Genomic DNA, 57671 nt, shown 5'->3' with positions numbered 1-57671 from the left:
CCCATCATTAGATATTGCCGCCTTATAAACCTCCCCATCCCTAACAAAATAAACGGTGCTTTCATCTTTAGCTATTTTTTCCATGATACTTAAATCAATCTCACTGCCATCTGGAAACACTGCCTTATTATCCACAATCTCAACTACCCATGTTTTTGAAGTTTTTTCTAAATCAAGGTTAAGAGAGACGCTATTTTTTGCATTTAGTATTTTTTGTGCCTCTCTATATGTTATCCAAAACATAAAAATTACCTACTTTAATTTTTTATTTATTTATTAGGTATTAACTACTCTAATTACTTTTGAAAATATTTAGTTAACTATTTATACCATCACGATTTATAATCATTATTTATAATCATTTGTCATTTATATGTGTTGGTGGGATTATGGAACTTACCGTTATTCAAAAAGAGATACTCCAAGAGCTAATAGCAATATATAAAGAAAAAAATAGGGCTGTTAAAGGAACTGAAATCGCTATAAGGTTAAACAGAAATCCCGGAACTATAAGAAATCAAATGCAGGCATTAAGGGCTTTAAACCTTGTAGATGGTGTTCCTGGCCCAAAAGGGGGGTATGTGCCTACAAGTGAAGCATATAGGGTTTTAGGTCTTGATGAAGAAGAGGAGATAATTGTCCCTATTTACAAGGGGGATGAGAGAGTCGAAGGAGTTTCTGTTGTAAAAATTGAATTTGACACGGTTACACACGAAAAACACTGCTCATCTAAAATATACATAAGAGGAGACACAAAGAAATTTAATGTTGGGGATGTTTTAAAGATAGGTCCAACCTACCACAACAAAATCGTAATTATTGGTAAAGTTGTTGGAAGAGATGATATAAACCACATTCTCTTACTTGATGTCATGGGAGTTGCAAGTGTTCCAAATTTACTTGTTGGAGATGTGGGGATTAAGAAAAAACTCTACTACCTTAAGCCAGATGATACCATAAAAGACGCTGCTAAGTTGTTGGCATATAACAACATTAGTGGAGCTCCAGTAATGGAAGGAGATAAACTTGTTGGAATTTTAAGCCTCCATGATGTTGCATTAGCCCTTGCAGATGGAAAGGTTGATGAGAAAGTCGAGAAAATCATGTCAAAAAGACCTATAACCATCTCAGCAAAAGAAAAAATCTACAATGCCCTCTTAACAATGGATAAATATGATGTTGGTAGGTTAATAGTTGTAGATGACAACAATAAAGTCGTAGGTATTATAACAAGAACTGATATATTAAGGTTAATAGAAGGCGTGCTAACTCCAAATGTAATAAAAAAACTCTCAGATATGGAACCAAGTAAATGCAGTAAATGTGATACCCAACAAATAGAAACAGCGGCTAAACAATAAAAACAGAAAAATAACAGAACTCCCCACATTTTCATGACTTTCAACAGTCTGCACTAAAATTTATTATCCCACAACTTCTGCACTATTCAATAATGAACAACACAAAAAAATACAAAATATAATCTGTTTTATTTGAAAAAAAATCTTTGGCAAAATCCAAGAAATTTTGCCATAATAAGACATAAATCTTTTAGAGTTTATCGGTGGTGTATTTTAAATATTGATGCATATCAAATTTATCTTTAAAAAGTTTCATTATGGACTATAAACTTAAGGATTAACGTTTTTCATATATTGGTATCCCCAAGAACCGCTAATTAATCCTTTTTGTGCCAATTTTCCTAAGATCTTTAGTGTTTCTTTATCCAATGGTGTTGGGGAAGAATTCTCAAAGTAAGTCCCAGGCAACGGCATAAAGTAGTGGGCATGAACCTTTCCATTCTTCTTTATGATGTATTTTATTAGTTCTATGCTCTCTTTTCTGTGGTGTTCGTTCTCATTTGGAAATCCAAAGATAAAATCAACCTTTGGGATTAAGCCGTATTCAACGCATAGATCAATAGCATTTAAAACATCATCGACCGTGTGTCCTCTCCTTATATATCTAAGCATTTCATCACTACCACTTTGAGCCCCAAAATGGAGGTATTTGTTATCGCAATACTCAACTACAAGTTCAATAGTCTCTTTTTTAATGAATTCGGGCCTGACTTCTGATGGAAATGTACCGAAAAATAATCTTCCTTTAACTTTACTTAATTCTCTCAACAACCTCTCTAATTTTTCAATATTTGGTTTTAATCCATCTTTTGAACCATAACAAAATGCATTTGGTGTTATAAACCTCAAATCTCCCATATTTTTAACAAGCTTTACAATATTCTCTATACTCCTATGCCTAACTTCTTTACCAAAAATTTGAGGAGTTTGACAAAATCTGCAGTTGAAGGGGCAGCCTCTTGTTATCTCAATTGGTGTCATTGGATAAATTTCATTATATTCATCCAAATTCTTAACTCTCTCTCCAATAATAATCCTTTCTTCAATTTTTTCTTTTTTTAGTTTGTTTATTAATTTTGGTAGTGTTATCTCTCCTTCTCCGACAATTACATAATCAAATCCCATATTTATGGCATCTTTTGGATTTCCAGATGGATGAGGACCACCCGCAATTAAAATTGGCTTTTCTAATTCTTTTTCTTTTTTTATCTGAATTATTTTATTTATTTCCTCCAATACATTATCTCTCTGCATGGTCATGAACGAATATATTAAAATATCCAAATCTTCAATATTACTAATTAGTTTGTTAAAGTCCTTGAATAATTTCCCACCAATTAATGGGTAGAGCTTTGAGACACTGTATCTATTTTTTGAAGTTAATCTAAATCCAATATTCAAATTGTGGTCGTTTGCGTTAGATATTGGACACACCTCCAAGAAATTTTATTGAAATTATAGTCAGTGACAAAAGGTAATAAAATTAATAAGGTAAAAATGACTACCTTCCATTAGGAAGGTAGTCAAATATTCCTTATTTAATTCAGAAAGTTTTGTCACTGACTATATAAAGCGTTATTTCAATTTAGGGACAGCTAATATTTATTTTTGTATTTTGAAATGTATGGTTTTTAGCAATTTATTAAAATTTTATGGCCTGCTTACATCCACTACGCAAACAAATATAAATCACAAGATTTAATAATAACCAAAACCTAAATATATACAATAGAAACTTTGATTCCTTTAAATTTTAGGGGGTGTTTTATGGCGAAGAAATCTGCTACACTACATGTTAAAGTATATTATCCAGGAGTTGTCTTAGAAAGGGATTTTGATTTTGATGTAGTTGCTAAATTAAAAGAAAAGTATTTGAGATATCTCGATACAGGTAGGGCAAATGGGGCAATATTGTATAATCATGAACAAAAGAAATTCGCAATTATAGATCTAAAAAAGTTTGTGCATTAGAGATTGAGAAGACATTGATATTTATGGGTGATTATGAGAAGAAGTGGGAATCATTTTATAGGGAAGAATACTGACACTCACTGCTTTGTAATATTATTGTTTTGTTATTGTATTAATTATTAAGGGTGATACTATGCATAGAGTAAAAACAGGTATTCCTGGAATGGATGAAATATTACATGGTGGAATCCCAGAAAGAAATGTAGTCCTTCTTTCGGGGGGACCAGGGACTGGAAAGAGTATTTTTTGTCAGCAATTTTTGTTTAAAGGTATTGAGGAATATGATGAACCAGGAATTTTAATTGCATTAGAGGAACACCCCGTCCAAATTAGAATAAACATGGAGCAGTTTGGTTGGGATGTAAGAAAACATGAAAAGGAAGGGAAATTTGCCATAGTGGATGCCTTCACATCTGGAATAGGCAGTGCGGCAAAGAGAGAAAAATACATCGTTAGAGACCCAAATGATGAAATGGAACTGATAGATGTTATGAAAGAAGCGATAGAGGAAATTGGGGCTAAGAGGGTTGGAATTGACTCTGTAACTACCTTATATTTAAACAAGCCGATGATGGCAAGAAAAACCGTATTCTTATTAAAAAAGGTGCTTGCTGGTTTGGGATGCACGGCGTTGTTTGTATCTCAAATTTCCGTTGGGGAGAGGGGGTTTGGAGGTCCTGGAGTAGAGCATGCAGTTGATGGTATTATAAAGTTGGATTTGGATGAAATTGATGGGGAGTTGAAGAGGAGTTTAATTGTTTGGAAAATGAGGGGGACATCCCACTCTATGAGAAGACACCCATTTGAAATAACCAATAAGGGAATTATCGTCCATTCAGATAAGGTCTTGAAAATGTAAATTTCAAAAATAATAAAAAACTTAAAGAATTAAACAAAAACATTATTAAATAACTACCAAATAAAAAATAGAATATGAAAAACAAAAATGGGATAAGTAAAAAGTTGGGGGGATTTTCATGGAAGTACCAATAGTACCAAAAAGTAGAAGAGAAATACACCAATTAGAAACCATGTTGTTACTTGGAACATTACTCCAACCAAAGGTTTTAGAAATTATTAAAGACCCAGTTGAGAAATTAACATGGGTAGATTCATTGGCAGTAGCATCTGGAGCATTGGCAAGAGAAAAGGCAGGGATGACAGTTAGTGAAATAGCAGAAGAACTTGGAAGAACAGAGCAAACTATAAGAAAACACTTAAAAGGAGAAACTAAAGCTGGAGAATTTGTAAAAGAAACATACGAGCTCTTGAAAAAAGGAGAGTTAAAGTTGGGTGATTTAGAGGCACAAGTAGAATTAATATCTGCCGAAGAGAAAATTAAAAAGTTGGAAGAGGAAGTTAAAGAACTTGAAGAACAGAAAAAAACCCTGGAAGAGAACTTAGGCAAAGTTAAAGATACACTCAAAAAGTTGTTGGATGAGCTGTAAAGTAATTTTGATCTTATTTTTTGTATTTTTAGTTTATCTAAATAAATTATATTTTTGCTCTTTTATTTTTTAGTTAAGTGTTGTTGGGGTGTCTAAAATGTGGGTAAAAATTGGTGATAACCACATTATTAATTTGAATTTGATGGGGGAGTTTTGGTGTGATTTTGAGAGTTCATGCATTGCTATAGGAGAGACGCCCTTTGAAAATGGTGTTAAGAGGATTTTGTTGTTATATTTTGAAGATGAGGAGAAGATGATGAAAGCATATGAAACACTGATAGATGGTCTAAAGTCAAATAAGAACTATGTTGATATATCTGAGCATATTGTCAATATTGAAGAGGCAATTTACGAGGAGGAATAACATGATGAAAAATGTGTGGATTGCAAAAAATGCAACCATTGTTGGGGACGTTGAACTTAAAGAGGATGTTAGTGTATGGTATAATGCAGTATTGAGGGGGGATTTGGATAAAATTATTGTTGGGAGAGGTTCAAATGTCCAAGATAATTGTGTGATTCATGTTTCAAAGGGATATCCGACAATAATTGGCGAGTATGTATCAATAGGGCACGGAGCAGTGTTACATGGATGCAAAATAGGAAATAACGTCTTAGTTGGAATGAACACAACAATTTTAAATGGTGCAAAGATTGGGGACAATTGCATTATTGGAGCCAATGCTTTAGTTACTCAAAACAAAGAAATTCCACCAAATAGTTTGGTTTTAGGAGTTCCTGGAAAGGTTGTTAGAGAGTTGAGTGAGGAGGAAATAAAATCCATTAAAGAGAATGCATTGAGATATATTGATTTAGCAAAGAAAATCCTAATAAAAGAAAAAATTATATAGTTTATCTGAAAAGTATCTACGTTAAATAAAATTTAAAATTAAATTTAAATAAAATCTAAGAGGCGTTGTTGAGTGAAACGAATCAACGCATTCGTTCCAAACTGAAGGTTTGGGCAATGAAACCCAAAGGATTTCATCTAATTGATCAACCTTTTACTAAAAGAGAATTATAAATGCAATCAAACAAAAAATTATCACAAAAAAACATTAAGGTGAGATTAATGGTAAATCTTGCTTTTGTAATCGCTGAATTTAATAGAGAGATAACATACATGATGGAGAAGGTTGCAGAGGAGCATGCAGAGTTTTTGGGGGCAAAGGTAAAATACAAGATTGTTGTTCCAGGGACATTTGACATGCCCCTTGCAGTTAAAAGATTATTGGAAAAGGAAGATGTAGATGCTGTTGTTACACTTGGATGTGTTATTGAAGGAGAGACAGAGCATGATGAAATTGTTGTCCACAATGCGGCAAGGAAGATAGCGGATTTAGCGTTAGAATACAATAAACCAGTTACACTTGGAATATCTGGGCCAGGAATGACAAGATTGCAGGCAGAGGATAGAATAGATTATGGTAAGAGAGCAGTTGAAGCGGCTGTGAAGATGGTTAAGAGGTTAAAGGCATTAGATGAGCAATAAAAAACAATAAGGTTGATGTGAATGGATGTTTTAAGGGAGGTATATGCAATAATTCAGCAGAGAATAAAAGAGAAGCCAGAAGGTTCTTATGTAGCAAAATTAACAACTGATGATAAAAAGAAGGCAATAAACAAAATATGTGAGAAGATAGGAGAGGAGGCAACAGAGTTAATATTGGCTGCAAAGGACAACAATAAAGATGAGGTAATTTACGAGAGTGCCGATTTGATATTTCACATTATGGTTTTACTTGCTTATTTGGGTATTGAATATGATGAATTAATGGCAGAATTTGAAAGAAGGAAGAAATAATAGCGATGACAACTTTATTTTTATTTATTGAAGATTATTTAGAGAGGGTGGTGCATAATTGATACATCTAAATTTATGCCCTAACATCTTTAATCCTCATTAATGGGTAACCATTATGTTTTTAGGTTGTAAAGCTAAATATCTGTGCGGTTACAACCGATAACATACAGAAAACGTATTTTTTCTTAAAATCTTTTACATTTGTCCAGAATCTATTCATAATCTGGTTTTTTATAATACTTCTTTAAATATCTCACCAATTCTCTCGTATAATACAATCCTTTTAACCCCATAAACCAGCAACCTTAACTCCAAAACTAAATCATAATCCTTAAGTCCCCTACGTTTTGGTTGTTCGATTTTATCAGTAAGGTATTTATCTATCAAAGTTATAACTATCTTAACGGCGTCTATGGGTATTCACCATTCGATTTTTATCACTTTTTGTATTCTATTTTTGACTCACCATATTTAAATTTTTTAATTATGCACCACCCTCTTTTTATAGTTTTTGTCTAAAAATGTTCGATAAAATATATATATATATAATTAAAACATTTGTATCTATAATGTAGCATCTGTAATTATACCATAAATTCCGTAAGGTAAAATAATTTATTATTCTATATATTGTAAATATCTATTTTTATGGAGTGCTAAATGTTCCACAGATATGTGGATTATAATTAATAATATATTCATAAACATAAATATATGAGGGATAATCATGAAAAAAATGCTAATAGGTCTTGGACTATTGATTGTATTCGGGATGATAGCTGTTGTTTCTGCAAATCCCCTATATGTAGATTACACAGAAAAATATAATGTATCTGCATATGTTAGTGGAGATGGCTCAACAATCTACTCTATTAACAATATAACAGGGTATATAACCATCAACAACACAGCAACGGATATTAACGATACTTTATACGATGTATGGGTTGCAGTAAATATAAGCAATAACATTACAGGATTAACACTCGTTTATAATGGAACACCAAAAGGTGTATTCATTGAGAGCTCAGCGCCAGCATATACTGGGTTAGGTAGTGCAGATTTGTACATACACATACCAATCCTACTACCCAATTCATATGTGCAGTATTCATTTGGTATCAACACATCTAAATTTGGAGTGCCAATACTTGTAGATGAGGCGTACAGTGCAGATAAGATTCCAGCAGGGAAGGAATCAAATTGGACTGTATATATAAACATAAGTAGGAATACATCAGCCCTACCAGATCCAAATACCGTAGTTTATGTAAATATGACCAAATATTTAAGCAATGATTCTAATAACTATGGAAGTGAATACTGGACTAAATTAAATATATCCGGAGTTTCATCTACTCAAGGTACTACAACACTCTGGGATGGCCCATACTTCACAGGGGCTGCAAATGATTCATTGAACTGGACAGGGGTAATATTAAACAATGCACAAAATGGAACAATTGAATTTAATGTAACAGGGATCAACACCTACCAAAATAGATCCCCAATAAAATTGAAATATGGTTTCGCAGTGATTACATTTAGCTACGATGGAACTGTAAGTGGAAGCAAAATATGTGGTATTTATGCAACAGGTATGGGAAGAATCAACGCAGTTAAAGATGGTCCTTATAAAAATACCACTACTGGTAAATATAATATATGGTATGAAAATGCAACAATAGAAAACACAGCAAGTAGTTATGCATTCAATGTAACAAGAATGAATTTATGGGCAATAAATGGAAGTGACCCTACAAATGTAAATCCATTCAACAGCTCTCTGTTGATTCCTGGAAGTAGTCATTCATTCACACCATATACACTTATTAATCCAGGAGAATCTTGGAGCACTGGTACATACAACTTCACATTTGATGATGTGCCTGTTGTATGGGCAAACTGTACCTTTACAGTCGCAGAAGATAACATTACATTATTAAATAGAACAGTTCATGCCTATGATTCAGAATATGGAAGCTCCTACATTGTTATAGAAGAAATATATGTTGTAGGAAGCTACTTAATCAAAGTAACCAAGCATATAATTCCAAATTCAGATGGAACCTATGATGTATATCTTGTAGTGGAAAACATAGGTTCTGAAAAATCACCTTATGTATATGTCTACGATTTAATACCTAATAACTTCAATGTTAGCAACATGTGGGTAAATAGATCAGAGATGCTTGCTCAGCATGCAGATGGTGATCCTAATAATAATTATACAGGAAATAAAACATTATCAGGAGATTACTCACTAAGTTATTGGTGGGCATTAAATAGCATATATCCAAATGCAGATGGGGACGGAGATTACAATGATGCCACTGAAATAAATAATAACCAAACCGTAGTAATTCACTACACACTTAACGGAACTGGGGAATTCAAACCAACAGATGCATTCTTGGTCGGTATTGACCCTAAGCATTCATTGGCACCATCAACCTCTCCAAAAACTGTATTAGCAGGAGGGGCTGTATCTAACAACTTTGAGTCATTGTTGGCTCTTGCAAGTGGTATGATAGGAATTGGGGCTATATTGAGAAGAAAAACCAAAGGAAAATATAAAAATAATTAATTAACCAATATTTTTTCTTCTTTTTTAAATTGAATTTTAACATTGGGTGATATTACCGATTTTATTGACAATAACTTTAATATACATTTTTATTAAATAAAGAAATTATAAGCTTGTATTATATCATAATATATGTGATACCATGATAAAAATAAAGTATTTACTCATCCTGTTGTTATTATCAATAGGCGTTTCACAATCAGCATATGCAGATGTAACAAAAATTTCATATTACAACATGTCTGTTAATGTAGATTCAAATCCGTCGCATGTAGTTAATACCATAACAATTCAAAATCTTGTCAAATATCCATTAGTTTTAGGTATTGGAGAACTTAGACTTCAAAAACAGACCCCAAAAAAATTGTGGATAATCCCAATTCCATTTACAGAATCAAAAGAACCAATTAAAGTTAAAAATTTGAAAGGATATTATTATTATGGTGGAACTAAAACAGATATGGATACTAAGGTAAAATATTTTGATAATTATACGGTTATTTATTATGAAATCTGGGAACCAATCGACCCAAAGGGCAATATAACCTTAGTTATTGAATATGATGCAGAGGATATTGTTGATAATGGATTGTTATTTAAAACAGTATCTATTCCTGTTGGATGTGATATGGAGATTGATAATTTTAATATTAATTTTAAATCGAGTGAATATAAAACTTATCAAAACCCAGCCGATAAAAATATGCATATTCCAAAAAATACATTATTTATGATAAATGCAGAATTTTCAATATTGCCGTTCCCTGAGCTCCCAACATATGGATATGTATTATTCTGGCTAACAATCTTGACGATATTGGTTTTAATATTTGCATACTACGAAATAAAAGGAATGGGCGGTAGTAAGAAAGGCGATAAGTAAGAAAATAAAGAAGTAGATGGGAATGATTATAAGGAAATATAAAAGAACAATTTTATAACTTAAATATTCTTAAAATATTATTATATTTATTTTTTATCAATTTTATTTTTTTATTTCATTAAAATAATAAGAAAAATGTCCGAAAAATGTTCTATAAAATTAATATATGGAAATGTGTAATGTTATTTTTGAGATTTTTAATTATTAATATGTCTATAGCATATTTATTTTAAAATTATTTAGCTTTATTTTAAATTAATTCAGCGAAGATGTAGGGAGTCAGTTATGAAATTAATAATTATATTTATATATTTAATATTGTTATTGAGCAATATAATGAGCATCTATGGAATTGATAAATTCTATGACATCCGTGAAATAACAAAAATGAGTTATAACACTACATTATTTTTAGAATATGATAAAGAACATAATCCAATATTTTATGTAAATACTCCAAAAGATTATTATATAGCTCCCGTAAAAATCAATGTTATTGGAGTAAATAGATCTTTATTAAATGATATGGGATTTATATTGGATAAAGATGATTATGATGTTTTAATATCAAATAGAACAGTTGAAACAAATAAAAATGCCATACTTTTTATTCCAATAAATGGTTCAACTAATTTAAATAGGGAAACAGCAACTTTGATAAACTGGAAAATTGATCCATTAAATTATAAATCATCAGTTGTGATTGCAAAGTATAAACTCCCAAAAAAAGGAGAAATTATTGCAGTATATAGTGATGGTTCTCCGGCATGTATTAAATTAAATAATAAAATATATTGCGGTTTTAAACCAAATAAAGAAGTTTTGTATAATTTAATATATATTTTTATGATTAAAAATGCTAAAAATATTGTAAATATTCCTTATGGATTAATATTTGGTACCTTATTCCTTGGAATAATATCTTATTTAAGCATTACATCCCAAAGAATTAAAGAAATTATATTAAAATCCGGAGCTTATTTAATAATTATTACTGGAAGGGTATCTATTAATAATAAAGAAAAAGTTCTTTTAAATGATACTAGAAAAGAAATCTATAACTATATAGTAAACAATCCAGGAGTACATTTAAGGGAGATAGCAAAAAATTTAAACAAAAGTGTAAGCACAATTATATGGCATTTAAGAATACTTGAAAAAGCAAACTTAATTCGAAGTAAGAAAGTGGGAAATAAGCGTATATATTATCCAAAAGGCATGGATGTTAGAGATTTGCAACTTATATATTTAAATAATAAACTTTCAAAAAAGATTTATGAATATTTATTAAAAAATCCTGCTCATTTACGAAAAATATCCAGAGATTTAGATATACCAGTTGAAACTGTGAGATATAATTTAAGAAAAATGGAGGAATTGGGAATTGTGGATAGTTATGAGGAAGGCAATAAGATAATATACACTGTAAACTCCAAATTGTAGAAATATAATGGATAGTAGCCATAAGATGGGTGTTGTATATATGATTAACTTGAAAATATTAAAAATATTGGCAATTACTATTTTTGGAATAATACTTTTAAACTCTGTTGTTGGTAGTGGAGCAAATTGCACAAATGCCACAACCCAATCAAATGGAACTATAATAGATAACCAAACAGACCCACACATCAACAACTTGGAAAGCCTAAATAATACAAATAATTCCATCAAAACTAAAAATACAAACTTAACAAATAATAATTATTTAGATATTAAAATTGAAGGTTATAAAATAATAATAAAAACAGATGGAGAACCTTTTGGATACATATCTTCGTCCAATCAATCTATAACGAATAATATTTCTTTGGAATTTATTAAAATTGGTAATGATGAATATGTGGTGCATCCTGTGGTATTAAATGTTCCAATAACTATTTGCTCTAAATATGATGGAAATAAAATACTTAATAGAACCATATTCTTAAATTGTAGTTTAAATCATACTACCATCACAAGAACTGATAAACCATATTTAATTACAAAATATGAAAATAATTCATTAATAATAAAAACCAATGGAAAATTACAGATTGTATATGATTCTATGAATATATCAGCAAAGGTAGCAAAAATTGGACATGACTTATATCGAGTTTATCCATTAATATTGAACAATACAGTTATAATTTACTCTAAATTTGACAATGAAACACTGAATAAAACAATATTCTTAAATTACACCAAACCAAAGGAAGAACACTATTTAAATGTATCTATTGAAAATTACAAGTTAAAAGTATTTACAAATGGTGAGCTCACAGCAACAATATTGAATAAAAAAGTAAATATATCCATAAAAAAATTAAATAATTCGGAATATATTGTATATCCATTATTGCTAAACTCCACGATTGTTCTTTATTCAAAATTCAATAACGAGACATTAAATAAAACGATATATTTGCCGTATAATAATTATTCTGATAAAAAAACAATTATTTATAATAATCTGCCATTCAACTTTTATATAAATCGAGGAAAATTTAAAAAATTCGACATTGATATTAATAACAATAGTGTTTTTTTAGAAATTGATAATTTTTCAGGGAGCCGCATTGTTAATTTAACTATTGAATTACCTTTTGAAGTTCCAAGTGGTATGCATATATATTATTGGGCAAATGTTAATGGAAAATTAACTCCAATAAATTACACAATTTTAAAGGATAGAAAGCATGTTGTTATATTCTTAAAAGATGAGGGGATTGATAGTCATAAAAAAAATAGAAAATATGTTGTTATGTCTTTAAAAGATAAGAAAACTAATAAACATAAAAAAGAAAGTGGAAAAATTACAGGCTCATTTAAGTTTTATATTCCAAAATTTAATGTAAAAACAGAATTTATGGATAATAATAAAACTGGAATTTTACATGTGCATGATTTAAAAAGAAATGAATCATATAACATTACTATAAAAATTGACAAAGGAAAATTTGATTATTTGTATTTTGTTGATACAGACAATATCCCTATTAAAAGCAATGTTAACTTACCATATAATTTAATTAAATTTAAAATTACTGATATTCCAAACGGGTCTAAAGTCAAGGTTAATATAACTTACCCAAAACTTTCAGTAGGGGATGGAGGAATAGTTTATTATTATAAATTCAATCCAAATACATTGAAATGGTACAATATACCTGTGATGAGAAATGGAACTACAATTACATTCACACTTAAAGATGGATCTCTTGGGGATGATGATGGAAAAACCAATGGAGTTATAGTGGATGACGGTGGTGTTGGATGGGTTGGTTTTACCAAGCCGAATATAGCAACTATCGGTGTGACGGCAAATCCTGTTCTCCACCACTGGTATAAAACGTTAGTTCCCTACGGAAAATCGTCGTTTAACATTTCGGTTGAAGACATGGACAGCGTGAGGTTAAAAGTTTACTATCCCAATGGAACATTCTATGGCGAATTCTATGACGTAAACGATACAAGTAATAACTTTGGAGAATGGGCAACATTTACAATCAACACAAACGGACAATACGGATGGTGGAAATTCGAGTTGTATAGAACCTCTACCTATAAGTATGGAGACTATTATGGACTGAACGTAACGAACGAGTTGTTATCGTGGAACGAAAGTGTTGAAATAAACGGAGAAAATTTCACCACGACACCATTTATTTACATGTTAGGTTATAACTCAAATACACTGCAGAGTGAATCCTACTACGTGCTTTCAAACGGAAGTTTTGAAGTTGCAATATACGATAGCGATAATCTAAATGTTACGGTTTACTATCCAAACGGAACGCAGTACGGTGTATTTCATCTAACAGGAAATAACACTTGGGATGTAATAACAGTAACGTCAGATGTAGCCGGATTGTATAAAATAGTGGTTGAAGAGACAGACATATCATTTGATGATTCTATCGGATCAACTACATTTAGCAATAGAAACCTCTACAGAATCGCATCAAACAAACCCATATTCATGGCAAGTGATGAAAATGAACTGAATGTCACAATTTACTCATACAACAAAACCGTTAGCGTTGGGGATACTTTCAACATCACGGTTTATGTGAAAAACATTGGAGATTTTGATTTAGAAAACATAAACGTAACAATAAACCTACCATCCGGCTTGACGGGAGAGACTTCGAAAACTGTAAGCTACATACTGCCGAACGAGATTGTAGCAATCAATTTCACGGTAACAGCCAGCGATTCAGGATTGTATGAGGTGAAGATCAATGCATCCAACGATTTTGTCAAAGCCAGCAACACAACATACATTACAGTACTGGGCAATACGGCAATTGAAGGATACATATATGAGGATTTTGGAATCTTAGGAGCTTACGATTCGCAGGATAAACCAATTCCCAATGTTACCGTAGCATTGTTCAAGGACAACACCATAGCCGGAATAATAGGAAAACTTGATACGAACGATACGCTTGTTACGACAACGAAAACAAATTCAAGTGGTTATTACAACTTCACGATAACCGATACTTCGGCAATTTATTTCGTTGCGGTTAATTCTTCAAGCATAAACACCACGAGAGGGCTAAATTCAGGCTATACAACCAGCGACATCTGGGCTGAAGAGACATACCAAACAAACGAATCCAACTACTCCCAGATAATCCCATTCTTTGGAGGTAGGAATGCAACAAAAAGTGATGACTGGAGTGCCGGAGTTTACGAGCACTACGTGAAGATTAACTGCTCGAAATACAAAGGCGAGAATATAATCTTCGGATTCAACTTCGATGTTATCGTGAACGTAAAAGATGCAGACGACGATACGTCATCAAACAGGTACGCCCAGGGGACGCTCAGGCAGTTCATACTTAATGCAAATGCGATCAAAGGTGCCGACCATATGTACTTCATCCCAATGGTGAGTCCAAACGAGAATGATGGAACTGGAGAGTGGTGGAAACTCGTGGTTAACTCAACCATTGGGGAACTTCCAAATATCTTGGACGACAACACCACCATAGACGGGACTGCTTACTATCCGAACATGACGGTTAGAGACGACAACCCTGGAAAGGTGGGAACAGGTGGAACTGTTGGAACCGGACCGGATGGCATTCCGAATACGGGCGACGAGGCGGTTTTACCGAGGTTTGATAAACCTGAGTTTGAAATCGACGGAAACGGCGAGTCATATATCTTCTACATTGGGAGTAGTACTGAAACGCCAGCGAACGTAACTATAAGGAAAATTGCTATCATAGGTTCTGGGGACGATGGAATCAGGGTTAATGGAGGTAGCGACAACTTTCTGATTGAGGAGAACATAATAGGCATGAGAGCAGACGGAACATATCCAGACGCGGCGGACAGGATAAAGGGAGATGGGATAAAAGTTTACGATTATTCCTACCCCAGCGTCGGGGGGACGATTCAGAAGAACTACGTGGGCTACTGCGAGGATTACGGTATAAGTGTTGGACTTTCAAAAACTACCGGAGATGAACCCTTGAAAACAGTAATCAGGTGGAACGAAGTTTTTGACGCAGGTAAAGACTCGAACTACAAGTATCCAGACGCAATCTCAGTGTACGCTGACAACGTCACAGTCGAAGAAAACCTGATATACAACGTCTACATGGGGGCTGGCACCAACCCAAGAAGTGCTGGAAAAGGCGTTGAAATCAGGTACAATGCTAATGGGATAATAGTTAGGGGTAACACCATCTCCAACACATCCTCAGCGGGTGTTTATTTTGATGACGACAGTGACGATGGGACAGTTGAGTACAACATAATCTACAACACTACGGGAGGAGTGGTGGTAAGTGATTACAGCGGAAGTCCCGTGAGAATCAAAATATCCAAAAACTCGATTTACAACAACTCTTATCTGGGCATTGATCTTAACTGGGATAACGTAACTCTTAATGACGGACAACTTAACGCAAATCAGCCAAACTATGGTATGGATTATCCAGTAATAACCTACGCTGAATTTAACGGAACCTATCTCTATGTTGAAGGCTTCATTGGGAATGAAAGTATTGGAGGTAGTTCAAACTTTGCAAATGCAACTGTGGATATTTATCTCGTTAAGAACCCTACAGAAGGTGATGATTTAGTTGGGAATAATATATCATCAGATGGAAGTGTTTTATCCAACCACTATGGTGAGGGCTGGATTTACTTAGGTAGTTTAACAGCTAATGGCAGTGGGGACTTTAAAGGCTGGATCAATGTTAGTGGTAAGAGCGTTGAAAATCGTGCTTTGATAACAGCAACGGCAACATTAAACGGAAGTACTTCCGAATTTGGGCCAGATTATAAATTAATAAAAAAGATAAACATCTCCGCTGGTATAACCTTATTCTGGCAGGGAGATCATTTCAACGTGACAATCTCGGTAAAAGCTTACAACGAAACTCACAATATAATAGTTTACTGGGTGAAACCGAACAACACAACAATATCAAGTATGAGCGGAGATTACGACTCGAACGGAAGTTCAGGAAACGTCTACTGGTGGTATTTCGATAAAATAGGAGATGAAGAGGTCAAACACATTTATGTGAACTTCAACGTAACAAAAGACTTCCGATTGAGCGAAGCTTACATAATAGGAGTTGATCCAAAATGAAATCGATAAAAATCCTTCTAATTCTCTTTACGCTCACATTCCCAGCATCTGCTAGCGAGCTCACGGAATACAGGGTTGTGGTTTTCTATCCCAACGGAACTCAAACAGTTTACGCTGACTGGGTTTTGGCAAATGTAACCGAAAGATACGGAGTGAATATATTCTACAGCGACACACTCCAAATCCCCTCTTCTGGCAACTACACTTTCAAAATTCCACACAAACCATTTAATATTTCTATCTTCATAGATTTCAATGGGCAAGAGGTTATCTACAAGATAAAGAATGACTACAACTTTCCCCTAAACATTAATTTGAACATAATTAACACAACTGGAAGCATTAGGTGCGGTGATCACTGCATCAACGCAACTTTAGATAGTAACGATATAAAGGCTAACTTCTCAATACCTCCACACAGTACCGGTTTGCTTTACATAAAACCTCCTGCATTACCCTTCGAAGTTGGTAAATCATACCTAACGTTTAACTTCACATCTCCGGCAAGAGTTAATATAACAGCTCCGGTTACTGTTTCCGTAGAAAAGGAGTACAATGGAATATGGCATGCGAAGTTTGAGGTTAAAAACCTCTACAACGGATCCATATTTGCGAGGATAAAAACCTGGTACGAAGTTGATGGAGAAAGATACAACCTTTCAAGCAACTTTACAGCCATTGAACCTTACGGTGAATGGAACACGAGCAGTTCTGTGGAATCCCAAAGCGTACCGGTCTTTTACATAGCATGTAAGGCTGTAAATATTACGGTGTGGAACGTAACAATAAATCCAGCCTATCCATCAAATATTTCAAATCCTGGGAGTAAATACATCCTTGGAAAGGCAATCGTTATGAATAAAATTATTCCAAAACCGCCAACTGGCGGGGGTAATGGAGGTGGAGGGGGTAGTTTACCACCCACACCAACCACGCCAACACCCACGCCAACATCAACTCCAACTCAACCAGTAAAACCAACGCCTCCATCGAAACCTACACAAACATCGACTCCAGAAACAACACCAACACCGGAACAAACATCTCCCACACGGACATTTCCGGTAAAAACTCCTGAAGTTAAAGAAACGGTAACTGTAACAGGAGTTAAAATAAATGCTGTCAAACTTGATAAAAAAACAAGTACCGCTATTGCAACATTTTTCACGATAACACTACCGTTATCAACCTTTTTACTGTCGCTCATTGTCAGTAGGCCAAATGTTGTTGATAGGGGATTATTCAGACCAGAGGAAATAGCAACATTTGGTAGAACGGTATATGTACCAATTAAGTGTAATATGGGGAAAATACTTCCAGGAAATGTCAGTTTTGTCGTTCCAGATAGCGAGTTAGCAAGGGATATACACGAATACTACGACATTCCTCTGCGATCTGCAGAAGCCATAGCCATAGCGATAAAGTGCAACGGAAGAGTTTTCCTGAGTGATTTTAAAGCTTACAAAGTTGCACTGCGTCTTGGATTAGATGCCGTCTATATTCCTGAAATGTTATAAAAGTTACTAAAAAATTTATTTATATGGTAAGATGTCATTATACACAAAGGGTGATTAAAATATGGATAAAGAACTTACAGAGAAATTAGCCAAAATATCATCGGCAAGAAAAAAAAGGACACTTCTTGGAGCAATTTTGGTATCATTATCACTCATACTTACACAGATTGCCATTTTGATTTTGATAGGTGTAATCGATCTCGGAATTGTATTTGCAGTAATGCTCATAATTGTATCACCGCTTTTCCTTGCTATTGGTCTTTATCTGATTCTTCACACACCACCCATAGTTCTTGAGTAGTGGCTATTTAAACAAAAATGTGGATGAAGGCTTAATGCTCATTGCATTAGGTTCTGTTGAATTATAGTTGACTGTCATCTAATTGTAGAACGACTATACTGCAACGGGCAACGCTTCCAAATAATGAAATGTTAGATTGAAATTTTAAAATATTATAATGATTTATAGAATTGAAGTGATATATCTGTAATCATACAATAGGAGTGTTAAGATAACCTCACCTTACCTTTTAGGAAATGCCAAAAATATTAAGATCTTTGGGTGTGATATAAATGCAAAAACATTACTAACTAATATTATTTCTAATAGCCTTATTATTAAAAAGCAATACCATTAAAAAGATAAAAAAATCAATTAACATTCGTAAATATTTAAATACGTGATGGGAATTGGAGTTTTATTTTTAACTCCTTAGAAATCCAAACTTACAACCTCACAATCTACCATATCCTTTAAATAATCCATAAATTTCCTCAACCCATAAACCTCCGTTCCATAGTGAGTTCCATCAACAACAACAAGCCCCAATTCCTCTGCTAATATCTTTGAGTGGTGAGTTAAGTCCCCTGACAAATAAACATCCGCCTTCTCTGCAACATATCTAATAGCATCCTGAGATAATCCATATCCAGATAAAACTGCCAATTTGAAATTATCTCCATCAATATTTCCAACAACTACTGGACTTTCAACGATATACTTTTTTGTAATATCCAATAATTCTTCAAAAGAACCTTCAAAAATTCCCACTCTCCCCAAACCATTCTCATAGAGATTTTCAACATCTTTTAATTTATACAACTCAGCAAGTGCATCATTTAAACCATCTTTGCAGATATCAAGGTTTGTATGTGCAGAGTATAAGATAATATCATTCTCCATCAGAATTTTTAATTTTTCATACATAATCCCTGTAAAATTTTTTATTGGGTTTTTTAAGATTGGGTGGTGGGTGAAGAGAAAATCAACTCCTTCCTTTTTTGCTTTTTTTATAACGTTTAAAGATGGATCCAATGCAATCCCCAACTTATTAACTTCTTTATCTAAATTATCTCCAACTTGAAGTCCTACATTATCCCCAACAATCGCCAATTCCTTTGGAGCAAAGTTTTCTATTATCTCTATTATCTCATATGCCTTCATATCAATCCCTCCATGCAGTGATAACTTGCAACTCTTCAAAAGGAAACTTTTTGTATGCGGTTTTTTTAGCTTTAAAGCCCTGTTTATTAAGCATCTTAATGGTTTTCTCTTCCCCCGTTAGGGAAGATTGTAGTATTTGAACTATTCCATTTTCTTTTAAGTAATCTCCAACTTCTTCAATAAACCTATCTAAAACCTCTCTCCCATCCTCCCCTCCATCAAAGGCATAATTTAACCAACCCTCTAACCTCTCCTCATCGGATGTAGGCAAATATGGGGCATTAAACAATATCACATCAAACTTTCCCTCAACATTTTCAAATAAATCACTCTCAAAAAAGAAGATTTTTTTATTCAATTCCAAATTATTCAATATTGCGTTTTCCTTTGCTATTTGTATTGCATATGGATTTATATCAACACCAACAACTATTTTTGCCCCTTTTTTTGCCGCATTTATTGCCTGAATGCCTGTTCCAGTTCCAACATCCAAAACTACCTTATTTTTTACATCAACCAAATTCTCCATCAATAATTCACTATCCTCCGCGGGCTCATAAACTTGTGGGTGTGTTTTTATGATAATATCCCCTATTTTGATGGTTTTCATAATCTTACACACTTTATTTTTGATGTTTCAATTAGAATTTCCAAATATCATCCCCTACATGGTGGACGGTTTTTATTGCCCTTCCTTTGTTTGCCTCTTTCATTGTTTTTCCATCCATCAACGCCTCTCCAACACATAACGGCTTGTTGTGTTTTTCATCAACAACAAAAACTACATCTCCCTCTTTAATATTCTCATCTGCATCAACAATCCCCGGGGCCATCACATCTGCCCCATTCGCCAAAAACTTAACAGCTCCCATGTCAACAACAACTCTCTTTTCTTTTATATCTTTATCTAAAAGAACCTTTAATGTTGGATAGAGTTTATTGTTTAATCTCACAGCAACTGGCTTATTATCCACCAAAATCATGTCATACTTGTCCGTTATCGCTATCTCCACATTTGCCTTTTTTGGAATTATGTCATCAATGTCCGTAAAAAACTTACTTAATTCCTCCTTAATTTGTTTCAATTCTTTCTTTTTTAAGTGGTATCTTCTCTTTATTTCCAAAATCTCACCATATTAATTACTTCTAATTTTATAATTTTACTTTTTGTTTATTTTTTATTTTAAATTTTCTATTCCAAAATCTTATATAACGTTGTCCTCTCCTTAGGAATTCTCCCTATTCTCTCTATCATATTCCTTATTTCCTCCACGCTCATACTCACCCCATACTCCGCCCCTGCGGCTCTTGAGATGTTCTCTTCCATCAATGTTCCACCAACATCATTACCCCCACATTTTAAAGCAATCTGGGCCATCTTTTGCCCCAATTTAACCCACGAGACCTGAATATTTTTTATATAATCATTTAAAACAATCCTACTAACTGCATAGACCTTTAAATCCTCTATTCCAGTTGCACCTGCCTTTGCCCTCCCCTCTTTGTAAATTGGTGCATATTTGTGCATAAAGCTCAAAGGAACAAACTCCGTAAATCCATTTGTCTCTTTTTGAATCTCTTTCAGCAAAAACAGATGCTTAACCCAATGTTTATATTCATCAATATGGCCATACATCATTGTTGATGTTGTTGGAATCCCCAACTTATGGGCGGTTTTTATTATATCTACCCATTGCTTTGTTGATATTTTGTGTGGACAGAGTTCCCTCCTTACTTCATCGTCAAGTATCTCCGCAGCGGTTCCAGGCATTGAATTTAACCCGTTCTCTTTGAGCATTTTTAACGCTTCTTTAACATCAAGTCCTGCATTCTCAGCGGCAAAATAAACTTCCATTGGAGAAAACGCATGGATATGGATGTCCCCATAAGGTTTTGTTATTTCATGAACTTTTTTCAATATCTCTATTTGGAAGTATGTATCAACCTTAGGATGCAAACCCCCTTGAATACAGACCTCAGTAGCCCCAATCTTTTTAGCTTCCAAGGCCCTCCTTGCTATTTCATCGATATCTAAGAAATAGGCGTTTTTGTCATTTTCGTTAACTCTAAATGCACAAAATTTGCAATCCCCTATACAGATATTTGTAAAGTTTATATTCCTATTAACAACATAGGTAACAATATCTCCAACAGTTTCCCTCCTCAATTCATCGGCAAATCTTAAAACATCAAAAAATAACTCATCATTTTCAAACAATTCTAAACACTCTCTCTTTGAAATTTCTTTTTCTCTAAATTTTTCTAAATCCATTCGACCACCACTAAGAACTTATACAACTCAAACTAATTTTTATACGGCAAAACTTTGTTTTGCCATTTAATATTCCAAATAAAGGTCAATTACTTCATATAATTTAATGAAGTCTTCATTCATTTGTAAGGCAAACAACTATAAACTTCTAAATTAATCTTAAATTTTTGATTAAATTTTTATCGTTTGGTTTTTATTATTTTTTATTTTATTTTGAGTTAATAATGTTTGTAATATGCATATTAATGTTTCTAATGGCAAATTCAGAAATATATATACTTTATATACTTTTCGATTTAAGTTAAATGGAAAATTAAATTATTGGGTATTAGAAGATAATAATAATACTAATAGATATCAAAAATTTCGAAATGTAAAAAGTTAAAAGGGTGAAAAAATGAAATTTGGTATAGAGTTTGTCCCAAATGAACCAATTCAAAAACTCTGTTACTATGTTAAATTAGCAGAAGATAACGGGTTTGAATACTGTTGGATTACCGATCACTACAACAACAGAAACGTTTACATGGCATTAACTGCAATTGCAGCTGCAACAAACAAAATCAAATTAGGACCGGGAGTTACAAACCCATACGTTAGAAACCCAGCAATCACTGCATCAGCAATTGCTACATTGGATGAATTATCAGGGGGAAGGGCTGTTTTAGGTATTGGACCTGGAGACAAGGCAACATTTGACGCTTTAGGAATTGAGTGGGTCAAACCAGTTACAACATTAAAAGAAAGCATTGAAGTCATGAGAAAATTGTTAGCAGGAGAGAGAGTTTCATTCGATGGAAATGTTGTTAAAGTTGCTGGTGCAGCATTAGCTGTAAAACCAATTCAAAAGAAAGTTCCTGTTTATGTTGGGGCTCAAGGACCAAAAATGTTAGAAACTGCTGGTATGATTGCTGATGGTGTCTTAATCAACGCATCAAACCCAAAAGACTTTGAGGCAGCAATTCCATTAATTAAGAAAGGAGCTGAAGCAGCAGGAAGAAGCATGGATGAAATTGATGTTGCTGCTTACGCATGTATGTCAGTTGATAAAAACGCAGAAAAAGCCAAACAAGCTGCAGTTCCAGTTGTTGCATTTATTGCAGCAGGTTCACCACCAGTTGTCTTAGAAAGACATGGAATTGACATGGAAAAAGTTGAGAAAATTAGAGAAGCATTGAAGAAAGGGGACTTCGGAACCGCATTTGGAACAGTTGACGATGCTATGTTAGAAGCATTCTCAATCTACGGAACACCAGAAGAAGTTGTTGAGAAATGTAAGAAATTAGCTGAGATGGGAGTAACCCAAATCGTTGCTGGTTCACCAATTGGACCAAACAAAGAAACAGCAATTAAATTAATCGGTAAGAAAGTTATACCTGCATTAAAAGAATAAAAAAATAAAATATATACCTCTTTTTTCTTTTCTTTTTTATTTAAATTTAAAAAACAATTTTAAAAATAGAAAATTATTCCTCATTCATTTTTTCAATATATTTCTCAATTAATTTTGGGTCAACTCTTGTTTTTATACCCAATCTCTCCAAAATTATATTGTTTAAAATAACCTTTAAAATCTCTTTACCTTCTTTTGAATCTGTAATTTCCCCCAATTTTTTTGTTGTTGATGGAGATTTAAGTTTCATCAATGCATTAACAACATCCTCTTCTTTAACTCTACCTTTTTTCTTCTGGTAAATCTCATCTGCAATCTCTTCCAACTTTTTCATATCAAATGGCAAATATTCAGGCAGTTTATTTAAAACAGTCTCGTCAATAGAACTTAGCAATCTTGCTATTTCAATATTCTCTGTTTTATCATCAATGTTCATCTTTTTTACAACAAACCAATCATTGTGCTTTGCAATAAACTGTATTCTATTCTCCATTTTATCACCAAACAAAAGAAATTTTAATCTTAAAACAACATAAAAATAAAAGAAAAAAGCAACAAAATCAAAAGAAAAAAGAATTTAGTACATTGCTAACATTTTCTTCAATATTGGGTCAGTAACTTCATCCTCAGAAATCTCTTTAACTTCATGAACCTTTATCATTCTTCTTCTTACACGATGTTTACTACCAATTTCAGAATACATTAACTCCAAAGCATGCTCCTCTTTTAAAGCCCTGTATTCTTTTGTAAATACCATTGGTTCATCTTTGCCCAAAACTTCCCCTTTTATCCTAAATATCTTCACCATGCTTCTCACCTTCCATATGGGTTTTTATGTTTTTGTTATTTTATTTTAAATTTAAAAGATATTTTAAATTAAGTTAAATTAAGTCAAGTGCCTCCTCTATTCTTAGTAATTCAGGTCCTGTGGTATCTCCACCAACGATGGCACCTTTAGTGTTTGCGATAATACATGCCCCTACAGATGTAACCCCTTTATTTGCAGTTCCTCTACCAATGCAGTCAATTTTTAAAACATCCTTAATCCACTCAAGTTCCTCATCGTCTGCAAGTGGATGCACGAGACATCCTTTGTTAGTTGCTACTGCATTACTTCCAACGGTTGGGAGTTCTGCAATATTGCCAATGTCAACATCAACATTAAGGATATCTTCAATGTCCTTTTTAAAACCTTTCAATTCCTCAGAAATTATGCATCCCTTATCATTAGTAAGTATTAAATTACCAAGAGCCGTGTTTTTGGAGTTTAGTATTTTAATTTGGATGTCAATGTCATTCTCTTCTAAAAAGTTTTTAATTAATTCAACTTCATCATCCTTTACAATATTTGGCAATAAAAGGCCGTAAGAGTTTGCTACACACAAAGAACCAATTAAAGAACATCCACCAACATTTAATTGTGTTACTGGAACATCAAGAACTTTTTTAATTTCTTCTACTGTATTTTCCTCAACAATATATGGAAGAAGAGCAAATTTTTCAGTAGCAAGGGCAAGAACACCAAGGGTGGATATTCCAGAAAAGTATTTTCTTATTATCATAGTCATCACAATTTTTTTAATTATTCTGCGAGTGTTGCTCTAACAACATCTCCTTCCTTAACTGCCTTAACTCTAATTCTTGGTGGAACTTTTTCAATACTTCTTTCCCAAACTTTTTCATTTATTGAGTTGTCTAATTTTACAATCTCTGCCTTCATGTGTCTCTTTAAGAACTCCCTTATTTTCCTAATTGCTCTTGGAGCTCTTTTTGTTCTTTTTGACTTGTTCATTATGTCTCTCAATGGGATGGTGTATATTCTCTCCTCCATTATTGACACCTCCGAAAAAATTAAAAATGATACTTGTTATCGTTAATCAATTAAAGTATAAAAAAATTATATTTAAAGATTGCGGTCGTTAGAATTTATAATTATTTACTGTCATTATAGCCGTTTGCGTTATAAATAACCATTATGAATGATGTTTTCATACTTATTTTAAAATTAACTATAACCACACTCCATCTAAAATTTTATCATGTTTAAATAAGTGATAAGAATTCCGCAAAACATTAGAATTGATGATATCACTTATGAAATTTCAGTTATATAAAAATTTCACATAAACTATAAAATGCAATAATTGCGGAGGGAAAAAATGGAAGAAAAAACAAATCTAAGCAAAGCCGAGATCCTGATGGAAGCACTCCCATACATCCAAAAGTTTCAAAACAAGAGGTTTGTTATAAAGTATGGTGGACATGCAATGATAGATGAAAATGCAAAAAATTGGACTGCAAAAGATATTGTTTTATTGAGGTTCGTTGGAATAAACCCTGTTGTTGTCCATGGAGGAGGGCCAGAAATAAATAAAGCAATGGAAAAAATGGGAAAAAAGCCAGAGTTCATCCACGGGCTTAGAGTTACTGATGAGGAAACATTAGACATTGTAATGATGGTGTTGATTGGAAAGATAAATGGAGAAATTGTCTCAAAGATTGGTAAATTTGGAGGGAAAGCTGTAGGGTTATCTGGGAAGTCAGGGCATTTAATTAAGGCAAGGAAGAAGATTAAATACATTGAGAAGGACGGAGAAAGGATTATGGTTGATTTGGGAAGAGTTGGAGAAACGGAAAGAATTAATACAGAATTAATTGATATTTTATTGGAAAACAACTACATCCCTGTTATTTCACCAATTGGAATCGATGATGAAGGAAAAGCCCTCAACTTAAATGCAGATACAGTTGCAGGGGATATTGCGGGAGCAATTGGTGCGGAGAAGTTGATATTAATTACCGATGTTGATGGAATTATGGAAGACATAAACGACCCCTCAACATTATACAAAAAATTAACCATATCTGAGGTTGAAGAGTTGATGAAAAAAGGAATTATAAAGGGAGGAATGATTCCAAAAGTAGAAGCAGCAATAAATGCATTAAATAAAGGGGTTAAAAGCGTCCACATAATAAATGGAAAAATTCCTCATGCTTTGTTGTTGGAGATTTTTACAGAGGAGGGTATTGGAACGATGATTGTGAGAGACTAAAATTCTAATCTATTATCTATTCTGTGCCCATTCTATTTTTAAATCCTCTTAAAATTTTAGATTCTAACGCATGCCATTTTGAGGAGGGAAGGCATTGGAGTTGCTAAAAATTTATCATCTGTTATTGTCCCATTTCGGCTATCAAAACTGGTGGCCTGCGGAAACGAGGTATGAGGTCGTTATTGGAGCAGTTTTAACTCAGAATACATCATGGAAGAATGTTGAGAAGGCTATAGAAAATTTAAAAAAAGAGAATTTAATTGATGAAAGGAAAATTTTAGAAATAGATACAGAAAAACTAAAAAAACTAATAAAACCAGCAGGATTCTACAACATAAAAGCAGAGAGGTTGAAGAACATAACACACCACATAGTCAAAAATTATGGAAGCACTGAAAATTTAGCAAAATTGCCTATAAAATTAGAAGATTTAAGGAAAGAGTTGTTAAATGTAAAAGGTATTGGAAAAGAAACCGCAGATAGTATTTTACTCTATGCATTAGATAGGCCAATATTTGTAGTCGATGCATATACGAAGAGGATTTTTAGTAGGTTGGGGGTTATTGAAGGTGGGGAAGAGTATGATGAAATTAGGCATATTTTTGAGGAAAATTTACCAAAAGATTTGAAAATTTATAAAGAATATCATGCGTTGATCGTGGAACTTGGCAAACACTACTGCAAAAAAAGAAATCCAGCATGTGAAAAATGTCCGTTATCTGATTTGTGTGATTATAGTTGTTTGCCTTACAAATGAACGAAAACTTCATTACATTATATGAAGTAATTAACCTTTATTTGGAATTTTACAATTGATTTATCGTCCTTTTAAAAATTTGGTTGCATCTAAATCCGTGCAAAAAATTGGCAAACAACTATATTAAACCTATTGAATGTTCTATTTTTTATTTTAGAATTAATTTATTAATTTAAATTTATTTATATTTAGTTAAGAAAAAATAAATAAAAAAATAATATCAAACATTAAAAATTTAAAAACTTACTCGTAAATCTTTGTTCCAAGTTTTGTTCTTACTTCTTTGAACTTTTCTCTTAACTTCTTTGTAATTTCTCCAATTTTTCCATCGTTTATTTTTCTTCCATCAATTTCAATAACTGGGACTATCTCAGCAGCAGTTCCAGTGATGAAAACCTCATCAGCAACATAAAGTTCATGTAAGGTTAATCTCTCCTCAATAACCTCATATCCTAACTCTTTTGCTAAATCAATAACTGTATCTCTTGTTATTCCCCTCAAAACACTTGAAGAAACTGGTGGGGTTTTTATAACTCCATTTTTAACAACGAAAATGTTATCTCCAGTTCCCTCAGCAACATAACCCTCTGCATCGAGCAAAAATGCCTCATCTACACCAGCATAGTTTGCTTGGATTTTTGCTAAGATACTGTTTAGATAGTTGAGGGACTTAACAGCAGGATTTAAAACATCAACAGGCAATCTCCTAACTGATGCAGTTATTACTCTTATTCCATCTTCTCCAAGCAATGGTTTCATTGGCTCAGCAATGCAGAATATAGTTGGGTTTTTGCATTTTCTTGGATCTAAACCTAAATCTCCAACTCCTCTTGTTACAACCAACCTTATGTATGCATCTCTTAGATTATTGACCCTTAGTGTTTCAATAACGACCTTTTCCATCTCTTCCTTTGACATTGGGATTTTTAAGCATATGGATTTTGCTGAATCATACAATCTGTCTATATGCTCCTTTAACTTAAAAACTACTCCATCATAAGCCCTTATACCTTCAAAGACCCCATCACCATAGAGCAAACCGTGGTCATAAACTGAAATTTTTGCATCTTCCTTGTCAACGAATTTTCCATTTAAATAAACCTTCATCAAATCACCTTTTTTGATATATTCACCAAATTCATTTAAGTTATTGAGATAGGTATTTTTAAATTTTATGTTTTGATTTATAGTCGTTTGCGTTATGAATGATTATTTAGAAATTTTATTACTCAAATTTCATTGTAGATTTTGATAATTTTTTAAATTTTAATTTTGTACATTTTAAATGGGAATGCGACTATTTTATGACTTTAATGATACCAAGACCTCAATGAACTCGTCTATATGTTCTTTTTTAACATGAGGCATAACTACAATCCTCAATGCATTTACGCACTTGCAAATTGAAACATACCATCCATGTTTTTTTAATTTTGAGCATGTTTCTTTTGGATTCTCATCTTTTAATGCCACTATGTTCATAACTGGTTCTATTACGCTTTCTATCCCATATTCTTTTGCCTTTTTTGTGAGGTAGATTGTGTTTTCCATGCACTCTGAGACAATCTTTTTATACCCTTCTTTTCCAAGGAGTTTCATAATGCCCCAAGTGCACGCAACACTAAATCCCGCCCTTGTTCCAACGATTGTTGCCTGCTGGGTTTCAGTTAAATATGGGGCCTCTATGTTTAAGTATTTCTTAAATGATTTATCCCTAAACAATATTCCTCCTGCAGGTATTGGGGAGAGACCCATTTTATGCGGATCTATTGTTATAGAGCAAACTCCCTCCAATGAGAAATCAAATTTGTAGTTGATATTTTTTTTCTTATATCTCTCATCTAAAAATGGAATCACAAAACCACCAAACGCAGCATCAACATGCAAATAAATATCATTTTCCACAGCTATTTTTGAGAGTTCCTCGATATTGTCTATTGTTCCAAGTTCTGTGCTTCCTGCAATGCCAACAATACCATCAACTTTGTAATCTTCCACATAATCTCTAACAAAATCAACATCAATTGTGTAATCCTTTGTTATTGGGGCTTTTATAAACTCTAAATCCATCATATCTCTTGCCTTATCAAATGAGAAATGGGCAGTTTCTGGGATTATTATTTTTGCATTTTTGTTCTTCATGTTTTTAATAGCCCTCATTGCCGTTAGATTTGCCTCAGTTCCACCAGTTATTATATATCCAAAGGCATTTTTGTTGTGCAATAGTTCTCCAATCATTCCTATAACTTCTTCCTCCAATTTCTTTGTGCCTTTAAACAGTCCCGGGTCTCCAAGGTTTGTCTCAAGGAACATCTCAACTATCTTTTTTGATATGGGGTGGGGCTTTGTGCACATTGAACCTAATATCCTCCCATTTTCATACTTTAAATCCATCTCTCTGTATTTTTTTAATGCCTCTAATACCTCTCTCTCACTTATACCTTTTTCTTCCATTTTCTCACTTTTTAGATTTGAATTGATGATTAATGCTTAATTGATATTCCGCTTTAGTTTCAACACTATTGATTATTATAATCAGCGACAAATGGTATTGAAATGAATATTATAAGGTAAAAATGACTACCTTTCCATTAGTGAGGTAATATTTAATTATAGAAAGTTTTGTCACTGATATTGGACAGACCCCATAAATTGGATGAGCGTTATATTTTTATTCTTTTAGTTGCTTTCCTCTGTGCCCAGCATTGGATGCATATTCCAACAGGTAGAGATGCTGTATGGCATCCAGAAATTTCAATAAAAACATCTAAGGCAGTAATCTTCCCTCCTAATCCCATAGCACCAATGCCTAAATTATTTATTCCCTCTAAAAGTTCTTTTTCTAATTTTGCTATATTTTCATCTTTATGTCTTTCTCCAATTTTTCTTAAAAGTGCCTTTTTTGCTAATTTTAACGCTACATCTGCAGTTCCTCCAATACCAACACCAACAACTATTGGCGGGCATGGCTTTCCTCCCGCATTTGCAACAGTTTCAAGGACAAATTTCTTTATACCTTCAATTCCTTCTGCTGGAGTTAGCATCTTTAAAGCACTCATATTTTCGCTACCAGCACCTTTTGGGAAAACAGTTATCTCTATTTCTCGGTTTAGGTTTTCATCAAACTCAATATTTATAAATGGAGCATTTAAACCAACATTTGTTTTAAAATTCTCTCTTGTTAAAGGATGAACCACATTAGGCCTTAAAGGAATCTCTTCCGTTGCTTTTTTTACACCTTTCTTAATTTCTTCAATTATCTTTATAATCTCTGATGAATTTATATTTTTTCCAATTTTTAAAAAGACAATTGGAACACCGGTATCTTGGCATAGCGGAATTTGCTTTTCCTCTGCAATTTTGTTGTTTTCTATGATTGCCTCTAAGATGTTTTTTGATGCTCCCTCTTCTATCCCATAAGCGTCTTCAATTGCTTTTTTAACATCATCTGGAAGATAAATAACTGCTTCTCTGAACAATTCAACAACAACATCAGAGATTCTCATTCTTTCACCATTATAGTCATTATTGAGATTATAAAGAAAGATTAGAGCACATAGAAAGTTGGGGCAAGAAATTTTTATAATACTCAAAATCAAAAGTAGAGAATGATGTAATAAGCTATTCCAAAAAAGTGGCTAAGATTTTAGCATATAAAAAGATAATTGGAAATATATTAAATTCTAATGTCTTTTATTTTATTAAGTATTCTTTTATCAATTTCTTCTTTATTTGGAAATGGCTCATAGAGGGCATTATTAAATTTTAAAGTGTGAAATTTTCCAAATTTTAGATGTAAAAGTTCATGGGCTATGATATATTTTATTTCATCTTCATTAAAGTCATTTATCAGGTTTTTGTTTATATATATGGTTTTTGTTGTATATGAAATAGATGCTATTTTCCTTTTATATGGTCTTGTTTTAATTTTTATGTCGTGTTTAATGTTTATATCCCCTTTTCCCTTTTCTCAATTATTTTAGCAAAATTTTTATAGCCCTCCAGGTTAAAAAGCTTTGAGGTCTTAAAATCCTTTTAACAGGCTCTAAAAATAAGATGTTTCTTTTAATTAAGAATTCTTTTATATCTTCCTTTATACTGTAAGCATCTATTTCATAGCTATTTTTAAAGAGCTTTAAAGCGTTAACTACTTTGTTATACTCAATTCCTTCAAACTTATTATTCTTAACCTTAGCCAACAAATCCATAAGCTCAGAGATTTCCATGTTCAATAGATAATTTAAGATTTCATCTAAATCATCAGTTTTCATTCTATTCATTACTTTTATTATTAGAACTGGCTTTCCCCCAACGTAAGAATAAATTTTCTCCTTCTCTTCCTCTGAAAGAGCCCTATTTAAAACATCCCCAGCTAAGAAACCCATAAACTTTAAAGCCGTTTCTTTATCAAAATCATCCACTAAGATATAATCGGTTCTACCTTTTAGCATAGCCCCATTGTAAACCTTCTCAATAAATAAACTATCAGAGGATAAGCAAAAGACATGGCTTAAATGCATTTCTTTAGTTAAACTTATAAAATAATTAAAAAGCTCATAAATTAAAAAGCCGTTTATTTCTAAATCCCCTATTTTTTGGAGTTCGTCCATTATAATTATAGGTCTCTTTCCTTCTTTTTCAATCTTCAGCAAGATATCAGTTATATACTTAAAAATATTCTTAGGTCTCTTTTTGTCCAATAGAGTATTTAATGTATTTTTTGGGATAGGAATTCCATATATAACGCTTGAATCTTTTATTAAACTTTTAACCAATTCAATAGGATTCTTATCTTCCTCATACTCTTCAAATAAAACCTCAATAAAATCATCATACTTAGAAATAAAATATCTCCTCAGATTTATGTAAAATACAACATATTTGTCCTTATCAAGATTGTTAATAACTTCATTAATTAAAGCCGTTTTCCCTGAGTTTATAGGGCCATAGATAAAATAAATAAAGTTCGGCTCACTCTCAATTATTGATAAAACTTCTTTAATCTCCTTCTCTCTATTGAAAAATTTCATTATAAACCCTCCATTAATTACATAGATTTTCTAATTTCGTCAATATATCCCCCTAACCTCATAAATAACTTCAAATATTCCTATTCAACCCCTCCAATTCCTTACTATATGCCAACCCCATGATTAAAAGTAAGGATTAAAAAATACTTAAATATTTCTTGAAATGTTTATCTTAACAGTCTCTATATTTAGCGTTATATTTGTATATTTGCATGAAGCAGCATATAAATATTGAATTTAAATAAGGTTGTAAAAATAGCAAATAGTATTAAAAAAATAAGGTGGATAATCCCTCTTAACAATTAAACAACATCAGAATTTTCGTTTTTCACTAAATCATGTTTTTTGTATTCTATTTTAATTATACTGCTTTTCATAATTTTCGTAATTCTGTCATTTTCATCTAAAACTAAAATATAACCTTCTGGATTATCTTCTATGATATAAACATCTTTTATTTCTTCATTGTTATTTAGTAAAATATCAGCCTTATAATTAGGAACATCTTGAAGAGCTAAGCAAATAATCATATACCAAATAGTTAACGTTATCCCACCAAAATGTAAGTAGATAATGAATTTTATGTTAAATCGCTATTTTATCCTCTTCAACAACTCCTTTGGATAATGCAATAAGGTATTTTCCAACTCCTTTTTACTCATCCCACAACCTAAACCAACTTTTTTTGCAAATTCAACGTCAATTAAATCTTCTGGGGCATGGGTGTCGGTATTTATTAATGTTGGGATGTCAAACTTCCTCGCCACACTCAAAACATAGCCATTTGTTAATGAATGCCCTCTCCTTGAGGTAATCTCCAAGAATATACCATTTTCCTTAACATTTTGTGCCGTCTCATCATCAATAAATCCAGGATGAGCAAGAATATCAACATCTTCAGATATTGAGGCGTAGTAGTTTGTTCCTTCTTCAACTGGCTCGACAACAGTTTCCCCATGAACAACAACAATCTCCGCCCCTAAATCTTTTGCTTTTTTTGCCATCTTTGGTATTGATTTTGGTGGAATGTGGGTCAGTTCAACTCCCACTATAACTTCAATATCCCAGTATTTTTTTAGTTCTTCTTTTGCAAGGATTGTTTTTTCAATTAACTCCTTATAATTACTTGCATCTGCGTGATCAGTTATTGCTATTGCTTTATGCTCTAAAACTATAGCCCTCCTAACTAATTCAGAAGGAATTAATTCCCCATCACTAAATACCGTATGTGTATGGAAATCAAACCTCATTTTATCACCAATCATTTTGATACAATACAGAAGTATTAAATATCTGTAGTTATAAAGATATTTTTGTATATTAAGGGGGTGTTTTAATGGACTATGTTGATTTGAACTATACGCCAAGTGAGAATGATTTGCTATCTTGCATAAGGGTAAAGGCAAAAAATTTAATGAAAGTTGCAAATGAAATTGCGGCAGAAAGTTCTATAGGAACATGGACAAAAGTTCAAACAATGAAAAGTGATGTATATGAAAAATTAAGACCAAAGGTTTATGAAATTGAAGAGATTGGGGAAGAGGGGGAGAGTAAAGTAGGAATAATAAAAATTGCCTATCCGCTGGATGCCTTTGAAATTGAAAACATGCCGGGAACATTGGCAGGGATTGCTGGGAACATATTTGGAATGAAAATTGTTGATGGATTGAGAATTTTAGATTACAGATTCCCAGAAAAGTTCGTTAAGGCATACAGAGGGCCAAGATATGGAATTGATGGTATAAGAAAATTGCTAAAAGTTGAGGAAAGGCCATTACTCGGAACCATAGTAAAACCAAAAGTTGGGTTAAAAACAGATGAATTTGCAGAAGTTGCATACAACGCATGGATTGGGGGATGTGACATAGTTAAGGATGATGAGAACCTTGTGTCCCAAAGTTTCAACAAATTTGAGGATAGAATCTTTAAGGTTTTAGAGTTGAGAGATAAGGCAGAGGAAGAAACTGGAGAGAAAAAAATCTACATGCCAAATATCACTGCTCCATACAGAGAAATGATTAAGAGAGCTGAACTTGCAGAGGATGCAGGAAGCGAGTATGTTATGCTTGATGTTGTAGTTCTCGGATTCTCTGCAGTGCAACAGTTTAGAGAAGAGGATTTCAAATTCGTAATTCATGCCCACAGAGCAATGCACGCTGCGATAACCCGTTCAAAGGATTGGGGAATAACTATGCTAACTCTCGCTAAGATATACAGGCTTTTAGGAGTTGATCAACTCCACATTGGAACCGTTGTTGGTAAAATGGAAGGAGAAAGGGCTGAGGTTTGTGCTATAAGGGATGAGATTGTATTGGATAAAGTTGAGAAAGATGATAAAAATAAATTCTTCGACCAAGATTGGTTTGGAATGAATAATGTTTTCCCAGTAGCTTCTGGGGGAGTTTATCCTAAGTTAGTTCCAGAAATCATTGAAATTCTTGGAAAAGATGTTATTATCCAGGCAGGTGGTGGAATTCACGGGCATCCAGAAGGAACTGTTAAAGGAGCAATAGCTATGAGGGCAGCGATAGATGCAGTTATGGAAGGAAAATCATTAGAAGAGAAGGCAGAAGAGGTTAAAGAATTAAAAGTGGCATTGGAGCATTGGAAATAATCACATTTTTATTTTCGCTCATCCGCAAACATCATTACCTATAGATAACAAGTTTTACCATTGATAATTTTTTATATGCAAGGTAAAGCCTTTATATGGACAATCCTGAGTGAACATGAGCGTTTTTTTGTTTTTATCATACATATACTTTTATTTCCACTTCCTTTAGAGCCTTTTTTAGATAAAAATAAAATTTCCATCCCTAAGGGTTGATTTTAACAAATCACTTAATTTTGATAAAAAACTTCTTTTTTCTATTTCCATCCCCCTAAGGGTCTGATTTTAACCTACTTAACTAAATACCTATGGAAAGCATTAAAAGAGCCGCTTTCCATCCCCCTAAGGGTCTGATTTTAATTTTACTTTATTTTCTAAAAACTGAATTTCTAAACGAAAATTTCCATCCCCCTATGGGTCTGATTTTAACTCAATTGTCTGTCTTCTGGGATGGGAGGGGTTTTAATTATTTCCATCCCCCTATGGGTCTGATTTTAACGAAAGACATTGATTACCACTGCATTGGCAGTTAATAAGGCACAGCAATTTCCATCCCCCTATGGGTCTGATTTTAACTATGTTTAAATATTTTATAACAAAAAAGGATTTAGAATTTCCATCCCCCTATGGGTCTGATTTTAACTAGATTTTATAGTTACTTCACCAAAAATTATTTATGAATTTCCATCCCCCTATGGGTCTGATTTTAACATTAACTTTTACAGGTTCAAATAAACCAATTAAATAACTTAATTTCCATCCCCCTATGGGTCTGATTTTAACTTGATTAAATTAGTTGCATGCGTGGCTCTTAATATATGATTTCCATCCCCCTAAGGGTCTGATTTTAACAATGTTCAAGTAATTTGTTTAATAATGGTGTGGCAGTATTTCCATCCCCCTAAGGGTCTGATTTTAACGGAGCATGTTCTTTAATTTTTTCAAGTATTTTTTCAACGAAATTTCCATCCCCCTAAGGGTCTGATTTTAACACACACAGAAGTATTACTGTGTTGTGTGTGTGATTTATTTCCATCCCCCTAAGGGTCTGATTTTAACCTAAACATTTTTAGACCATCATTGGTATGGACCTATGGAAACAAATTTCCATCCCCCTAAGGGTCTGATTTTAACGCAACAAGGATAGTGTTGTTGTATGCTTTCATATTAAATTTCCATCCCCCTAAGGGTCTGATTTTAACGATTTTAACTTAATACTATTAACTTATGCCAATGCCACTTTGCTGGATTTCCATCCCCCTAAGGGTCTGATTTTAACAGGACAATATTTTGCTCTTTTTCCTATATAAAGTTTTCTATTTGCTTGAGGTTGTCGAAAAATACGAATACTATAAATAATAGTAATAATAATTATGAGCGGCAGAAAAACCAAAAGAAAAGGATACTGGAAAGCCTACGATAAGAGGTTTAAGATATTCAATATTAAGTACACTTATGATTTTGTTTCATTTATTATAAATATTTTACTTCCATATAAAGAAAAACGCAAAGTAGGAAGGCCTTTAGCTATAAGTTACAATGAATATATAGCTACTCTAATAATAAAACACATTTTTAGAATTAGTTTAAGAGATTTAGAAACTCTTTCCGATTATTTACATAAAAAGCATATAGATAGCTCCACATACGGAAAAGCTTTTCAGAGGATTAAAATAAGCGATTTAACTAAAATAATCGTTGGATTACACTTAATTATTGCTAATTCGTTAAAATCATCGGTTATAATTTACATAGCTGATTCCACTGGAGTCCATTTATTAAGAGTGTATTGTGAAAGAATCAGAGTTGTGAATAATGAAATAAAAAAGGTAAAGTATCGGGTTTTTGACAAAATGCACGTATTAGCTTGCTATTATAAAGATTATGGATTAATTTCGATTGTTATGGTAAAATGGGATAATGGATATAGTTCAGACAGTAAAAACTTACTAAAAATGATAAAATCTTTAGATTTTGTGAAAGGTGCGATAATATTGTTGGATGGTGGTTACGATGATGAAGATTTACTTAGAGAGTTGTTATCTATAGACCTCATTCCAATAGTTAAAACAAAAGAGTTTAAATGGGATTACGGTATTTCTAAAATCAGAAAGAAAGTTAAAAAATTGTTTGATAAGAAACTGTATAAAATTAGAGGGGTAATAGAAGCGATATTTGGAGGGCTAAAAACTAAATTTAGATTAACTCTAAATGAAAAACTACCTGAAAGTAGATGTAGAGCTACTTTAGCAGTAGCAATCGTTCATAATATTTTAACACTAATGAGAGTTATTAGTATTAGAGAGTAATATTTAAATTCATTGATGAAATAATTTTTCGACAACCTCTATTTGCTTCTTTTTGGGACGTTAATTTTCGAAGGGGTATTAACAGTGTTCATTTATATACCTCTGCACTTCCCTAAAAATCGTTTAAATTCGAAATAATTTTTTAAAATCTATTTAAATCGTTAAATAAACCCTATCAATCGGGGAAAATTTGAAATAATTCCTATTATTCCTTAAAATCCAAAAATCTCAATAAATCCTTAAATTTAAATATACAAATCTTTCAAAATAAAGCACCCTCCGAAATTTGATAAAAATCCTTAAAATTAAAAAATAACTCCTAAAAATTGAATAAACTAAAAAATAAAAATTTTCAGCGAGGGAGGGTTATCTACTTGCAATATTTAACACACCGTAATATTTATATATGGTGGTGATATAGTCGTTCTACAAAATGCAGCACTATTTACAACATTAATTTTTTATTTTAGCTAAGAAAGTGCTAATTGGTAGTGAAATGGTGGAAAGGATTATGAATAAAGGAAAAATAGATAAATGTAAAGAAAAAATAGAGGAATTAAAATCAATCTTAAAAGAACTTGGAATAGACACTGCAAAAGAATTGGAGGAAAATGTTGATTTGCAGTATCTATATTTAAAAAACCTTCAAAAGAACCTTAAAGATGATGAATTATTTATTAAATTGGTTATTCTCAATGCATTAGTTAGTTATCAACTTTCATCAACGGGAGAACTTTGGTGGAAGGAGTTTTCAAATTATTGGTCAGAAATAGAGATTAAAGACGATATTTTTAAAGAATATAAGGATTTTTTGGTAAATTGTAAAGGTAATAGGCGACTTTTAAATGCAAAAATGAAGAGGATAGATAAAATAGAACCTTTTTTGAAAAATTTGGGTATTGGAGATATTAAAAAATATTACAAAAATATGAATGTATTTAGAAATCACTTAGCAAACCAGTTAAAAACAAAAAAAGAATCTAAAACGATAGTATTTACAGTTAAAATGTTTGGATACGCCTCAAGAATATCATTTAATAAATTCATCCCGTATCCTATGGAAATAGAAATCCCAAAAGATAGTAGAATAGAAAAATATACAAGAAAATTCACCAACGAAGAGCCAATAAAATTTTGGAAAAAAATTGGGAGAGAAATTAATTTGCCTCCTCTCCACATAGATTCTATTCTTTGGCCAGTTCTTGGAAAATCTCATGAAGTTAGGGAACTTTTAAAAAAACACTGTAAAAAATCAGATTTGATTTTTAAGTTAGTGGAGTTATAGAGGATTTTGATGGTTTTAAAAGCTTTTTAGAGCACCTTCTCCAATTTCTCAACAACCTGCATTATATCCTCATTTTTAACTCCAATTGCAGAATTTACAACAATGTAATCATAAGGATATTCCCCTAAATAGCAGGTTCCAAATTTATCATTTTTTCGAATTCCTCTTGGGCCCGTTATCCTTAGGTTATATAATTTTGCAGCAACATCAACTGGGTCTTTTTTTGTTGTTATACATGAAGAGATTGGGTTTTTTACATTTAAAACCTTTTCTTCCTTTTTCTTTGCGAGTTCATTTAACAAATCATCCAACAATTTTTTACTCTCTTTTTGTTTTTTCATCAAATCTAAATATTTATTCATTCCCAAAGACAGAAGAGATACTAATATATTAACTACTGGCGTGGCACACGCTCTTCCTGGATAACAGAGAGAGACCTCCCTCAAAAATTCTCTATCTCTTGAGTAAATAATACCTCCTCCAATAGGTGTGAATAAATTCTTATCGGATGAGCTAACAACAGCATCAACTCTATGCTTAAATGCCTTCTTTAACTTATCAATGTAGAAGTTGTTTTGAATAGCATAAGCTCCATTGATTATGTGAGGAATACTAAATTCTTCACAAATTTTTGAGATCTCAACAATATCATCGCTCTCTCTTGGTGGGAAAAACGTTAAAGTGCTTAAAACGCAAGGATTGTTGTTTTCTTTTATCTCCTTTTTTATCGCATCCTCTATATCAGAAACATCAACTCTAACGGCATCTCCATAAAGTTTTGTCTCAACTAATCTCATTCTCATGCCTATAAAAGAAGTTGCTTTTATCGGGCTTTTGTGTGAAGCGTAGGGATAAATAACGACATTTGAATGGTATTTTTTCCTTGCTGCACTTAAGCATAATGCCAAAGACATCCCAGTTGCTACTGGAGTTGCTATTGCATTAACTTTTAACCCCAAATTTTTTAAAAAGCTCTCTAAAATCTTGTTTGTCAATGCATACATTATACTTGCTCCTGGGGCTTTAGGTTGGGCATCAATTAAATTCCCACTCCTACCAATGCCATGGCAAAATCCTCCAACGAGTTCATTTTGGATTTTTGAAGCGATTCTTGCCTCCCTCTCCCCTATTTGGATGACCTTTGGGTCTTTGTCAGTGTCCATTAGGGATAGAATTTTTAATAGAAGTTTTATCTTATCATCATCCAATCCTTCCTTTGGGATTTTCCTTTGGTTGAAAATCTCCTCTATTATAGCTAAGTTATCTTTTAAAGTTAATTCTCCTCTTTTTTCCATATTACTTGGAATAAGCCCAGTAAAATTTAAATCAAGCATAATATCATCCTCAAGTAAAGATTAGTCAATTTTTAAATGCCTTGTTTTACTATCGTCTGGGATGTATTTTAAAATTCTGTTTGGTCTTAATCCATACAACAAAGCCCTATCTGTGTAGTTTAAGATGATATTCATTAAATCACATGCCCTTATATATAAACTTCCCTTTGCACATGCCCTCTCATTAAATTCCTTAACATCATCTCTCCTAACATTCTTTCCAACTATTGTTATAGGAACACTCTCTCCAGAGTGGATTAAATTTCCAACTGATGGTGTTGAGTGATCTCCTGTAATGATAATTAAATCATCCTCTAAGTTTAAGAGAGGTTCCAAACATGCATCAATCTTTTCAATAACTTTCTTTTTAAGTTCTGGATTTTTTGTGTGGGCTGCCTCGTCTATCTCTTTTGTATGGATATGGATGAAATCATAATCTAAGTCAACTGCCATCTCAACCGCCTTTTTAAAATCCCCACATTTGATATAGTCCAATCCTAAAAACTTTGCCAAACCACAGAACACTGCACTATTGCCAATGACAACTCCTCTCATTCCCCATCTTTCACTGAATGGTTCTACTTTTTTGTATTTTCCTGCCCATTTTGTTAATAGCATGTTTGCTTTTTGTTTCCCCATTTTTGCCCTTTTTCTATTTATTTCATGGTTATCCAATTCTTTAAAGCACTTTTTTAGATATTCGTTTAATGCTTCAGCAGTAGATTTTGCTTTGTTATATTCCATCCTACTTTTGCAGAGTTTTTTTATTGGACAGATTCGCAGAACATGCCTGTTCATATAAAATGGGTCACCATCTGAAATTTTATCTGAAATCCATCCATTTTCCTCCCTTATTATTAAAATACAGTGTGCATCATGGGTATATTTTAGTTCAAATTCATAACCATTAACATAAGTTGGTAAACTGTCTATGAGCTCCTCAATCTCTTCCTTTGTTATGTCTTTTGTTCGCCTATCTTTTATAAGTAGTTCTCCATTATGTTTTTCAACAAAACCAAATGTTGCTCTTAAATAAATTTCGTTATCTTTAACCTCTACGCCCTCCCCAAGTGCCTCAATCAACCCCCTACCTGGGAAATCATTTAAACTGTATCCCCAAAGTAATAAGTGGGATACTTCAGAACCTAATGGAACACCCTCTTTATATGGAACCATTAATCCTGTTATCCCTCTTTTTGCAAATTCATCCAAATTTGGAGTTTTTGCAGCTTCTAATGGCGTTTTATTGCCTAAGATTTCTGAAGGTCTGTCTCCTAAACCATCTAATAAAACTACTATTGCTCTCATAATATCACTTCAAAATGTTTTGGAAAAATGATAAAAAATAAAAAATAAAAAATTATAATTAAAAGTTTTATTAAACAAAAAATTAAATAAAATTAAATAAACTCCTTAACAATTTCAATATATCTAAAATCTCCTTCATACCCTCTTTTAATAATTTCAACAGAAACTGGGTATATGAACTCATCTAAAAATCTTTTGACTTTTTCCTCTTCAAATATAATTTTTCCATCTTTATCTCTGTAATTCCCGCTAAATACACACGAAAACTGTCTCTTCCCCTGTTTCCAACTTTCCTCAATAATTTCCCTTATTTTACTGTTTTCTTTAACATATTTTATTGGAAGTTTTAATTTAACACCCAATGCATCACATATTTTTTCATACACTTCCAAAACCATCTCCAACTGGTCAATCTTAAAATCACTGTTGTGGTAAACCCTCTCTCCCCCTATTATTACTCCCCCTAAGTGCTTTGATAATGGAATTCTTAAAATCCTTAAATATGCATGACATCCTATGCATGGTGTGTAAAAGCCAAATTTTTTAATGATTAATGAGACAAACCTCCCATTTAGTGCATTCCATAGTTTGGGCTCAAATATGAAATGTAAAGGCAATAGAACTTTATCTTTGTAGAGATTTTTTATTCTATTATTTAATGTCTCCCAATTTTTGTAAAATATCTTTTTATCTCCATAATCTGTCCCAGTAAATGCAACTACTGGTAGTATAGCATCAAATTCCCTAAATGCCTCTATTATTGCAGCAACACTATCTTTCCCAGAGAATTCCCCAATCGCAATATCTTTTAAATCTATTCCAAATTCATCTATAATTTTAAATGTTTCCTCTGAAAGTTCCAACTTATTAAACGATGTCTTAAAATCTATATACATTCAATCACCTATGTTCCTTTAGGTATTCCTCACACAGTTTTTTAGTCCTTATTATTTCCTCAATATCCATCAGTTCAATAAGCCAGAAATCACAACCAACATCCAAAAGTTTGTCTAATGTTGGCCTTAGGTTTTCAAGATTTTTTGGGGCAATATGTCCGATTTTTGGAACCTCTAATTCATAAACATGGACATTATATATCTTATCTGAAAAGATATCTATATATTTAACCCTGTTCTCATAATCAACATGTCCAATATCGTAAGTTATTAAGCAGCCAGTGGCATCAGCTATCTCAATTAAGTTATTTGGATTTGATGAAAATCCAGTCCTTAAATTTTCAATGCAAATTTTTACATTTCTTTTTCTTGCATAATCAACTAATTCAGATAAGTTGGAAATTAAAACATCAATATTTGGGTCCTTTCCATTGGTTATGTGAAGTGTTAAGTAGTCATGATCTGAAACCATATCAACAGTATGTTTTAAAATGCTTAGGGCGTTGCTGTTTGAGTTCCCTAAATCTACAATTGGAGCGTGAAAACCTACAATATTTTCCATTTTTTTGTTGTATGGGCAGAAATGCAAACCCCAATCTATGAGTTCAAATTGTTTAAATTTTTCAATGAGATTCGTGTTTTTAATTCTGACACATACCCCAAGCAAACAACCACCTTTATATGTCATTATGTCATAAATATATGCAATTAGTATATATAAACATATCATTAGAAAATCTAATAACATGGGTGAAAGTGTGATAATCATATTTGACCTAAATGGAACAATAGCAACAGATGGGATTATAAAGGACTCGACAAAAAAGCGAATAAAAGAACTGAGAAAATATCATGAAATTTTTATCCTCTCCGCAGACACCTTTGGAACGTTAAAAGATATAGAGGAAGAGCTTGGCATTAAGGGAATTAAAGTTGATAAAGAAAAGTATGGAAGTGAAAAAATAGCAAAAAACGAAATCTTGAAGGAAATTAGGGAAAAATACAAAAATGAAAAAATTATAGCCTTTGGAAATGGGGCAAATGATGAGCTATTATTAAAAAATGCTGATTTGGGAATATGTGTCTTGGGAGATGAAGGAACTTGGACAAAAACACTACTAAACTCTGATATTGTTGTTAAAAATATTGATGATGGCTTAGATTTAATTTTGAAGGAAAAAAGGTTGAAGGCAACAATAAGAGAATAAGTTCCCACCAAAAATATAAGCATATTATTATTCCAAAAGAAACCTCTAAATGAAACTTTAAAAAAGGTTTCATCCAAATCGGATGCACTGACCTGAAACTTTAGAAAAGTTTCATCAAAATGGGATGCATTGCTTCGCTTCGCTCAGCAATGCCTCTTAAGGAATTTAATATCATATATTAAATTTTCTAATTAATCTTTCTTGCTTTTATAAAGGGGTTGTTGAATTTTGGTACTAGAAAATTGGGAAAAAGTATTACTCATTTTTTCAAATTAAAATTGAGATTTTTGGAAGATTTTTGTTGGTTGTTTTTATTTTTGTAGTTTTAAGTTTGGATTGGTTTTGGATTGTATAATATCTCTGCTAATTATTGAGATTTATTGGTGTGGTTGTGCGTTGGATTTATAAATAATTTGCACAATCTTTCTTACTTTTATAAAGGTTTCAATAATTGGGCAGTAAGAAAAATAGGGTTGAAAAAGAAAGATTTATATAGGAGTTTAGGTATAAAATAAGGATGAAGTTATAGGGTTTGAATTACTCATCCATTAAAACAAGGATGGAAACTGATATATAAATTGAATATCAGATTGACTAATGTTTTGTTTGAATTACTCATCCATTAAAACAAGGATGGAAACTGTGGGATAATGTGAATATAATATATTGATTATGTTAGTTTGAATTACTCATCCATTAAAACAAGGATGGAAACATAAAACGGATATTTGTGATTTAATATTTTCAACAGTTTGAATTACTCATCCATTAAAACAAGGATGGAAACCAAAATGGCTGTGTTATTGGATACCGAGGAAAAAAGGGGTTTGAATTACTCATCCATTAAAACAAGGATGGAAACAATCCATGATTTTAAGCGTTCCTTGTCCTCCGCCAAGTTTGAATTACTCATCCATTAAAACAAGGATGGAAACTTTTACCAAATAAATTAACATCCCAAACCCAGCAAGTTTGAATACCTCATCCATTAAAACAAGGATGGAAACATGATTTTATTATTAAAAAACTACATCATTAAAAAATTTGCATCCATAAATATTCAAATGTATGATAGGAATTGGAGTTAAGAGAATAAAACATCATCTTTTAAAATTTTAGAAACGCTCATCTTCAAGTATCATTACCTATAGATAACAAGTTCTACCATTGATAATTTTTAATATATCCTGCCTACAAAGCCACGATAACAGCACACTATTTATATAGGTAATCTTGAATGAACATGAGCGTTTAGAAAAAGTCTATTTTACACATTAAGTTTATAGTTGTGCGTTAAATTTAATATTTCAATTTTAAGAGAGGGTAAAAGATAAAAACTAAAAATAAGTTTAAAAATTCCCAACTACAAACTTGCTTAAAATTAAAAATTTAAGGTTGAATTTAAAGTTATAACTTGTATTATATTTAATTAGAACGTAATTACCTTATCACTTTCCTTAACAAACGCAACTAAATCATGCATTGTTCCAAACTCAACGCCTTCAATTAAATCTTCATCACTCAATCCCCTTGCCCTTCCACATGGACCACATGCCTTAACTTTTGCCCCCATTTCAATGCAGTTCTTTAAAAACTCCAAATAGTTTGGAACTTCTGCTGGATTTTGGTTCTTCTTAGCAACGTAAACTCCATCCTCAATTAAGAAGATATTTACTTCAATTCCCTCCAACAATGAAGTTAAAGCAAATCTCAATGCTGAGTATGCCCTCTCTTTTCCATACGGGGCAGTTGTAATGATAACGGTAAATTTCAAACTTCCACCTCTTTATTTTTTGATAACAATTCTAAAACCATTTTCGGTCTCCTCTGCAGTAACAACAGTATATCCATTACTCTCTGCAAATCTTTTTATATTTTCTAATGCTGGTTTGTAATCTCCAACGACTTCTAACTCTTCTCCTTCTTTTAATTGCTCTAATGCCTTTTTTGTTTTCAATACTGGCACTGGGCATATATCTCCGGTAACATCAATTTTCATAACATTCACCCCAATATTTTAATTTTAAAAATGCAAAAAATGGTATAAATAATTTTCTTAAAGCAAATTTAATAGCAAAAATATACATTAGAAAATCTAATGACTATGCATCTAAATTTTTAAATTGTTAAAATTACGATAATTTGATCATTATTAATCGTGATAATCCTCCTGAAAATAGCATCCTAAATTTATAAACAATATATATTGCCTTTTACTGTGAAAATAGCAAGTTTTTATTTTTGTTTTAATCTGCTTATTCGTTTATTTTATTTTCTTTTATTTATCATGTATCCCAATGCTCTTTATTTGTTGCCATTTTATACCAATACAGAGCCAATTACAATCAAACCTACAACATACCCTAAGATTTCTACCAATTTGCTACCTCTAAATGGTCTCTTTAGGTCAGTTGTGATTTGCTCAATATCCTCAGCAACTTCATGGTTAAGGTTGTTAATGTTGTTTAATCTTGTTTCCATAATACCACCCCCGTGGTTTTTGTGATTTTTAATTTCGTATAAAACAACTCGCTTGCCATCAGGAATTTTACACTTGATAATACATTGAAAAAACAAATATATATACTTTTTTGCTCATTATAAATCGTGATAAATGTTTTTAATGAAAAATAATGACAAATTCTGCGTTTTTACTTTAATGATTAATCATGACAAATGTAAAATAACAAGATCAAAATAAAATTCAATATCGTCTAAAATTTTCATGCTATAACGCTATAGATTTTCAAGGAATAAGGCACTGTCCATAATCTTAAAATTTCCAATTTTAGGTAATTTAACAAAATTTTAATTTAAATAAAAAAGTAAAATAAAGTAAAATTGAATATGGTGAATTAGATGTATAGTATAAAAATGAGAGCATCAAAGAATGGAAAGCATATTTCTGGAGCAGAGAGAATTGTAAATAAAGAGGAAATTGAACTTGTAGCAAATGAATTAATAAAAAGAGCCCTAATGCACGAAAATGGAACACCTGACTTTATAAACTTAAAGATTGAGGAGATTAAAGAGGAGATAGAATATATTGACCACTTGCCAATAAAAACAATAGAATGCAAAAATAAAAGAGAAGCAAGAGAAAAGGCAAGAGAGTTATTAAAAAATGAGGGTATTTCAGATGAATTAATAGATTATGCATTCAAGATTATTGATAAAGGAGGAATGAGAGGGGCGGCAATTTTAAATTTAAGAGGGGAGAGGTTGGAGCCAGATAAAGAAAGAGGGGTTAGGGTTAAAAACATTGATACAACAAAAGAACTAAAGGAGAAGATTTTAAAGGAAAAATTGGGGACAGAGAGGACTGTTGATGCTATTGCAATTGCATCTAAGGTTATTCATTTAGGGATTATAGCGGAGCTCTGCACCTCAGACAACAAAAGTTACACAACCGGCTATGTTGCAACTAAAAAGGGATATTTTAGAATTACAAATTTAAAAGAAAAAGGAGAGAATGGAGGAAGAGTATTTTTTGTTAAAAATGATGTTGATATAGAAGATTTAATAAACAAATTAGAAAACAAGCCATTCATTATAAAATAAAAAGGGATTTTTATGTTTAGGGAAAAGTTAAAGAGAGAGATTGAAATTATAAAAAGCAATGGATTGTATAGATTTTTGAGAGAAAAAAGAGATAACATTTTAGATTTTTCCTCAAATGATTATCTATGCCTATCAAAGCATCCAGAAGTTATTGAAGCAGTAAAAGAAGGGCTGAAGTATGGGGTTGGTTCAACTGGTTCAAGATTAACATCTGGAAATATAAACCATCAAAGATTGGAAGAAAAAATAGCAGAGTTTAAAGAAACAGAGAGGGCATTGGTTTATTCGTCTGGTTATGCAACAAATGTTGGGGTTATATCTGCACTCTGCAAAAAAGGGGATTTAATTTTGAGCGATAAACTTAACCACGCCTCTATCATTGACGGTTGTAGGTTAAGTAAGGCAGATGTTTTGATTTACAATCATTGTGATGTGGAGCATTTAGCCAATTTAATCGAGGAGAATTGGAAAAAATACAACAATTTATTTATTATAACTGATGGCGTTTTTAGTATGGATGGTGATGTTGCCCCTCTTAGAGATTTAAAGAAAATAGCGGATGAGTTTAATGCCATTTTGATTATTGATGATGCACATGGAACAGGGGTTTTGGGAGATGGAAAAGGAACATTAAAGCACTTCAATTTAAAACCTTCTGACAATATCATCCAAATTGGGACTTTATCAAAGGCAATTGGTGGTTTAGGAGGATTTGTTTGTGGGATTGATGAGGTTGTAGAGTATTTAATAAACACTTCGAGGAGTTTTATTTATTCAACTGCTCTCCCTCCACATGTTGTTGAAGGTTGCATTAAGGCATTTGAGATTATTGAAAGGGGAGATGTTGTTAAAGAACTTCAAAAAAACATAAAAATAGCAAATGGGATTTTTAAGAAAAATGGATTTATTAAGGAGAATAATCTAACCCCAATCTACCCATTTATTTTTAAAGAAAAAACTATGCTTATTGCTGAGCATTTAATAAAAAATAACATCTTTTGTGTTGGGATTAGGTATCCAACAGTTCCTAAAGGTTTAGAGAGAATAAGGGTAAGTATAAATGTTAGTCACAAAAAGGAGGACTTTGAATTGTTGTGTGAGAAAATTAAAGACATCTATCAAAATCACCTAAATCAAACAACAAACAATCCTTATCCTCTTTATTCTCGACTCTTCTCCCAATAATGGCATAATATTTCTCATAATCATCCAATCCAACAAGTTCTGATTTTCTTTTTAAATCATTAAGTATTTTTTTAACATCTTTACCTTTCAAATTCTTCCATTTAACTTCAACAAATAACACCCTTTTCTCATTTTTATTTAAAGCAATTAAATCGACCTCTTCCCCCTTTTTCCACCATCTCCCAATATTCAAAAATTTAAATGGTAATTTATTGTTTTTATTGAGTTCAATTAAAAATTCCTTAGCAACTTTTTCAAAAACAAAGCCCAAATATTGATTATAGTCATTCTTTATCTCCCCAATCTCAAAAATACCCTCTTCAATCGCAGACAAATTTGGGAAGATGTATCTAAAATAAAAAGCAATGAAATTATCCTTAATATAATACCTTCCCCTTTTTGTTTTTGGACTTTCGGTTATTGGAATTTCCCTCTCAATGAACTCCGTCTCAATTAGATTCTTTAAATATGGTGTTATATCTGAATGCTTAATACCTAAATAATTCTTTATCTCCCCAAGTGAATGATTACCAAAGGAAATTGCTTCAAGTATCTTTTTGTAAGTTGTTGGTTCTTCAAATTCATACTTCATCAAAAAATCAACCTCATACTTCAAAAAACTATCAACTCTTTTAATTTCTTCCTCTAAATAATCCCAAAATGGCAGTTTGATTTTTTCAAGATAGTAGGGAATTCCATCTGCAAAACCATAAATCTCAACAAGTTCCTTCCAAGTTGCATTGGGGAAAAATTCCTTTAAATGCTTAAATTTTAACGGCTTAATTTTTAAAACGCCCGTTTTCCTCCCATAAAGTGGGGATTTATAACTTAAAACTTTCTCTCCCATCATGGATATTGATGAACCAAGAATAATAAGTTTTGTTTTTGTATCTTTCAAATGAACATCCACAATTCTTTGGAATAAAGATAGAATATTTGGGTTTTCTTTAATTAAATTTGGAAACTCATCAATAATAATGATTTTATCCTTTAAAAAATTAAAATATGCCTCCCAATCCTCTCTGGCATATTCAATTGTTGGTACTACCTTTGATGCGTATCTTTTAAAATGCTTTAAATTATCTCCTTCAACTGCTAAGTAGTAAATATGCTCTTTGTTTTCTACACTTTTTAATGCTAATTTTGTTTTTCCTATCCTTCTTCTCCCATAAATAACTACAAATTCAAACGTATTGCTATTAAGTTTTTCACTTAGTGCTTTAAGTTCTTCCTCTCTGTTGATAAACATGATAATCACTTAATGATAATTATAATTATAATAATTGAAATTATCATTTTTATAGGTTTTGATAAAATATTTATCCCATTGGCAGGAATTTTGAAAAGGTGATAAAATGATATTTGTAACAGGAACAGACACTGGTGTAGGGAAAACTTATATCTCATCAATTTTGGCAGAGAATTTAAAGAAAATGGGTGTTAATGTTGGGTATTTAAAACCAATTGAGACCGGAGGAAGAGAGGACACTCTAACCTTAAAAAATATCTTAAAAACTGATGATGATTTGGATTTGATGAACCCTATTAATTTAAAACTTCCTTTATCTCCAAACATTGCTTTTGAAGTTGAAAATTATGACATCTCTTTGGATGAGATAAAAGAGAAAATAAAGAATGCCTATGAAACTTTAAAAGAAAGACATGATTTTTTGATTGTTGAAGGAGCAGGAGGAGTTTGCGTTCCAATAAAAGAGAATTTTTTAATGAGTGATTTGATTAAGTTTTTAGATTTGGATGCGGTTGTTGTTTCAAGACCTAATTTAGGAACTATAAACCACACTTTATTAACTGTTGAGCATTTGAGGAACAAGGGGATTAATGTTAGGGGAGTTATCATTAACTGCATAACTGATTTGAGTGAAGTTCTATATTATGAAAAAACCTTTGAAACAATTGAGAAAGTTGGGAATATTGAGATAATTGGAATTGTTAAGAGCAGGGAAGATTTTGAAATTGATTTTAAGAAGATTTTAAAATAAATTGGGGATATTTATGCTACCAGATACACCAGCAGATTTATTAAAAAATGATTTTTTGGGAACAAAAGAAAAAGCAGAATTTATAAAAGAGTTTATTAAAGATTCTGGTAATAGAGACTATTTAAGAAAGAATAATATGATAGTTCTTTATGGAAATTGGGGAAGTGGGAAGAGTAGCGTTATTAAATATATCCACGATGAACTAAACAAAGAAGAGAACTTCAAATGCATAATTTTTAATGCATGGCTTTATGAAAGAGATGATAATTTGCCTTATTCTTTATTGGAATTTATTTTGGATGAATTAGAAAAAGATGGTAGATTTAAGCACAATATTAAAATAGCAAAAGACAAGATTTTAAAAACCGGTTTCAATGTTTTTGGTGGAATTTTAAAAGGTTTTTCTATTAATTTTTCCCCAATATTTCCAATTAGTTATAATCCAAAAGATACAATAGAACATTTTGAAAAAATGAACGAAATAAAATCCCATTATAAAGAAATTGATGAACTTATAAGTGAATTTAAATATATTTCAGATATACTTAAAGATAAAACACTTATTGTATTTATTGACGAACTTGACAGATGTGAGCCAGAGCATATTTTGGACTTATTGGCATCAATTAAGTTATTTTTTGCTTGTGGGAAAAATATTATTTATTTCGTTGCAGTTGATAAAGAAGCAGTTTCTAAAGCAATTAAAACAAAATATGGGGACATTATAAAAGCAGAAGAATATTTAGAAAAGATTTTTAATATATCATTTAGTATGCCAAAAGATTTTGAATTGAAGAAATTTATTAAACAATATGAGTTTTTTAATGATGACGATACTGCTGAAAAACTTGAAAAATTCTTTAAATCAATTAATTTCACAAATCCAAGACATTTAAAGAAGGTTTTGAATAAGTATGAACTTCTTGTAAGGATTAAAAATTTAGGATTGGATAAAAATGAATTAATTCCAGAAATAATAAGAATTGTTGAAGAGAATGGAAACAAGAGAAAAGTTGGATATTTACTTGATACGGTTTTTGTTTTGTATTTTATAATTCTTTATGAGGTTTATCCTGAAAAATATCTGGAAGTTAAACGATATAATTATAGAATTAAGCATTTAAAATATATAACCACGGCGTTTTCAGGAGGATATGCTAAAAGGTCAACTCCTTATTTTGATCATTATATTGGCATAATATCCAAAAATAATTTATTAAATGCTGCAAAACTTTCAGAACTTAAAAAACACATATCTGATAAGAACGATTTCATAGAAAATGTCATTAGGTTTAAGGATTTAATGACAATCTTAAAAGAAGTTAATGATACAAACTATGCTGATTTTGATAAATTCATAAATGGAATTTCTATTTTTTTATCTTGTGTAGGTGATGAAAATATCGATGATGAAACTAACTTTGCAGAAAGATACTTAAAAGCAGGAATTACAGTAGATTTCTGGACTTATATAAAAAACCATTATGAGGATTTAAAAGAAAAAAATTATTCAAACCCATATCCTTTCACAAATCTCTTTAAAATGGTAGAAACCCTATTATAAAGTCCAAAAAACTAAAAACAATAATTAGATGCTTTTAAATTTTTAATGACAATATACAAAAAATTGTTAAAATTTAGCGGATGATTGCTATTGTATCCACGACATCCTCAATATTCACTGCCTCAACAACTTCTCCTTCACTTATAATTGCTCTCTTGACATCTTTTATGTGCTCTTTTGTTATTCTTCCCCATTCTGTCTCTAACCCCTCACTCAATATTTTCTCAATTGTCTCTTCATCTGCATTTTTGATGAAGTCCATGACGTTCTTTGCATTCTTCTTGAATTCTGGACCTATTTTTGATTTGTTTGGAATAACTTCAACAATCTTTTGCTCTAATGTTGGTTTTCCGAATATTATTTTTAACTCCTTTATTTTCATTGCCCCTTTTATGTCATCTTGGGATTTTAGCAGTGCTTCATAAGCATCTTTGTCATTTGTGTAAATCTCAACAACATTCAATGGCGCATTTAAAGGCATTCCTTTATTTGCTTTGAATCTTCTTATTGATGCAACTGTATTCTTAGCAACTTCTCCAATGTATTCATTTTTGTCGCTAATGAACTCTTCTCTAACCTTTGGCCATGAGAAGTGGAGGTTATCCACCTTATAAATCTCTCCAACATAGTCAGCAAAGTGTGGTGTGAATGGTGCTATTAACCTCAACAAAGTGCTTATTACATAGTATAATGTCCATTGTGCTTGTAATTTTGATTTTTTACTTTCCTCATCTTCATCTTTGCTGTAAAGTCTATGCTTAATCATCTCAATGTAATTGTCGCAAAACTCATGCCATACGAACTTTTGAATCTCAACTATTGTGTTGAACCTGTATGCCTCTAAGTCCTCAGTAACCCTCTTAATGAGTTTTTGTAATTTGCTCAAAATCCACAAATCAACTGGGTTGTCTATGCTTATTTCTTCTTTCTTCAATTTTTCAATCAATTCATCATCAATATTCATCTTAGCAAACCTACACGCATTCCAGAACTTCCTCAAAAACCTGTATCCATAATCAACCTCTTTCCATGCAAATGGAACATCATCTCCAATAACGCTATTACTTGCCCACAATCTTAAAGCATCTGCTCCATACTTCTCTGTTATTTCATCTGGCTCAACAACATTACCCCTACTCTTACTCATCTTATGCCCATCTTCACCAAATACCATTCCATTTATAACAATCTCATCCCATGGTTTCTTTTTAGTTAATGCAATGGACTTTACTATTGTATAGAATGCCCATGTCCTTATAATATCATGTCCTTGTGGTCTTAAATGAACTGGGTAGTGTTTTTTGAAGAATTCCTCATCATCTAACCACTTTGTAATTACCATTGGTGTTATTGATGAATCCATCCATGTGTCTAAAACATCCGTCTCTGGGATTAAATCATCGTTTCCACATTCACAAGTGTATGGGCATTCTTTTGTTGGATCTATTGGTAAATCTTCTTCCTTAGCAACAATAATTTTTCCACATTTCTTACAATACCACACTGGTATTGGTGTTGCGAAGATTCTCTGCCTACTTATACACCAGTCCCAATCCATATCCTTAATCCAATTTAATAACCTTATTTTCATGTGTTCTGGAACCCATTTTACCTCATTTGCCACTTTCTCTATTTCTGATGCGAGTTTTTTAATATTTACGAACCATTGATCCCCTACAATAATTTCAATTGGTGTCTTACATCTCCAACATACACCAACATTCTGCTTTATTGGTTCTTGTTTTATTAAGTAGCCCTCTTTCTTCAAGTCCTCAATTATCTTTTCCCTTGCCTCCTCTGTTCTCAACCCTGCATATTTTCCACAAATTTCAGTTAATCTTCCACTCTCATCAATTGCCTTCTTAACCTCTAATCCATGCCTATTAACCCAAACAACGTCTGTCTTATCCCCAAATGTACAAACCATTACAACCCCAGTACCAAATTCCATCTCAACATCCTCATCAGCATAAACTGTAACCTCTTGGTTGAATAAAGGCACCCTAACTTTCTTTCCAATTACATCCTTGTATCTCTCATCCTCTGGGTGGACAACAATCCCAACACATGCAGCCATTAACTCCGGTCTTGTTGTTGCAATGGTTAAGTATTTACTTTCATCATCAGCATAAGGGAATTTTATGTAGTTTAATTTTGATTCCCTCTCCTTATATTCTACCTCAGCAAATGCAATTGCAGTTTGACATCTTGGACACCAATTTACCGGGTGTTTTCCTCTGTAAATTAAACCGTCATTATACATCCTAACAAATGCAACTTGGGATTTTCTCACATACTCTGGTTTCATTGTTATATATTCCCTATCCCAATCAATTGAAATTCCGAGGGATTTTACCTGCTCCCTCATTCTTTTGATGTTTTGTTCTGTTAACTCAATACAGAGTTCTCTAAATTTATGCCTATCAACATCAGATTTTGTTATACCGTGTATTTCCTCAACCTTAACCTCTGTAGGCAGTCCGTGGCAGTCCCAACCTTGTGGGAATAAAACGTTATATCCATTCATTCTCTTAAATCTCGCTATTATGTCCATATATGTCCAGTTCAATGCATGACCTAAGTGCATTCTTCCTGTTGGGTATGGTGGTGGCGTGTCGATTATGTAAGGTGGTCTTTTCTCATCTTTCTCATCAAATTTGTAAATTTTGCTTTCCTCCCACTTTTTTTGAACTTCCTTCTCTATTACAGTTGGTTGATAGTCCTTTGGCATTTCCATAATTGTTCACCATCATTGTTTTTTGTAATCTAATTAAATGTGGGCATATTAAAATATTTATTGTTATTTCATTAATTTGCATATTTAAATTTATATTGAAAATATAGTCGTTTGCGTTATAATAACTACAATCTTCAATAAATTAAAAGGCTGATTATGAACTATTTGAAAGTTTACGCTTAATTTATCGTTCTTTCAAAAATTTCATAAATGTCAAAATACTGCATGAATTCCGCAAACTACTATAAAAATAGATAGAGGGTTTTTTAACCTTCCTCGTTAAAACCTTTAATTCGGATAATAATCCTCTAATTATCTCGGGTTTCTTCCAGCGAATTCCCAATCCTATCGAGTTCACTTCTTAATTTATAGTCAGCGACAAAACTTTCTATAATTAAATTAAGAATATTAGACTGCCTTCCATTAGGAAGGTAGTCGTTTTTACCTGTATCATTTCAATACCCTTTGTCACTGACTATAATTTTATTTAAAATCAACTTTTTTATAATTAGAGAATAAAAATTGACTATATCTTTACTCAAAAAATTTGAACATTAAAAAATTACAAAATAAAAAATTACAAAATACAACATTGAAATCCACCATATTTCCCAATAAAAAATGGCTCAGTTCGGGTAAGTATCATCATGCATCAGATAACCCTCTTCTCATCATAGCCATAATATAGTAAAATAATTAAAGGTATATATATCTAATATGCAAACATTTTATTAAAGCATCGTGGTGAAAAAATGTTGTATAAGAAAATCGTTGTCCCTACTGATGGCTCAGATGTTTCTATAGAGGCTGCAAAACATGCCATTGAAATTGGAAAATTGATGAAAGCAGAGATTTATGTAATATATGTAGTGGACATAGCTCCATTTATTGGACTCCCTACTGAGGGCTTATGGGAAACAATGAAAGAAATTCTAAACGAGGAGGGGGAGAAAGCACTAAAAAAGATCAAAAAAATGGCTGAAGAGCATGGGGTAAATGTGAAGCCTGAAATTTTAGAGGGGGTTCCAGCAAACGAAATTGTTGAATTCGCAGAAAAGAAAAGAGCAGACCTCATAGTTATGGGAACCTCTGGAAAAACAGGATTGGACAGATTTTTATTAGGTAGTGTTGCTGAAAAAGTTATAAGAAATGCCCACTGTCCTGTTTTAGTTGTTAAAAAACAGAAAAAAGAAGAAAAAGAAGAATAACTTTTTTACTTTAATTTTGGTTATACATTCCTACTCTTTTTTAAAAGGTAAAGTTTTTAATGGTCATATTTAAATTATTTTTAAATTTACAGTTAACACTATAAAAATTTAATGCAATATATAGAAAATAATATATATGGTGGGTTGCAATGGTTAATCACGACATTGAAGCGAGGAAGTTAGAACACATATTAGTTTGTAATTATTGTGATGTTGAATACAAAAAAGGAACACTCCTTGATAATGTTGAGCTCATACATAGAGGCATTCCAGAATGTGATTTGGAAGATATAGATACTTCAGTCAAACTATTTGGAAAAACATTAGACGCCCCAATTATTGTTGCTGGAATGACTGGAGGGCATAGTAAAGCAAAAGAAATAAACAAAAATATAGCAATAGCAATAGAGGATCTCAACTTAGGGATGGGTTTAGGTTCTCAAAGGGCTGCTATAGCAAATGAGGAATTAATCGACACCTATTCCATTGTTAGAAAATATACTGACTCATTAGTTATTGGAAATTTGGGAGCGGTTAATTTCATAAAAGATGGATGGGATGAGAGGATAATAGATAAAGCAGTTGAAATGATAAATGCTGATGCTATTGCGATACATTTCAATCCACTACAAGAGGCTATTCAACCAGAAGGGGATGTAAACTTCAAAGGCACGGATATTTTAAGGGATATAATTTCTTCATACAAAAATAACTACAAAAACATCCCATTCATTGCAAAGCAAGTAGGAGAAGGATTTTCAAAAGAAGATGCAAAGATAATAAACGATCTTGGGTTTGATGCCATTGATGTTGGTGGTAGTGGAGGAACTTCTTGGGCTGCGGTGGAGTTGTATAGGATAAAAGATGAGGAATTTAAGGAATTGGCAGAGAACTTCATAAATTGGGGAATCCCAACAGCTGCATCGATATTTGAAGTTAGGAGTGTTTTTGATAAAACTCTTATTGCTACTGGCGGAATAAGGAATGGAATAGACATAGCAAAATCCATCGCCATCGGTGCAGATTGCTGTGGAATTGCCTTACCAATATTAAAAGCTGCATTAAAAGGCCCAGAAGAAATCGTGAAAGTTTTAGAGAGATTAATCAAAGAACTAAAAATTGCCATGTTCTTAACCGGATGCGATAGTATTGAGAAATTAAAAAAAGCACCATACATAGTTAAAGGGGAATTGAAAGATTGGATTTCCCAGAGGCTAAAAAAACCATAAAAAAATACATTGTGGTTGAATTCATGTTAATTCCCCATTGTTTATCATTATTTTACTGTTGAGTATTATTTGTAATCTTGTTCATATCGTTGTTCTGCAATAAGAAGCAATAACACTTCAAAATTTAAATTAGATAGGCATTCTTCAAATTAAATTTAAGATAAGATTACTGATCTCCTCTCCGTTCTAAAGAGCGGAGCTTCCTTAACAACAAATAATGGTGATTTATTGCATTTCACAGAACGACTATAATTTTTGGGCAGAAAAATGCCACTTTTGATTTATTGATACTTTGATTTTAGCTAATCGACTCTAAAACAGCAAGAACTATTTAATTTTTTATTGGATTGCCTATAAAACATGAAGGATGTGATAATTTGCAATTAGAGGTTATTGCCATTGGTGGTTATGAGGAAGTTGGTAGAAATATGACTGCTGTTAATGTAGATGGAGAAATTGTAATTTTTGACATGGGAATAAGGTTAGATAGAGTAATGATTCATGAAGATACTGATATCTCAAAAATGCACAGCTTAAATCTAATTGAGATGGGAGTTATTCCAAATGATACAGTAATGAAACATGTTGAAGGTGAAGTTAAGGCAATTGTTTTAACACATGGGCATTTAGACCACATTGGTGCAGTAACAAAATTGGCACACAGATACAACGCACCAATAATTGGAACCCCATATACACTTGAACTCGTTAAAAGGGAGATATTAAGTGAGAAAAAATTTGATGTTAGAAATCCACTGGTGGTTTTAAATCCAGGAGAAACAAAAGACTTAACCCCTAACTTATCATTAGAATTTATAAGAGCAACCCACAGTATCCCAGATTCTGTTTTTGCCGCTTTGCATACTCCTTATGGAACAATATTATATGCTAACGATTTTAAGTTTGACAATTTCCCAGTTGTTGGGGAGAGGCCAGATTATAGAGCATTAAAAAGATTAGGGAAAAATGGAGTTATCTGCATGATTTCAGAAAGCACAAGAGTAGACCACGAAGGAAAAACCCCATCAGAAATCATCGCTGCAAATTTACTAAAAAATGACTTACTTGGAGCAGATAATGATGGGAAGGGTGTTGTTGTAACAACATTCTCGTCT

At 32.2% G+C, this 57671-nt stretch carries 55 protein-coding genes and 2 CRISPR repeat arrays (2 of these 57 only partly in view); of the genes, 28 read left to right on the top strand and 27 right to left on the bottom strand.

The window, feature by feature from the left end; genetic code table 11:
* Positions 1–243: the 5' end (the start) of a class I SAM-dependent methyltransferase gene (locus tag METIG_RS06605; protein WP_013799447.1), read on the bottom strand. 588 nt of this gene lie to the left of the window's left edge; only the first 243 of its 831 coding nucleotides appear in the window; its start codon is at positions 241–243; its stop codon lies off the left edge, out of view.
* A 146-nt stretch (positions 244–389) separates the two neighbouring features.
* Here METIG_RS06605 and METIG_RS06600 point away from each other — a divergent pair, with 146 nt between their 5' ends.
* Positions 390–1361, top strand: coding sequence for a CBS domain-containing protein (locus METIG_RS06600; RefSeq protein ID WP_013799446.1), 972 nt, complete (start codon positions 390–392; stop codon positions 1359–1361).
* Between the two features lie 270 nt (positions 1362–1631).
* On the opposite strand, the gene METIG_RS06595 is transcribed toward METIG_RS06600, so the two are convergent.
* Positions 1632–2795 (bottom strand): TIGR04013 family B12-binding domain/radical SAM domain-containing protein, encoded by a 1164-nt coding sequence (locus tag METIG_RS06595; protein WP_013799445.1) that lies wholly within the window; start codon positions 2793–2795, stop codon positions 1632–1634.
* A 333-nt stretch (positions 2796–3128) separates the two neighbouring features.
* On the opposite strand from METIG_RS06595, the gene METIG_RS06590 reads away from it, so the two are divergent.
* From METIG_RS06590 to METIG_RS06560, 7 genes are all read left to right on the top strand, one after another.
* Positions 3129–3332 carry a hypothetical protein gene (locus tag METIG_RS06590; RefSeq protein ID WP_013799444.1) on the top strand — a complete coding sequence of 68 codons (204 nt, stop codon included), beginning with the start codon at positions 3129–3131 and terminating at the stop codon, positions 3330–3332.
* 133 nt (positions 3333–3465) lie between these two features.
* Positions 3466–4191: a KaiC domain-containing protein gene (locus METIG_RS06585; RefSeq protein ID WP_013799443.1), complete on the top strand. Its 726-nt coding sequence runs from the start codon at positions 3466–3468 to the stop codon at positions 4189–4191.
* A 118-nt stretch (positions 4192–4309) separates the two neighbouring features.
* The gene (locus METIG_RS06580; RefSeq protein ID WP_013799442.1) at positions 4310–4780 is read left to right on the top strand and encodes a helix-turn-helix domain-containing protein; all 471 of its coding nucleotides are present in this window, start codon (positions 4310–4312) and stop codon (positions 4778–4780) included.
* 97 nt (positions 4781–4877) lie between these two features.
* Entirely contained in the window at positions 4878–5144 is a 267-nt protein-coding gene (locus METIG_RS06575) for a hypothetical protein (RefSeq protein WP_013799441.1), read from the top strand.
* 4 nt (positions 5145–5148) lie between these two features.
* On the top strand, positions 5149–5631 hold the full coding sequence (locus tag METIG_RS06570) for a gamma carbonic anhydrase family protein (RefSeq protein ID WP_013799440.1): 483 nt from the start codon (positions 5149–5151) through the stop codon (positions 5629–5631).
* 221 nt (positions 5632–5852) lie between these two features.
* A complete protein-coding gene (ribH, locus tag METIG_RS06565; RefSeq protein ID WP_013799439.1) occupies positions 5853–6272 on the top strand; it encodes a 6,7-dimethyl-8-ribityllumazine synthase in 420 nt (139 codons plus the stop codon).
* A 21-nt stretch (positions 6273–6293) separates the two neighbouring features.
* Entirely contained in the window at positions 6294–6584 is a 291-nt protein-coding gene (locus METIG_RS06560) for a phosphoribosyl-ATP diphosphatase (protein ID WP_013799438.1), read from the top strand.
* Positions 6585–6815: 231 nt separating this feature from the next.
* Here METIG_RS06560 and METIG_RS09460 read toward each other — a convergent pair whose 3' ends face one another.
* Positions 6816–6971 carry a hypothetical protein gene (locus tag METIG_RS09460; protein ID WP_157209557.1) on the bottom strand — a complete coding sequence of 52 codons (156 nt, stop codon included), beginning with the start codon at positions 6969–6971 and terminating at the stop codon, positions 6816–6818.
* Positions 6972–7311: 340 nt separating this feature from the next.
* Between METIG_RS09460 and METIG_RS06555 the strand changes: the two genes are divergently transcribed.
* From METIG_RS06555 to METIG_RS06530, 6 genes are all read left to right on the top strand, one after another.
* Positions 7312–9171 carry a hypothetical protein gene (locus tag METIG_RS06555; protein ID WP_013799437.1) on the top strand — a complete coding sequence of 620 codons (1860 nt, stop codon included), beginning with the start codon at positions 7312–7314 and terminating at the stop codon, positions 9169–9171.
* Positions 9172–9313: 142 nt separating this feature from the next.
* The gene (locus tag METIG_RS06550) at positions 9314–10054 is read left to right on the top strand and encodes a hypothetical protein (RefSeq protein ID WP_013799436.1); all 741 of its coding nucleotides are present in this window, start codon (positions 9314–9316) and stop codon (positions 10052–10054) included.
* Between the two features lie 285 nt (positions 10055–10339).
* Positions 10340–11497 carry a winged helix-turn-helix transcriptional regulator gene (locus METIG_RS06545; protein WP_013799435.1) on the top strand — a complete coding sequence of 386 codons (1158 nt, stop codon included), beginning with the start codon at positions 10340–10342 and terminating at the stop codon, positions 11495–11497.
* A 40-nt stretch (positions 11498–11537) separates the two neighbouring features.
* Entirely contained in the window at positions 11538–16655 is a 5118-nt protein-coding gene (locus tag METIG_RS06540) for a choice-of-anchor U domain-containing protein (protein ID WP_048055565.1), read from the top strand.
* The gene (locus METIG_RS06535; RefSeq protein WP_013799433.1) at positions 16652–18172 is read left to right on the top strand and encodes a hypothetical protein; all 1521 of its coding nucleotides are present in this window, start codon (positions 16652–16654) and stop codon (positions 18170–18172) included. Before METIG_RS06540 ends, METIG_RS06535 begins: the two co-directional genes overlap by 4 nt.
* A 61-nt stretch (positions 18173–18233) precedes the next feature.
* Complete coding sequence (locus METIG_RS06530) at positions 18234–18473, top strand: hypothetical protein (RefSeq protein ID WP_013799432.1); 240 nt, start codon at positions 18234–18236, stop codon at positions 18471–18473.
* A 411-nt stretch (positions 18474–18884) separates the two neighbouring features.
* Here METIG_RS06530 and METIG_RS06525 read toward each other — a convergent pair whose 3' ends face one another.
* The 4 genes from METIG_RS06525 to cofH all read right to left on the bottom strand — a co-directional run bounded on the left by METIG_RS06525 (position 18885) and on the right by cofH (position 21888).
* Positions 18885–19616, bottom strand: a complete 732-nt coding sequence (locus tag METIG_RS06525; protein ID WP_013799431.1) for a Nif3-like dinuclear metal center hexameric protein — start codon at positions 19614–19616, stop codon at positions 18885–18887.
* A 1-nt stretch (position 19617) separates the two neighbouring features.
* Entirely contained in the window at positions 19618–20226 is a 609-nt protein-coding gene (locus METIG_RS06520) for a HemK2/MTQ2 family protein methyltransferase (RefSeq protein ID WP_013799430.1), read from the bottom strand.
* Positions 20227–20257: 31 nt separating this feature from the next.
* Complete coding sequence (locus METIG_RS06515; RefSeq protein WP_013799429.1) at positions 20258–20740, bottom strand: RNA-binding protein; 483 nt, start codon at positions 20738–20740, stop codon at positions 20258–20260.
* Between the two features lie 68 nt (positions 20741–20808).
* Positions 20809–21888: a 5-amino-6-(D-ribitylamino)uracil--L-tyrosine 4-hydroxyphenyl transferase CofH gene (gene cofH, locus METIG_RS06510; RefSeq protein WP_013799428.1), complete on the bottom strand. Its 1080-nt coding sequence runs from the start codon at positions 21886–21888 to the stop codon at positions 20809–20811.
* Positions 21889–22285: 397 nt separating this feature from the next.
* On the opposite strand from cofH, the gene mer reads away from it, so the two are divergent.
* Positions 22286–23281 (top strand): 5,10-methylenetetrahydromethanopterin reductase, encoded by a 996-nt coding sequence (gene mer / locus METIG_RS06505; RefSeq protein ID WP_013799427.1) that lies wholly within the window; start codon positions 22286–22288, stop codon positions 23279–23281.
* A gap of 73 nt (positions 23282–23354) precedes the next feature.
* On the opposite strand, the gene METIG_RS06500 is transcribed toward mer, so the two are convergent.
* The 4 genes from METIG_RS06500 to METIG_RS06485 all read right to left on the bottom strand — a co-directional run bounded on the left by METIG_RS06500 (position 23355) and on the right by METIG_RS06485 (position 25115).
* Positions 23355–23774 carry a DUF2666 domain-containing protein gene (locus METIG_RS06500; RefSeq protein WP_013799426.1) on the bottom strand — a complete coding sequence of 140 codons (420 nt, stop codon included), beginning with the start codon at positions 23772–23774 and terminating at the stop codon, positions 23355–23357.
* 84 nt (positions 23775–23858) lie between these two features.
* Positions 23859–24089, bottom strand: coding sequence for a 50S ribosomal protein L18Ae (gene rpl18a / locus METIG_RS06495; RefSeq protein WP_013799425.1), 231 nt, complete (start codon positions 24087–24089; stop codon positions 23859–23861).
* Positions 24090–24162: 73 nt separating this feature from the next.
* Complete coding sequence (locus tag METIG_RS06490; protein WP_013799424.1) at positions 24163–24843, bottom strand: translation initiation factor IF-6; 681 nt, start codon at positions 24841–24843, stop codon at positions 24163–24165.
* Positions 24844–24863: 20 nt separating this feature from the next.
* Positions 24864–25115 (bottom strand): 50S ribosomal protein L31e, encoded by a 252-nt coding sequence (locus tag METIG_RS06485; protein ID WP_172632635.1) that lies wholly within the window; start codon positions 25113–25115, stop codon positions 24864–24866.
* Between the two features lie 325 nt (positions 25116–25440).
* Here METIG_RS06485 and argB point away from each other — a divergent pair, with 325 nt between their 5' ends.
* On the top strand, positions 25441–26334 hold the full coding sequence (gene argB, locus METIG_RS06480; protein WP_013799422.1) for an acetylglutamate kinase: 894 nt from the start codon (positions 25441–25443) through the stop codon (positions 26332–26334).
* Positions 26335–26428: 94 nt separating this feature from the next.
* Positions 26429–27091, top strand: coding sequence for an endonuclease III domain-containing protein (locus tag METIG_RS06475; protein ID WP_013799421.1), 663 nt, complete (start codon positions 26429–26431; stop codon positions 27089–27091).
* A 243-nt stretch (positions 27092–27334) separates the two neighbouring features.
* Here METIG_RS06475 and ilvE read toward each other — a convergent pair whose 3' ends face one another.
* From ilvE to METIG_RS06445, 7 genes are all read right to left on the bottom strand, one after another.
* Positions 27335–28198, bottom strand: a complete 864-nt coding sequence (gene ilvE, locus METIG_RS06470) for a branched-chain-amino-acid transaminase (protein WP_013799420.1) — start codon at positions 28196–28198, stop codon at positions 27335–27337.
* Positions 28199–28393: 195 nt separating this feature from the next.
* Positions 28394–29545 (bottom strand): tyrosine decarboxylase MfnA, encoded by a 1152-nt coding sequence (gene mfnA, locus METIG_RS06465; RefSeq protein WP_013799419.1) that lies wholly within the window; start codon positions 29543–29545, stop codon positions 28394–28396.
* Between the two features lie 209 nt (positions 29546–29754).
* Complete coding sequence (locus METIG_RS06460) at positions 29755–30597, bottom strand: fumarate hydratase (protein WP_013799418.1); 843 nt, start codon at positions 30595–30597, stop codon at positions 29755–29757.
* A 170-nt stretch (positions 30598–30767) separates the two neighbouring features.
* Positions 30768–31019: a YgjP-like metallopeptidase domain-containing protein gene (locus METIG_RS09305; protein ID WP_281033980.1), complete on the bottom strand. Its 252-nt coding sequence runs from the start codon at positions 31017–31019 to the stop codon at positions 30768–30770.
* 46 nt (positions 31020–31065) lie between these two features.
* The gene (locus tag METIG_RS06455) at positions 31066–32121 is read right to left on the bottom strand and encodes an ATP-binding protein (protein WP_013799417.1); all 1056 of its coding nucleotides are present in this window, start codon (positions 32119–32121) and stop codon (positions 31066–31068) included.
* 302 nt (positions 32122–32423) lie between these two features.
* Positions 32424–32651 carry a hypothetical protein gene (locus METIG_RS06450; RefSeq protein WP_013799416.1) on the bottom strand — a complete coding sequence of 76 codons (228 nt, stop codon included), beginning with the start codon at positions 32649–32651 and terminating at the stop codon, positions 32424–32426.
* A gap of 63 nt (positions 32652–32714) precedes the next feature.
* Positions 32715–33371, bottom strand: coding sequence for a histidinol phosphate phosphatase domain-containing protein (locus tag METIG_RS06445; RefSeq protein ID WP_048055564.1), 657 nt, complete (start codon positions 33369–33371; stop codon positions 32715–32717).
* 86 nt (positions 33372–33457) lie between these two features.
* Between METIG_RS06445 and rbcL the strand changes: the two genes are divergently transcribed.
* From rbcL to METIG_RS06430, 3 genes are all read left to right on the top strand, one after another.
* Entirely contained in the window at positions 33458–34735 is a 1278-nt protein-coding gene (gene rbcL, locus METIG_RS06440; protein WP_013799414.1) for a type III ribulose-bisphosphate carboxylase, read from the top strand.
* Positions 34736–34991: 256 nt separating this feature from the next.
* Positions 34992–36011: direct repeats of the CRISPR family, unit length 31 nt; unit sequence ATTTCCATCCCCCTAAGGGTCTGATTTTAAC.
* A gap of 94 nt (positions 36012–36105) precedes the next feature.
* Complete coding sequence (locus METIG_RS06435; RefSeq protein ID WP_013798476.1) at positions 36106–37041, top strand: transposase; 936 nt, start codon at positions 36106–36108, stop codon at positions 37039–37041.
* A gap of 511 nt (positions 37042–37552) precedes the next feature.
* Positions 37553–38326, top strand: a complete 774-nt coding sequence (locus tag METIG_RS06430; RefSeq protein ID WP_013799413.1) for an N-glycosylase/DNA lyase — start codon at positions 37553–37555, stop codon at positions 38324–38326.
* A gap of 26 nt (positions 38327–38352) precedes the next feature.
* Here METIG_RS06430 and spcS read toward each other — a convergent pair whose 3' ends face one another.
* The 4 genes from spcS to METIG_RS06410 form a co-directional block, all read right to left on the bottom strand.
* A complete protein-coding gene (gene spcS, locus METIG_RS06425) occupies positions 38353–39660 on the bottom strand; it encodes an O-phosphoseryl-tRNA(Sec) selenium transferase (protein ID WP_013799412.1) in 1308 nt (435 codons plus the stop codon).
* Between the two features lie 21 nt (positions 39661–39681).
* Positions 39682–40968, bottom strand: a complete 1287-nt coding sequence (gene apgM / locus METIG_RS06420) for a 2,3-bisphosphoglycerate-independent phosphoglycerate mutase (RefSeq protein WP_013799411.1) — start codon at positions 40966–40968, stop codon at positions 39682–39684.
* A gap of 92 nt (positions 40969–41060) precedes the next feature.
* Positions 41061–41864, bottom strand: coding sequence for a hypothetical protein (locus METIG_RS06415; protein ID WP_013799410.1), 804 nt, complete (start codon positions 41862–41864; stop codon positions 41061–41063).
* A 4-nt stretch (positions 41865–41868) separates the two neighbouring features.
* Positions 41869–42531 carry a sugar phosphate isomerase/epimerase family protein gene (locus METIG_RS06410; protein WP_245527599.1) on the bottom strand — a complete coding sequence of 221 codons (663 nt, stop codon included), beginning with the start codon at positions 42529–42531 and terminating at the stop codon, positions 41869–41871.
* Between the two features lie 91 nt (positions 42532–42622).
* Between METIG_RS06410 and METIG_RS06405 the strand changes: the two genes are divergently transcribed.
* On the top strand, positions 42623–43072 hold the full coding sequence (locus METIG_RS06405) for an HAD family hydrolase (protein WP_172632617.1): 450 nt from the start codon (positions 42623–42625) through the stop codon (positions 43070–43072).
* Positions 43073–43602: 530 nt separating this feature from the next.
* A CRISPR array of direct repeats spans positions 43603–44079; the repeat unit is 37 nt; unit sequence GTTTGAATTACTCATCCATTAAAACAAGGATGGAAAC.
* A gap of 422 nt (positions 44080–44501) precedes the next feature.
* Here METIG_RS06405 and METIG_RS06400 read toward each other — a convergent pair.
* The 3 genes from METIG_RS06400 to METIG_RS09565 all read right to left on the bottom strand — a co-directional run bounded on the left by METIG_RS06400 (position 44502) and on the right by METIG_RS09565 (position 45553).
* Positions 44502–44846: a DsrE/DsrF/TusD sulfur relay family protein gene (locus METIG_RS06400; protein WP_013799407.1), complete on the bottom strand. Its 345-nt coding sequence runs from the start codon at positions 44844–44846 to the stop codon at positions 44502–44504.
* A 12-nt stretch (positions 44847–44858) separates the two neighbouring features.
* On the bottom strand, positions 44859–45071 hold the full coding sequence (locus tag METIG_RS06395) for a sulfurtransferase TusA family protein (protein ID WP_013799406.1): 213 nt from the start codon (positions 45069–45071) through the stop codon (positions 44859–44861).
* Positions 45072–45391: 320 nt separating this feature from the next.
* On the bottom strand, positions 45392–45553 hold the full coding sequence (locus METIG_RS09565; RefSeq protein ID WP_013799405.1) for a hypothetical protein: 162 nt from the start codon (positions 45551–45553) through the stop codon (positions 45392–45394).
* Positions 45554–45931: 378 nt separating this feature from the next.
* On the opposite strand from METIG_RS09565, the gene METIG_RS06390 reads away from it, so the two are divergent.
* Together METIG_RS06390 and bioF are read left to right on the top strand one after the other, a co-directional pair.
* Positions 45932–46633: a 6-carboxyhexanoate--CoA ligase gene (locus METIG_RS06390; RefSeq protein WP_013799404.1), complete on the top strand. Its 702-nt coding sequence runs from the start codon at positions 45932–45934 to the stop codon at positions 46631–46633.
* Between the two features lie 12 nt (positions 46634–46645).
* On the top strand, positions 46646–47818 hold the full coding sequence (gene bioF / locus METIG_RS06385) for an 8-amino-7-oxononanoate synthase (protein WP_013799403.1): 1173 nt from the start codon (positions 46646–46648) through the stop codon (positions 47816–47818).
* Here the strand turns inward: bioF and METIG_RS06380 are convergent.
* The gene (locus tag METIG_RS06380) at positions 47739–49067 is read right to left on the bottom strand and encodes an ATP-binding protein (RefSeq protein WP_013799402.1); all 1329 of its coding nucleotides are present in this window, start codon (positions 49065–49067) and stop codon (positions 47739–47741) included. The two genes, bioF and METIG_RS06380, sit on opposite strands and share 80 nt — an antisense overlap.
* Positions 49068–49173: 106 nt before the next feature.
* Here METIG_RS06380 and bioD point away from each other — a divergent pair, with 106 nt between their 5' ends.
* Positions 49174–49818 carry a dethiobiotin synthase gene (gene bioD / locus METIG_RS06375; protein ID WP_013799401.1) on the top strand — a complete coding sequence of 215 codons (645 nt, stop codon included), beginning with the start codon at positions 49174–49176 and terminating at the stop codon, positions 49816–49818.
* 13 nt (positions 49819–49831) lie between these two features.
* Positions 49832–51382 carry a KAP family P-loop NTPase fold protein gene (locus METIG_RS06370; protein WP_013799400.1) on the top strand — a complete coding sequence of 517 codons (1551 nt, stop codon included), beginning with the start codon at positions 49832–49834 and terminating at the stop codon, positions 51380–51382.
* A gap of 73 nt (positions 51383–51455) precedes the next feature.
* Here the strand turns inward: METIG_RS06370 and METIG_RS06365 are convergent, their stop codons facing one another.
* Positions 51456–54119 (bottom strand): valine--tRNA ligase, encoded by a 2664-nt coding sequence (locus tag METIG_RS06365; RefSeq protein WP_013799399.1) that lies wholly within the window; start codon positions 54117–54119, stop codon positions 51456–51458.
* 752 nt (positions 54120–54871) lie between these two features.
* Here METIG_RS06365 and METIG_RS06360 point away from each other — a divergent pair.
* From METIG_RS06360 to METIG_RS06350, 3 genes are all read left to right on the top strand, one after another.
* Positions 54872–55327, top strand: coding sequence for a universal stress protein (locus METIG_RS06360; protein WP_013799398.1), 456 nt, complete (start codon positions 54872–54874; stop codon positions 55325–55327).
* Between the two features lie 149 nt (positions 55328–55476).
* A complete protein-coding gene (fni, locus tag METIG_RS06355; protein ID WP_013799397.1) occupies positions 55477–56556 on the top strand; it encodes a type 2 isopentenyl-diphosphate Delta-isomerase in 1080 nt (359 codons plus the stop codon).
* A 377-nt stretch (positions 56557–56933) separates the two neighbouring features.
* A protein-coding gene (locus tag METIG_RS06350) for an RNase J family beta-CASP ribonuclease (RefSeq protein ID WP_048055562.1) crosses the window boundary here: on the top strand, positions 56934–57671 show its 5' portion. It continues 609 nt past the right edge of the window; 738 of the gene's 1347 nt are visible here — the first part of the coding sequence; the start codon lies at positions 56934–56936; the stop codon falls past the right edge of the window.

This window comes from Methanotorris igneus Kol 5 (genome assembly GCF_000214415.1).
GTDB classification, from domain to species: Archaea; AGJL01; Methanococci; order Methanococcales; family Methanococcaceae; genus Methanotorris; species Methanotorris igneus.
This window is presented reverse-complemented; position numbering and strand designations above follow the sequence as displayed.

Excerpts from the sequence above, each read along its gene's own strand:
- METIG_RS06585 (WP_013799443.1), top strand. The coding sequence starts at position 3,466 with ATGCATAGAGTAAAAACAGGTATTCCTGGAATGGATGAAATATTACAT.
- METIG_RS06555 (WP_013799437.1), top strand. The coding sequence starts at position 7,312 with ATGAAAAAAATGCTAATAGGTCTTGGACTATTGATTGTATTCGGGATG.
- METIG_RS06415 (WP_013799410.1), bottom strand. The coding sequence starts at position 41,864 with ATGTATATAGATTTTAAGACATCGTTTAATAAGTTGGAACTTTCAGAG.
- spcS (WP_013799412.1), bottom strand. The coding sequence starts at position 39,660 with ATGCTTGATTTAAATTTTACTGGGCTTATTCCAAGTAATATGGAAAAA.
- METIG_RS06535 (WP_013799433.1), top strand. The coding sequence starts at position 16,652 with ATGAAATCGATAAAAATCCTTCTAATTCTCTTTACGCTCACATTCCCA.
- METIG_RS06445 (WP_048055564.1), bottom strand. The coding sequence starts at position 33,371 with ATGAGGTTTGATTTCCATACACATACGGTATTTAGTGATGGGGAATTA.
- METIG_RS06430 (WP_013799413.1), top strand. The coding sequence starts at position 37,553 with ATGAATAAAGGAAAAATAGATAAATGTAAAGAAAAAATAGAGGAATTA.
- mer (WP_013799427.1), top strand. The coding sequence starts at position 22,286 with ATGAAATTTGGTATAGAGTTTGTCCCAAATGAACCAATTCAAAAACTC.
- METIG_RS06520 (WP_013799430.1), bottom strand. The coding sequence starts at position 20,226 with ATGAAAACCATCAAAATAGGGGATATTATCATAAAAACACACCCACAA.
- METIG_RS06365 (WP_013799399.1), bottom strand. The coding sequence starts at position 54,119 with ATGGAAATGCCAAAGGACTATCAACCAACTGTAATAGAGAAGGAAGTT.
- METIG_RS06460 (WP_013799418.1), bottom strand. The coding sequence starts at position 30,597 with ATGAGAATCTCTGATGTTGTTGTTGAATTGTTCAGAGAAGCAGTTATT.
- METIG_RS06530 (WP_013799432.1), top strand. The coding sequence starts at position 18,234 with ATGGATAAAGAACTTACAGAGAAATTAGCCAAAATATCATCGGCAAGA.
- METIG_RS06570 (WP_013799440.1), top strand. The coding sequence starts at position 5,149 with ATGAAAAATGTGTGGATTGCAAAAAATGCAACCATTGTTGGGGACGTT.
- METIG_RS06550 (WP_013799436.1), top strand. The coding sequence starts at position 9,314 with ATGATAAAAATAAAGTATTTACTCATCCTGTTGTTATTATCAATAGGC.
- METIG_RS06575 (WP_013799441.1), top strand. The coding sequence starts at position 4,878 with ATGTGGGTAAAAATTGGTGATAACCACATTATTAATTTGAATTTGATG.
- METIG_RS06455 (WP_013799417.1), bottom strand. The coding sequence starts at position 32,121 with ATGAAATTTTTCAATAGAGAGAAGGAGATTAAAGAAGTTTTATCAATA.
- METIG_RS06500 (WP_013799426.1), bottom strand. The coding sequence starts at position 23,774 with ATGGAGAATAGAATACAGTTTATTGCAAAGCACAATGATTGGTTTGTT.
- rbcL (WP_013799414.1), top strand. The coding sequence starts at position 33,458 with ATGGACTATGTTGATTTGAACTATACGCCAAGTGAGAATGATTTGCTA.
- METIG_RS09565 (WP_013799405.1), bottom strand. The coding sequence starts at position 45,553 with ATGGAAACAAGATTAAACAACATTAACAACCTTAACCATGAAGTTGCT.
- METIG_RS06395 (WP_013799406.1), bottom strand. The coding sequence starts at position 45,071 with ATGAAAATTGATGTTACCGGAGATATATGCCCAGTGCCAGTATTGAAA.
- bioD (WP_013799401.1), top strand. The coding sequence starts at position 49,174 with ATGATATTTGTAACAGGAACAGACACTGGTGTAGGGAAAACTTATATC.
- rpl18a (WP_013799425.1), bottom strand. The coding sequence starts at position 24,089 with ATGGTGAAGATATTTAGGATAAAAGGGGAAGTTTTGGGCAAAGATGAA.
- bioF (WP_013799403.1), top strand. The coding sequence starts at position 46,646 with ATGTTTAGGGAAAAGTTAAAGAGAGAGATTGAAATTATAAAAAGCAAT.
- METIG_RS06360 (WP_013799398.1), top strand. The coding sequence starts at position 54,872 with ATGTTGTATAAGAAAATCGTTGTCCCTACTGATGGCTCAGATGTTTCT.
- METIG_RS06525 (WP_013799431.1), bottom strand. The coding sequence starts at position 19,616 with ATGAAGGCATATGAGATAATAGAGATAATAGAAAACTTTGCTCCAAAG.
- apgM (WP_013799411.1), bottom strand. The coding sequence starts at position 40,968 with ATGAGAGCAATAGTAGTTTTATTAGATGGTTTAGGAGACAGACCTTCA.
- ribH (WP_013799439.1), top strand. The coding sequence starts at position 5,853 with ATGGTAAATCTTGCTTTTGTAATCGCTGAATTTAATAGAGAGATAACA.
- METIG_RS06380 (WP_013799402.1), bottom strand. The coding sequence starts at position 49,067 with ATGTTTATCAACAGAGAGGAAGAACTTAAAGCACTAAGTGAAAAACTT.
- METIG_RS06580 (WP_013799442.1), top strand. The coding sequence starts at position 4,310 with ATGGAAGTACCAATAGTACCAAAAAGTAGAAGAGAAATACACCAATTA.
- mfnA (WP_013799419.1), bottom strand. The coding sequence starts at position 29,545 with ATGGAAGAAAAAGGTATAAGTGAGAGAGAGGTATTAGAGGCATTAAAA.
- cofH (WP_013799428.1), bottom strand. The coding sequence starts at position 21,888 with ATGGATTTAGAAAAATTTAGAGAAAAAGAAATTTCAAAGAGAGAGTGT.
- METIG_RS06390 (WP_013799404.1), top strand. The coding sequence starts at position 45,932 with ATGTATAGTATAAAAATGAGAGCATCAAAGAATGGAAAGCATATTTCT.
- ilvE (WP_013799420.1), bottom strand. The coding sequence starts at position 28,198 with ATGAAGGTTTATTTAAATGGAAAATTCGTTGACAAGGAAGATGCAAAA.
- METIG_RS06540 (WP_048055565.1), top strand. The coding sequence starts at position 11,538 with ATGATTAACTTGAAAATATTAAAAATATTGGCAATTACTATTTTTGGA.
- fni (WP_013799397.1), top strand. The coding sequence starts at position 55,477 with ATGGTTAATCACGACATTGAAGCGAGGAAGTTAGAACACATATTAGTT.
- METIG_RS06450 (WP_013799416.1), bottom strand. The coding sequence starts at position 32,651 with ATGATTATTTGCTTAGCTCTTCAAGATGTTCCTAATTATAAGGCTGAT.
- argB (WP_013799422.1), top strand. The coding sequence starts at position 25,441 with ATGGAAGAAAAAACAAATCTAAGCAAAGCCGAGATCCTGATGGAAGCA.
- METIG_RS06435 (WP_013798476.1), top strand. The coding sequence starts at position 36,106 with ATGAGCGGCAGAAAAACCAAAAGAAAAGGATACTGGAAAGCCTACGAT.
- METIG_RS06600 (WP_013799446.1), top strand. The coding sequence starts at position 390 with ATGGAACTTACCGTTATTCAAAAAGAGATACTCCAAGAGCTAATAGCA.
- METIG_RS06490 (WP_013799424.1), bottom strand. The coding sequence starts at position 24,843 with ATGATAATAAGAAAATACTTTTCTGGAATATCCACCCTTGGTGTTCTT.
- METIG_RS06590 (WP_013799444.1), top strand. The coding sequence starts at position 3,129 with ATGGCGAAGAAATCTGCTACACTACATGTTAAAGTATATTATCCAGGA.
- METIG_RS06560 (WP_013799438.1), top strand. The coding sequence starts at position 6,294 with ATGGATGTTTTAAGGGAGGTATATGCAATAATTCAGCAGAGAATAAAA.
- METIG_RS06370 (WP_013799400.1), top strand. The coding sequence starts at position 49,832 with ATGCTACCAGATACACCAGCAGATTTATTAAAAAATGATTTTTTGGGA.
- METIG_RS06545 (WP_013799435.1), top strand. The coding sequence starts at position 10,340 with ATGAAATTAATAATTATATTTATATATTTAATATTGTTATTGAGCAAT.